This is a genomic window from Sphaerochaeta sp. UBA5849 (genome assembly GCA_002432715.1).
In the GTDB taxonomy this organism is placed as follows: Bacteria; Spirochaetota; Spirochaetia; order Sphaerochaetales; family Sphaerochaetaceae; genus Sphaerochaeta.
This window is the reverse complement of the sequence record DJGJ01000074.1, coordinates 1-57,671: the sequence shown is the minus strand read 5'-3', so window position 1 is coordinate 57,671 and position 57,671 is coordinate 1. Positions and strand designations below refer to the sequence as shown.

General features: G+C 53.1%; 51 protein-coding genes, 2 tRNA genes and 2 pseudogenes (1 of these 55 running past the window's edge). 34 read left to right on the top strand and 21 right to left on the bottom strand.

What is annotated here, in order from left to right:
* The 4 genes and pseudogenes from B3K89_RS13490 to oppB form a co-directional block, all read right to left on the bottom strand.
* Positions 1 to 382, bottom strand: partial view of an ABC transporter ATP-binding protein gene (locus B3K89_RS13490; RefSeq protein WP_293891855.1) — the 5' portion only. 668 nt of this gene lie to the left of the window's left edge; the window shows 382 of its 1,050 coding nt (coding positions 1–382); it begins with the start codon at positions 380 to 382; its stop codon lies off the left edge, out of view.
* Between the two features lie 10 nt (positions 383 to 392).
* Positions 393 to 1,079, bottom strand: a pseudogene (locus B3K89_RS13485) (ABC transporter permease); the annotation flags it as partial.
* Positions 1,080 to 1,784: 705 nt separating this feature from the next.
* A pseudogene (locus tag B3K89_RS13480) lies at positions 1,785 to 2,000 on the bottom strand (ABC transporter permease); the annotation flags it as partial.
* Between the two features lie 10 nt (positions 2,001 to 2,010).
* Positions 2,011 to 2,940, bottom strand: coding sequence for an oligopeptide ABC transporter permease OppB (gene oppB, locus B3K89_RS13475; protein WP_293891861.1), 930 nt, complete (start codon positions 2,938 to 2,940; stop codon positions 2,011 to 2,013).
* Between the two features lie 307 nt (positions 2,941 to 3,247).
* Here oppB and rimO point away from each other — a divergent pair, with 307 nt between their 5' ends.
* The 7 genes from rimO to B3K89_RS13440 all read left to right on the top strand — a co-directional run bounded on the left by rimO (position 3,248) and on the right by B3K89_RS13440 (position 9,902).
* Positions 3,248 to 4,597: a 30S ribosomal protein S12 methylthiotransferase RimO gene (rimO, locus tag B3K89_RS13470; RefSeq protein ID WP_293891864.1), complete on the top strand. Its 1,350-nt coding sequence runs from the start codon at positions 3,248 to 3,250 to the stop codon at positions 4,595 to 4,597.
* Positions 4,590 to 6,860: an ATP-dependent helicase gene (locus B3K89_RS13465; protein WP_293891867.1), complete on the top strand. Its 2,271-nt coding sequence runs from the start codon at positions 4,590 to 4,592 to the stop codon at positions 6,858 to 6,860. The genes rimO and B3K89_RS13465 overlap by 8 nt, the downstream gene beginning before the upstream one ends.
* A gap of 541 nt (positions 6,861 to 7,401) precedes the next feature.
* Positions 7,402 to 7,704 (top strand): hypothetical protein, encoded by a 303-nt coding sequence (locus B3K89_RS13460; RefSeq protein ID WP_293910928.1) that lies wholly within the window; start codon positions 7,402 to 7,404, stop codon positions 7,702 to 7,704.
* 84 nt (positions 7,705 to 7,788) lie between these two features.
* On the top strand, positions 7,789 to 8,217 hold the full coding sequence (rplM, locus tag B3K89_RS13455; RefSeq protein WP_293891875.1) for a 50S ribosomal protein L13: 429 nt from the start codon (positions 7,789 to 7,791) through the stop codon (positions 8,215 to 8,217).
* Positions 8,218 to 8,231: 14 nt separating this feature from the next.
* Positions 8,232 to 8,645 carry a 30S ribosomal protein S9 gene (rpsI, locus tag B3K89_RS13450; RefSeq protein WP_293891878.1) on the top strand — a complete coding sequence of 138 codons (414 nt, stop codon included), beginning with the start codon at positions 8,232 to 8,234 and terminating at the stop codon, positions 8,643 to 8,645.
* Between the two features lie 99 nt (positions 8,646 to 8,744).
* Complete coding sequence (locus B3K89_RS13445) at positions 8,745 to 9,251, top strand: regulatory protein RecX (protein WP_320349856.1); 507 nt, start codon at positions 8,745 to 8,747, stop codon at positions 9,249 to 9,251.
* 24 nt (positions 9,252 to 9,275) lie between these two features.
* Positions 9,276 to 9,902 (top strand): phosphatase PAP2 family protein, encoded by a 627-nt coding sequence (locus tag B3K89_RS13440; RefSeq protein ID WP_345907539.1) that lies wholly within the window; start codon positions 9,276 to 9,278, stop codon positions 9,900 to 9,902.
* A 101-nt stretch (positions 9,903 to 10,003) separates the two neighbouring features.
* Here the strand turns inward: B3K89_RS13440 and B3K89_RS13435 are convergent, their stop codons facing one another.
* The 3 genes from B3K89_RS13435 to trxA form a co-directional block, all read right to left on the bottom strand.
* Complete coding sequence (locus tag B3K89_RS13435) at positions 10,004 to 10,210, bottom strand: hypothetical protein (protein WP_293893395.1); 207 nt, start codon at positions 10,208 to 10,210, stop codon at positions 10,004 to 10,006.
* Between the two features lie 64 nt (positions 10,211 to 10,274).
* A complete protein-coding gene (trpB, locus tag B3K89_RS13430) occupies positions 10,275 to 11,558 on the bottom strand; it encodes a tryptophan synthase subunit beta (protein ID WP_293893392.1) in 1,284 nt (427 codons plus the stop codon).
* A 158-nt stretch (positions 11,559 to 11,716) separates the two neighbouring features.
* Complete coding sequence (trxA, locus tag B3K89_RS13425) at positions 11,717 to 12,031, bottom strand: thioredoxin (RefSeq protein WP_293893390.1); 315 nt, start codon at positions 12,029 to 12,031, stop codon at positions 11,717 to 11,719.
* A gap of 103 nt (positions 12,032 to 12,134) precedes the next feature.
* On the opposite strand from trxA, the gene B3K89_RS13420 reads away from it, so the two are divergent.
* Positions 12,135 to 13,052 carry a dipeptidase gene (locus B3K89_RS13420; RefSeq protein ID WP_345907538.1) on the top strand — a complete coding sequence of 306 codons (918 nt, stop codon included), beginning with the start codon at positions 12,135 to 12,137 and terminating at the stop codon, positions 13,050 to 13,052.
* On the opposite strand, the gene B3K89_RS13415 is transcribed toward B3K89_RS13420, so the two are convergent.
* From B3K89_RS13415 to trkA, 7 genes are all read right to left on the bottom strand, one after another.
* On the bottom strand, positions 13,036 to 13,731 hold the full coding sequence (locus B3K89_RS13415; protein ID WP_293893384.1) for a DNA alkylation repair protein: 696 nt from the start codon (positions 13,729 to 13,731) through the stop codon (positions 13,036 to 13,038). The genes B3K89_RS13420 and B3K89_RS13415 overlap by 17 nt on opposite strands.
* Positions 13,728 to 14,861, bottom strand: a complete 1,134-nt coding sequence (locus B3K89_RS13410) for a glycerate kinase (protein ID WP_293893381.1) — start codon at positions 14,859 to 14,861, stop codon at positions 13,728 to 13,730. Before B3K89_RS13410 ends, B3K89_RS13415 begins: the two co-directional genes overlap by 4 nt.
* Before the next feature lie 50 nt (positions 14,862 to 14,911).
* Positions 14,912 to 16,288 (bottom strand): GntP family permease, encoded by a 1,377-nt coding sequence (locus B3K89_RS13405; RefSeq protein ID WP_293893378.1) that lies wholly within the window; start codon positions 16,286 to 16,288, stop codon positions 14,912 to 14,914.
* 146 nt (positions 16,289 to 16,434) lie between these two features.
* On the bottom strand, positions 16,435 to 17,709 hold the full coding sequence (locus tag B3K89_RS13400) for a hypothetical protein (protein WP_345907537.1): 1,275 nt from the start codon (positions 17,707 to 17,709) through the stop codon (positions 16,435 to 16,437).
* 61 nt (positions 17,710 to 17,770) lie between these two features.
* Positions 17,771 to 18,331, bottom strand: coding sequence for a TetR/AcrR family transcriptional regulator (locus tag B3K89_RS13395; protein ID WP_293893372.1), 561 nt, complete (start codon positions 18,329 to 18,331; stop codon positions 17,771 to 17,773).
* A gap of 106 nt (positions 18,332 to 18,437) precedes the next feature.
* A complete protein-coding gene (locus B3K89_RS13390; protein WP_293893369.1) occupies positions 18,438 to 19,895 on the bottom strand; it encodes a TrkH family potassium uptake protein in 1,458 nt (485 codons plus the stop codon).
* Between the two features lie 6 nt (positions 19,896 to 19,901).
* On the bottom strand, positions 19,902 to 21,278 hold the full coding sequence (trkA, locus tag B3K89_RS13385) for a Trk system potassium transporter TrkA (protein WP_293893366.1): 1,377 nt from the start codon (positions 21,276 to 21,278) through the stop codon (positions 19,902 to 19,904).
* Positions 21,279 to 21,465: 187 nt separating this feature from the next.
* On the opposite strand from trkA, the gene B3K89_RS13380 reads away from it, so the two are divergent.
* The 22 genes from B3K89_RS13380 (at position 21,466) to B3K89_RS13275 (ending at position 47,432) form a co-directional block, all read left to right on the top strand.
* Positions 21,466 to 21,538: transfer RNA gene (locus B3K89_RS13380), tRNA-Met, on the top strand.
* Between the two features lie 184 nt (positions 21,539 to 21,722).
* Positions 21,723 to 22,076: a hypothetical protein gene (locus B3K89_RS13375; RefSeq protein ID WP_293893363.1), complete on the top strand. Its 354-nt coding sequence runs from the start codon at positions 21,723 to 21,725 to the stop codon at positions 22,074 to 22,076.
* Between the two features lie 50 nt (positions 22,077 to 22,126).
* On the top strand, positions 22,127 to 24,487 hold the full coding sequence (locus B3K89_RS13370) for a substrate-binding domain-containing protein (RefSeq protein ID WP_345907536.1): 2,361 nt from the start codon (positions 22,127 to 22,129) through the stop codon (positions 24,485 to 24,487).
* Positions 24,484 to 25,140 (top strand): response regulator transcription factor, encoded by a 657-nt coding sequence (locus tag B3K89_RS13365; RefSeq protein WP_293893357.1) that lies wholly within the window; start codon positions 24,484 to 24,486, stop codon positions 25,138 to 25,140. The genes B3K89_RS13370 and B3K89_RS13365 overlap by 4 nt, the downstream gene beginning before the upstream one ends.
* A gap of 184 nt (positions 25,141 to 25,324) precedes the next feature.
* Positions 25,325 to 26,677, top strand: a complete 1,353-nt coding sequence (locus B3K89_RS13360) for an ABC transporter substrate-binding protein (protein WP_293893354.1) — start codon at positions 25,325 to 25,327, stop codon at positions 26,675 to 26,677.
* A gap of 133 nt (positions 26,678 to 26,810) precedes the next feature.
* The gene (locus B3K89_RS13355; protein ID WP_293893351.1) at positions 26,811 to 27,773 is read left to right on the top strand and encodes a carbohydrate ABC transporter permease; all 963 of its coding nucleotides are present in this window, start codon (positions 26,811 to 26,813) and stop codon (positions 27,771 to 27,773) included.
* Positions 27,770 to 28,615 (top strand): carbohydrate ABC transporter permease, encoded by an 846-nt coding sequence (locus tag B3K89_RS13350; protein ID WP_293893348.1) that lies wholly within the window; start codon positions 27,770 to 27,772, stop codon positions 28,613 to 28,615. Before B3K89_RS13355 ends, B3K89_RS13350 begins: the two co-directional genes overlap by 4 nt.
* 33 nt (positions 28,616 to 28,648) lie before the next feature.
* Positions 28,649 to 31,006: a glycoside hydrolase family 3 N-terminal domain-containing protein gene (locus B3K89_RS13345; protein ID WP_293893345.1), complete on the top strand. Its 2,358-nt coding sequence runs from the start codon at positions 28,649 to 28,651 to the stop codon at positions 31,004 to 31,006.
* Positions 31,007 to 31,154: 148 nt separating this feature from the next.
* Positions 31,155 to 32,003: an AmmeMemoRadiSam system protein B gene (gene amrB, locus B3K89_RS13340; protein WP_293893342.1), complete on the top strand. Its 849-nt coding sequence runs from the start codon at positions 31,155 to 31,157 to the stop codon at positions 32,001 to 32,003.
* Position 32,004: 1 nt separating this feature from the next.
* Positions 32,005 to 32,565: an AmmeMemoRadiSam system protein A gene (gene amrA / locus B3K89_RS13335; protein ID WP_293893339.1), complete on the top strand. Its 561-nt coding sequence runs from the start codon at positions 32,005 to 32,007 to the stop codon at positions 32,563 to 32,565.
* Complete coding sequence (gene amrS / locus B3K89_RS13330) at positions 32,549 to 33,511, top strand: AmmeMemoRadiSam system radical SAM enzyme (RefSeq protein ID WP_345907535.1); 963 nt, start codon at positions 32,549 to 32,551, stop codon at positions 33,509 to 33,511. Before amrA ends, amrS begins: the two co-directional genes overlap by 17 nt.
* Positions 33,466 to 35,175 carry an ABC-F family ATP-binding cassette domain-containing protein gene (locus B3K89_RS13325; RefSeq protein ID WP_293893333.1) on the top strand — a complete coding sequence of 570 codons (1,710 nt, stop codon included), beginning with the start codon at positions 33,466 to 33,468 and terminating at the stop codon, positions 35,173 to 35,175. Before amrS ends, B3K89_RS13325 begins: the two co-directional genes overlap by 46 nt.
* A gap of 5 nt (positions 35,176 to 35,180) precedes the next feature.
* Positions 35,181 to 35,615 (top strand): C-GCAxxG-C-C family protein, encoded by a 435-nt coding sequence (locus B3K89_RS13320; protein WP_293893330.1) that lies wholly within the window; start codon positions 35,181 to 35,183, stop codon positions 35,613 to 35,615.
* Between the two features lie 89 nt (positions 35,616 to 35,704).
* Complete coding sequence (purE, locus tag B3K89_RS13315) at positions 35,705 to 36,205, top strand: 5-(carboxyamino)imidazole ribonucleotide mutase (protein ID WP_293893327.1); 501 nt, start codon at positions 35,705 to 35,707, stop codon at positions 36,203 to 36,205.
* A 34-nt stretch (positions 36,206 to 36,239) separates the two neighbouring features.
* Positions 36,240 to 36,953, top strand: coding sequence for a phosphoribosylaminoimidazolesuccinocarboxamide synthase (gene purC / locus B3K89_RS13310; RefSeq protein ID WP_293893324.1), 714 nt, complete (start codon positions 36,240 to 36,242; stop codon positions 36,951 to 36,953).
* A 2-nt stretch (positions 36,954 to 36,955) separates the two neighbouring features.
* Positions 36,956 to 38,359 (top strand): amidophosphoribosyltransferase, encoded by a 1,404-nt coding sequence (purF, locus tag B3K89_RS13305; RefSeq protein ID WP_293893321.1) that lies wholly within the window; start codon positions 36,956 to 36,958, stop codon positions 38,357 to 38,359.
* Entirely contained in the window at positions 38,349 to 39,383 is a 1,035-nt protein-coding gene (gene purM, locus B3K89_RS13300; protein WP_293893318.1) for a phosphoribosylformylglycinamidine cyclo-ligase, read from the top strand. The genes purF and purM overlap by 11 nt, the downstream gene beginning before the upstream one ends.
* Positions 39,380 to 40,675 carry a phosphoribosylglycinamide formyltransferase gene (gene purN, locus B3K89_RS13295; protein ID WP_293910894.1) on the top strand — a complete coding sequence of 432 codons (1,296 nt, stop codon included), beginning with the start codon at positions 39,380 to 39,382 and terminating at the stop codon, positions 40,673 to 40,675. Before purM ends, purN begins: the two co-directional genes overlap by 4 nt.
* Positions 40,662 to 41,819 carry a phosphoribosylaminoimidazolecarboxamide formyltransferase gene (locus B3K89_RS13290; RefSeq protein WP_293893312.1) on the top strand — a complete coding sequence of 386 codons (1,158 nt, stop codon included), beginning with the start codon at positions 40,662 to 40,664 and terminating at the stop codon, positions 41,817 to 41,819. Before purN ends, B3K89_RS13290 begins: the two co-directional genes overlap by 14 nt.
* A gap of 1 nt (position 41,820) precedes the next feature.
* Positions 41,821 to 43,137, top strand: a complete 1,317-nt coding sequence (gene purD / locus B3K89_RS13285; RefSeq protein ID WP_293893309.1) for a phosphoribosylamine--glycine ligase — start codon at positions 41,821 to 41,823, stop codon at positions 43,135 to 43,137.
* Positions 43,094 to 46,750 (top strand): phosphoribosylformylglycinamidine synthase, encoded by a 3,657-nt coding sequence (locus tag B3K89_RS13280; RefSeq protein WP_293893305.1) that lies wholly within the window; start codon positions 43,094 to 43,096, stop codon positions 46,748 to 46,750. Before purD ends, B3K89_RS13280 begins: the two co-directional genes overlap by 44 nt.
* 259 nt (positions 46,751 to 47,009) lie before the next feature.
* Positions 47,010 to 47,432 (top strand): Hsp20/alpha crystallin family protein, encoded by a 423-nt coding sequence (locus B3K89_RS13275; RefSeq protein WP_345907534.1) that lies wholly within the window; start codon positions 47,010 to 47,012, stop codon positions 47,430 to 47,432.
* 63 nt (positions 47,433 to 47,495) lie between these two features.
* Here B3K89_RS13275 and B3K89_RS13270 read toward each other — a convergent pair whose 3' ends face one another.
* The gene (locus B3K89_RS13270; RefSeq protein ID WP_293893299.1) at positions 47,496 to 47,840 is read right to left on the bottom strand and encodes a cupin domain-containing protein; all 345 of its coding nucleotides are present in this window, start codon (positions 47,838 to 47,840) and stop codon (positions 47,496 to 47,498) included.
* 184 nt (positions 47,841 to 48,024) lie between these two features.
* On the opposite strand from B3K89_RS13270, the gene B3K89_RS13265 reads away from it, so the two are divergent.
* From B3K89_RS13265 to B3K89_RS13255, 3 genes are all read left to right on the top strand, one after another.
* A complete protein-coding gene (locus tag B3K89_RS13265) occupies positions 48,025 to 48,873 on the top strand; it encodes a sulfide/dihydroorotate dehydrogenase-like FAD/NAD-binding protein (protein WP_293893296.1) in 849 nt (282 codons plus the stop codon).
* Between the two features lie 5 nt (positions 48,874 to 48,878).
* Positions 48,879 to 50,366, top strand: a complete 1,488-nt coding sequence (gene gltA / locus B3K89_RS13260; RefSeq protein WP_293893398.1) for an NADPH-dependent glutamate synthase — start codon at positions 48,879 to 48,881, stop codon at positions 50,364 to 50,366.
* Between the two features lie 76 nt (positions 50,367 to 50,442).
* Positions 50,443 to 50,934 carry a PTS sugar transporter subunit IIA gene (locus B3K89_RS13255; RefSeq protein WP_293893293.1) on the top strand — a complete coding sequence of 164 codons (492 nt, stop codon included), beginning with the start codon at positions 50,443 to 50,445 and terminating at the stop codon, positions 50,932 to 50,934.
* On the opposite strand, the gene B3K89_RS13250 is transcribed toward B3K89_RS13255, so the two are convergent.
* From B3K89_RS13250 to B3K89_RS13235, 4 genes are read right to left on the bottom strand one after another with little or no spacing between them, the layout of a single operon-like run.
* The gene (locus B3K89_RS13250; RefSeq protein WP_345907533.1) at positions 50,928 to 51,476 is read right to left on the bottom strand and encodes a 5-formyltetrahydrofolate cyclo-ligase; all 549 of its coding nucleotides are present in this window, start codon (positions 51,474 to 51,476) and stop codon (positions 50,928 to 50,930) included. The two genes, B3K89_RS13255 and B3K89_RS13250, sit on opposite strands and share 7 nt — an antisense overlap.
* Positions 51,477 to 51,483: 7 nt before the next feature.
* On the bottom strand, positions 51,484 to 52,191 hold the full coding sequence (locus B3K89_RS13245; protein ID WP_320350054.1) for an energy-coupling factor transporter transmembrane component T: 708 nt from the start codon (positions 52,189 to 52,191) through the stop codon (positions 51,484 to 51,486).
* Positions 52,176 to 52,937, bottom strand: a complete 762-nt coding sequence (locus B3K89_RS13240) for an energy-coupling factor ABC transporter ATP-binding protein (RefSeq protein ID WP_293893284.1) — start codon at positions 52,935 to 52,937, stop codon at positions 52,176 to 52,178. Before B3K89_RS13240 ends, B3K89_RS13245 begins: the two co-directional genes overlap by 16 nt.
* Positions 52,930 to 53,595: an HAD-IA family hydrolase gene (locus tag B3K89_RS13235; protein ID WP_345907532.1), complete on the bottom strand. Its 666-nt coding sequence runs from the start codon at positions 53,593 to 53,595 to the stop codon at positions 52,930 to 52,932. The genes B3K89_RS13240 and B3K89_RS13235 overlap by 8 nt, the downstream gene beginning before the upstream one ends.
* Before the next feature lie 122 nt (positions 53,596 to 53,717).
* On the opposite strand from B3K89_RS13235, the gene B3K89_RS13230 reads away from it, so the two are divergent.
* Positions 53,718 to 53,790 (top strand) — tRNA-Phe (locus B3K89_RS13230).
* Positions 53,791 to 54,416: 626 nt separating this feature from the next.
* Here the strand turns inward: B3K89_RS13230 and B3K89_RS13225 are convergent.
* Entirely contained in the window at positions 54,417 to 55,523 is a 1,107-nt protein-coding gene (locus tag B3K89_RS13225) for a hypothetical protein (RefSeq protein ID WP_345907531.1), read from the bottom strand.
* A gap of 220 nt (positions 55,524 to 55,743) precedes the next feature.
* The gene (locus B3K89_RS13220; RefSeq protein WP_345907530.1) at positions 55,744 to 57,609 is read right to left on the bottom strand and encodes an IS1634 family transposase; all 1,866 of its coding nucleotides are present in this window, start codon (positions 57,607 to 57,609) and stop codon (positions 55,744 to 55,746) included.
* Positions 57,610 to 57,671: the final 62 nt, after the last annotated feature.

Sequence of the window (57,671 nt, the reverse complement as noted above, 5' to 3'; positions counted from 1 at the left end):
CATGCAGGCGGATGGTCTCAACCATCTGCGTGGAAATCCTGAGGAAGGGGTTGAGGCTGGTCATGGGGTCTTGGAAAATCATGGAAATCTTGTTGCCCCGAATCTCGCGCATCTCTTTCTCGGAAAGCTTGAGGATGTCGACACCTTCGAAGAGGGCTTCTCCTCCCACGACCTTGCCCGGAGGGGAGGGAATGAGGCGCATGATGGAGAGATTCGTGACGCTCTTGCCGCTGCCGCTCTCCCCGACGATGCCCAAGGTTTCTCCTTCATGGAGCGTAAATGACACCCCGTCTACGGCTTTGACGATGCCGGCGTCGGTTTTGAAATATGTTCTGAGGTCCTTTACTTCGAGGACCACTTTTGCTTCGGTATTCAGACTCATGTGGGTCCTCCTAAAGTTGGTTCTTGCTCTGTGGATCGAATGCATCCCTCAAGCCATCACCGAAAAAGTTCATGGCAAAAAGGAAGATGGTCATGGCAATAGCAGGGAAGATCAACTTCCATGGATACAGCGTCATGCCGTTGACAGCGTCTCCTACGAGGGAACCCCACGATGCATACGGAGCCTGAACCCCGAGACCGAGGAAGGAGAGGAAGGACTCCTGCATGATGAATGCGGGAACCCTGAGCGTTGAATAGACAATGATGACGGAAAGTGAGTTGGGGACCATATGGCGGAAAATGATGCGTCCGGTGGAAGCTCCCATGCTGCGGGCTGCCTCAACGTACTCGCTGTTCTTCAGGCTCATGACCTGGCCGCGCACCATGCGGGCGACGGTCAGCCAGCTGACCATTGCCAGGGCAACGAAGAGGTTCATGATATTGCGTCCGAAGATTGCCATGAAAATGATGACCAGCAGCATGTAGGGCAGGCCGTACATGATGTCGACAAAGCGCATGAGGAAGAAATCGATCTTACCGCCTGCGTACCCGGCGATGGCGCCGAGGACAATGCCGATGATGACGCTGGTGATGGTTCCGATCAAGCCGATGGCGATGGATACCTGCCCGCCGTAGATGATGCGTGAGAGCATGTCGCGGCCGCTGTAATCGGTTCCGAGGAAGTACCTGCGCTCGTGCTTCTTGGTTGCATTGATTTCGGCGGTGAGCTGCTCGTTTACCTTGATCTCCCGGTCGATGGGGAACTGTGCATTGCCTTCGCTGATTTCCTTGCGGAGCTCACGCTCTGCATTTCGGGTGATGGTGGTTTTGATTTTCCCCAAGAGATTGGTCTTGCCCATGGAGGCAATCCCCTTCTCCCCGAGAGTGTCCATCTCGATCTCAAGGTTGGCTGCATACTCTTCTTCACTCAAGTCGGGAGTTGAAGCCTTGAGATTGTTGAGCACCTGGCTGCGGATTTCGTCCCTGGTCTGCTTCTCGATGACGGCGATATCGATCTTCAGTAAATCGGCGTAGATGGCTTCAATCTCGCTGAAATCCATACGGGCGAGATTGTGCACCTTTTGGGTGGCGGGATCGGTCCACAAGACCTTGTCGACGCTTATTAAAAATTCAGTGTCGATCTTCTCCTGCAGGCGCTCGATGGTTCTCTGGTCGGCGCTGCTGAACGTGAACGTTCCTGCTTCCTTCTGACGTTCTCCCTCTGCATAGCAGAAGTCCCACACCTTGTTGGTTTCATTTGCTGCAATCCACTCCCTGATCTGGGCGGATTGTTCTTCGGTAACCTTGAGCGTCCCCGCTCTCCATGCCTTGAAATAGAGGTCTTCAAGCTTGGTCTCCATCATCAGGTCGCCGGCATTCTTGGTAAACGAGGGGCGAAGGTGCTGGTGGTCAAGGATGATCTGATCATAGGGATGGATGGGCAGGAACATGGCGCTGGCTGCGAGAATTGAGTACACGACGACAACGATCATGCCGATGACCGCCATTTTGTTTTTCTTCAGTCTTCTGAAGGCATCCTTGCCGAGGCTGTTGCCTTCAACGACCTGGTCAAACTCGTTGAGGGCCGTCAGTTTTGCTTTGTTTCTTGTAAAGAACATGGTCCTCTCCTTATTTGTAGGTAATTCGCGGGTCGAGTTGGGCGTAGACGATGTCTACGATGAAGTTCATGATAATCAGAATGACCGAGTATACAATGACAACACCCACGATCAGGGTATAGTCACGGTTGAAGGAGCTCTGGACAAAGAACTTGCCCAAGCCTGGCACACGGAAAATCTGCTCAACAACAATCGAGCCGGTGATGATACCTGCAAATGCGGGACCGAGATAGCTGACGATCGGGAGCATTGCCCCTTTCATGGCATGCTTGAAAATAATGGCGGTACTCTTCATGCCCTTGGCTTTGGCCGTGCGGATATAGTCGCTTCTGAGCGTCTCCAGCATGGATGAGCGGGTAAGTCGTGCGATGTTTGCAAAGTAGGCAAACGAGAGGGAGAGGGCCGGAAGAATGACAGTCTTCCATCCCTCGCCGGTGGTGTACCAACCGCTGGTGGGCAGCCATTTGAGTTTCATCGCAAAGATCAGCTGCAAAACCGGTGCAATGACAAAGAGCGGAACCGAGATGCCGATGACGGCTATCCCCATGCTCAGGTAATCGATCCATGAGTTTTGTTTTACCGCAGCGATGATCCCCGCCGAGATTCCGAAGACCAGGGCTATCAGCATTGCCCAACTGCCGAGTACGATGGACTTGGGAAGACTGTTTGCAATGTAGTAATTGACATCATAGTCCTTGTACTTGTAGGACGGTCCGAGATCACCGCGCAGGATGTCAAACATGTAGCGGCCATACTGTTGGATCATGGGTTCATCCAGATGATATTTGGCCTCAATGTTTCGCTTTACCACCTCGGGCAGGTTGCGTTCAGTAGCAAACGGACCACCGGGTGCGATGCGGACAATGAAGAAACTCAGCGTGATGATGATGAGAAGCGTTGGAATCATTCCTAATAGGCGGTTCACGATATATTTCGTCATTCGTTTCCTCTTGTGAGATTTTCGTTGCATGGATAGGTAGGCACGGGAAGCCTCAAATCATACAGCATTTCAGATACTATACCAAGACAGTCATTTATGCAAGAATTACCATAATTATGCAAATCCAATACTTTTTGCAAAGCTGTAAGAGTTTTGGGCATAAATAGATACCCTAAGAATGGCTGACAGCTGTTCTTAACACATTTTCATTAACCGTCAGAGTATTTATAGCCCTTGGGAGGTAGGAAAACCCTAGGCTTTTATGCTATTCTGCCATTCTGTACATGAAGCTACCCAGGAGAACTGAATGAAAAAAGTATATATGGAAAATCTTGGTTGTTCAAAAAACCAAGTCGATGCTGAAACGTTGATCAAACTGCTCGAGGACGACCGGTTCATCCACACCGGTGAGGTGGGGGAAGCCGACTTGATCGTGGTCAATACCTGCGGTTTTATTGAATCGGCCCGGCAGCAGTCCCTTGAATCCTTCTTCTCCCTCCATGAGGCGAATCCCGAAGCAAAAATCATTCTCAGCGGCTGTATGGCCCAGCGGTATGGAAAGGAGTTGGAACAGGAGCTGGGGGAGGCCTCAGCAATTTTCGGCAACCGCGACCTCTCCAGGATTCATGAGGTGGTCGAACAGATTTTCGCCGGTGACCGGGTTGTCTCCCTGCCTTCCTATCCACCCATCGAGAATGAGGTGTATGAACGCAATGAGTTGCTCTCGTTCCCCGGCAGCGCCTACCTGAAAATCAGCGAGGGGTGCAACCATTGGTGCTCCTACTGCGCCATTCCCCTGATCAGGGGGGCTCTAAGGAGCAAGCCCATGCAGGTCATTCTTGCCGAGGCGAAGGATTTGATCGGGCGGGGGATCAAGGAGATCAACCTTATCGCACAGGATTTGGCAGCCTATGGCACCGATGGCCCCGACAAGCAGAGCAAGTTCATGCAGTTGCTTGAAGCTTTGGTTGCTTTGGAAGGTGATTTTTCCATTCGCCTGCTGTATATCCATCCCGATGCGTTTCCAAGAGAGCTGATTCCTTTCATTGCGGAGCACAAGAAGGTGCTTCCCTATTTCGATATTCCCTTCCAGCACGCCGATGAGCAAGTGCTGCGAAGCATGGGCAGAACCGGTACGAAGGAGAGCTATCTTGCGCTCATCGATGCAATCCGAAGCACTGTTGCTGAAGCAGTCATTCGTTCGACGATACTGCTTGGGTATCCTGGGGAGGATGAGAAGGCATTTGCCGAGGTGATGGATTTTCTTTCCAAGGCAAAACTCGATTGGGTGGGCTCTTTCATTTACAGCAGGGAGGAAGGGACCAAGGCCTACAAGCTCAGAGGCGAACGGGAGCACAAGAAGGCGAACAAGGTCGCTCAAACCTACCAACAGCAGCTGCAGGCCCTGCAGGCTCCGATTACCAGTGCAAACCTCAAGCGCTTTGTGGGAAAGGAGTATGAGGTCCTCATCGAGGAGCTGGTTGAAGGAGAGGACCTTGCCATCGGACGCATGTACGCCCAGGCTCCCGAAGTCGACGGACTGACGGTTGTTGTAGGCAGGTCGTTGAAGCCGGGGCGGAAGGTGCTTTGCGGCATCCGTTCGGTCAATGGCCTCGATTTGGAGGCTATCCCGGTGCAAGGAGTTCTTCATGGCTGATATCGATGCGATGCTGGATGCGCTGAACGAACAACAGAGGGAGGCGGTGCTTGAAAACAACCGTCCCCTGTTGGTGTTGGCTGGGGCCGGCAGTGGAAAAACGAGGGTCATCACCACCAAAATCGCGTATGCAGTTGAAAAGCTTGGTATTCCCGCCTCTAAGATTCTTGCCGTTACATTCACCAACAAGGCGGCCAGTGAGATGCAGCAGCGGGTGAAGGAAATGCTCGATGGCAATGCCCAGGCCGATGAATGCACCATCCGCACCTTCCACTCCTTTGGAGCCTGGCTGCTCAGACGGTTCGGCTCTGAAATCGGTCTTGCCTCCAATTTCACCATCTATGATGACGACGACTCTCTTTCGCTGCTTGCTTCCTGTTTTCCGAATTACAAGAAACGGGATCTCGATCCTGTCATGCGCAAGATCTCCTATGCCAAGGATCAGGGGCGCAGGCCCACCGACAATCCTGACGGCCTGAAGGTGGGTGGAACCTTCAAGGAGATGTATGATGCGTATGAGAGAAAACTGAGAAGCATAGGAAATGTAGATTTTGCCGATTTGATCGGCCGAAGTATTGAGTTGCTCCAGGAGAAACCGGCTGTTTTGGATTGGGTCCACAACAGGTTTTCCATGATTCTGGTCGATGAGTATCAGGACTCCAATGCTGCGCAGTTCAACCTGCTCAAGCTTCTGGTGGGCCCGGCATGCTTCATTTGTGTTGTCGGCGATGACGACCAGTCCATTTATCGCTTCCGCGGCGCCGAGGTTCGGAATATTCTCAGCTTCCCCGAACTCTATAGCGGTACGAGGACAATCAAGCTGGAACAAAACTACCGCTCCACCAAGCATATTCTCGATGTTGCCAATTCCGTTATCAAGAACAACAAGGGCCGGCATGCAAAAAAGTTGTGGACGGCAAACACCAAGGGAGCGAAGCCCAACCTCTTCTATGTACAGGATGAGCAGGACGAGGCGATGCGGGTGAGCAACATTCTCCTGGCTGACAAGAAGTTCAATGAGAGTGCAATTCTCTACCGGACCAATGCCCAGTCTGTTGCGTTTGAAACCATGTTCAAGCGGCTCTCCATCCCGTACAAGGTTGTTGGAGCCTTGCAGTTCTATGATCGCGAAGAGGTCAAGGATGCCCTTGCCTTGCTGTTCCTCCTCACCAATGAGAAAGACGAGGTGAATTTCAAGCGCATGATCAACAAGCCTGCAAGAGGTATCGGTCCGGGTGCCTTGGACAGCATTCTCTCCTTCGCCCCCCAGACCGACGGCAGCTTGTTTGCCATGCTGCGGCTTGCAATCGAAGGCAATGTGCTCTCTGCAAAGGCGAAAGCCGGAGCATCGCAGTTTCTGAAGATGTTCGAGCATGCAAAGACCCTGCTCGGTGAAGGGGAGCTGGTCGATTGTGCCAACTTTTTGATCAGGGAGGCTGGCTTGGTGGGCTATTATGAGGAGTTGGACAGCCAGAACAGCACCGGAAAAGTCGGCAACCTTGAGGCGCTGGTCAATGCCCTCTCTTCCTATGAATCCTCCCTGGATGGGTTGCTGCAGTTTCTGGAACAGTTGTCGCTCGATCCCACCACCTTGGGCAGGGAAGATCCCCGGGACAAGGAGGGTGTCACCCTCATCACCATGCACAACACCAAGGGCTTGGAGTTCGACCGGGTGTTTGTTGCTGGTTTGGAAGAGGAATTGTTCCCTGGAAGGGCGGGCGAGAGCGACGATGATATCGAGGAAGAACGACGCATCTTTTATGTTGCCGTAACCCGGGCGCGAAAAGAGTTGTATCTTCTGTGCGCAAGGGCGAGGAAAATTTGGGGCAAGAGCAGCTTCCATCACCCCAGCCGCTTCCTTAAGGAGATCGATTCGTCGTTGGTGCATGTGCAGGGCTTCAATCCCGGTATTCAGCATGCCGGCGGTTACCAGGGGCTCTCAAGCCTGGGCGAGAAGCGAAGAGAGCATCAGAGAGGCGGTGCAACTCCCTCTGGCTGGGGCAGCGATGGCAAAGTCCTCATCCGGAAAGGGTTTGGCGACAACGCCAAAACCTTCACGATGAAGACCGTCCACACAGAAGCTGATGGCGGTCCTCTGTTTCCGGTCGGCCAGCGGGTGTATAGTGACAGTTACGGAGAAGGGGAGGTGGTGACTGTGCGGATGAACGGTGACCGGGAGGTCATCGAAGTCCGGTTCAGCGGAGGGCGGAAAGCCACCTTCATCAGCAAATTTGCCCAGCTAGAGAAAATCGGGAGCGAGTGATATGAGTGATGGGGGGAAAGAGACTAGACAAGAAAGGCCGGAAGGTTATACAATGCCTACCGTTGTCCGCGCGCGTTCGTTCTATCTCTATGATAGGCGGGGTGTGCGTTATACCGATTTTTTTCAGAATTATGGCAGAGCCATTCTGGGGCATCGACCCGAACAAGTCCAACGGTCCATCAAGGCCACGGTCAGTCGCGGGTTGATAAGCGAATACCCTTCGCTTTTTTCAGGAAGGCTCGAAAAGCTGCTGGCAATGCTGTTTCCAGACTTTGTGGTGTTCAGGGTATACTCTGACCAGCAGAAGGTCCTTCAGGTGGTACGACAGGTTTCGGATGATGCACTATTCGACCCGGCTGTATCTCCTGAGCATGCGAGCCGTACAGTGTCCTATTGGCGACCGTTCCTAGGTTTTGGCGGGGCAGATTCCGTGATGCTCCTCCCTATCCTACCTTTCCCAGGGAGTTTCGTACCTCAGGTCGTTTGTCTCAAGGAAGAAGCCTGTACAGCTTGTCTACCGCCCTCAGATTGCGTTTCACCGTTGTTGCTTGATTTGCTCGTCAAGGCCACAGCGTCCCTGATACGCACCCTCAAGGTGGAGGATGCAGTTGCAAAGCGAATGGACAATCCCTTGCAGGGAGTGTTCGAGACCAGAGGACCGTACGGATTAACCGGCCTTTGTGCTCAGCGCTATGAGGAGTTTGCTTTGGAGGCCCTGGCCCTCAAGGTGGTGCTTCCTCCTTCTGCCGATGTGCCGTTCATTGTTCCTGGAGAGTATTCGTCAGGCGATGTACAGGCTTTTTTGCAGTTGTCGCGTCAGTATGCTGGTGCTGTAACATACTAAATATGGCAGGTCGGGATGCAAGGCATCCTTCTGTCCATGCAAAAAACACACGCAAGGCTGGTCCTTGCAGAACAGGATGAATAGATGAAGACTATTTTTGTGAAACCGCTGACAGTTCAGAAGAAATGGTATCTGATTGATGCAGAGGGAAAGGAGCTTGGCAAGGTAGCAGTTGCCGCTGCACGCATCCTTCGCGGGAAGAACAAGCCCATTTATGTGCCTCACCAGGACATGGGTGACTATGTGATTATCATCAATGCTGAGAAAGCAGCTCTTTCGGGCAACAAGTACCAGGATAAAATGTATTATCGCCACTCGAACTACCCCGGTGGACTTCGCTCATACAGCTATGCTGATATGATCAAGCGCAACCCGGTCTATCCGATGGAACGTGCCGTCAGGGGCATGCTCCCCCGTGGTCCGCTCGGTCGCAAGTTGTACACCAACATGAAAGTCTATGCAGGTGCGAATCACCAGCAGCAGGCTCAGCAGCCCATCAAGGTTGAAATCTAAGGTAGGAGCGAAAAATGGCAAAGAAAGAAGTGAAGAAAGTTGTTGATCTTGGTCATGGTGTCGGTCGCCGCAAGACCGCTGTCGCTCGTGTCTACCTGCGTGAAGGCGAGGGCAAGATTGTAGTGAACGGCAGGGATGTTGATTCCTATTTTGGAAACCCGATGTTGGTGTACATCGTCAAGCAGCCGCTTGAGACCACCGAAACCACCGGCAAGTACGATATCCTCATCAACGTCGTCGGCGGTGGTCCCTCCGGCCAGGCCGGTGCATGCCGCCATGGTATCGCACGCGCTCTCTGTGCACACGACGAGGCTTACAGGCCCGCTCTGCACACCGCTGGTTTCATGACTCGTGACTCCCGCATGGTCGAACGCAAGAAGTACGGTCAGCCGGGTGCTCGCCGCAAGTTCCAGTTCTCCAAGCGCTAAGTGGCATTTGCACGCATCGAAGGGGAAATCCCTGGCCAGGGCTATCAAGTTCTTGTCCACGAAGGTTTCCCTTTTTTTATTACAGCTGATGTCTTTCGCTTGCGGCACCTCTCTGTCGGCCAAGAGCTCACTGAAGCAGAGTGCAATGAGCTCAAAGACGCTCAGGCGAGGCGCAACTGCCGCTCTCAGGCAATGGCTTACCTTGCCAGGCGCGAGCATACCGCCTTGGAGTTGACCCGGAAGCTGACGCAGAAAGGGTATGAGTTGCACATCATCAAGCCCACCCTTGAGCAGCTCGCGTCTGACAACCTGCTCAGCGAGTATCGGTATGCACTGCTGGCAATTGAACACAGGCAGAAGAAGAGTCCTGAAGGAAGAGTATTGATGGCCCAGCGTCTTGGCGAAAAAGGGGTCAATCGCGAAGATGCCCAGCGTGCCTTGGACGAGCTCTACGGTGAAGAGGCGATTGTCGAGTATGTGCAGAAAGCATACAGTCTGGCGATCAGGAAGGTGGGTGAGGACAAGGCAAGGTATCTACTGCAAAAGAAGGGCTTTTCCTCCTACGAGATTCGTCTCGGGCTTGAGGGCTTTGAGAAGTCCGAGTAAACTAAAATCCTAATGGAGGCAGGTATGAGCAGAAAGAAGACATTCATCGCAGCATTGCTGATACTATGCTTCTCGGTATCATCTCTTTCAGCCTTGGATTTCACCTACGATGCAAATCTCTCCAAAGCCAGTGATATCACCTTGGCTTTGACGCTTGCCACCCCCGGAGTCCTTGGCCTGATAGCACCCCCGTCCGATTATGTCGCCATCGGTTCCAGCTATGCTGCAACCATGACCGGGGCATATGGCATGCGTACCATCCTCAAGCAGGTAATCCATAAACCAAGACCGTATGTCGGACAACTTGACAGGCCCATCGATACAAGTGAGGACTATGAGTCCTTCCCTTCAGGTCATAGCATCATGGCTTTCAGCGCTGCTGCGTATGCCCAGGCCATGCAGCTTCTTTTTTATCCTGATTCGACTACCATGAAGGTTGTCAGCGCCACAACATGGGTTTTGGCTGCCACTACTGCTACGCTTCGGGTGGTCAGCGGCAATCACTATCTGAAAGATGTGCTTGCCGGCGCTGCCATGGGGTCTGCAATTGGTTTTCTTGGTCCCTATATAACCCAACAGTTGCTCAAGAAGGATGCAGATGCTCCTACCGTGTTGGCAGGACCTGTGGTGGGGATGCAGGTGTCGTTCTAAAACGAGCTTTTCTACCAGATATTCTTCAATAGAGCGATGACAACCATCACCGCCTCTACCATGAAGTTCCTCTTGTTCATGCCCCAGGCAATCGCAGAAGTTCAAACAGCTTTGAGTCCTTCCTTGCTGGTGTATTTCCCAGTGCCATCGCCAAGCAGATCGGGGATGCGACCAACTTCATGTTCGTCACCCCGTTGCTGGAAATAGTATCGACCGGCGGCTTTTTGATCCTGCGGGGCGTAGGGCTGTTCAACCCCGGGGGAAGATTGGTGCCAGGTTGCAGCCTTCTCTTGGAAGAGGAAGCGCATGGAAAAGAACAACCACGCCTGTCAAATGCGTGGTTGGTTCTCAGTATGACGTTGTTCTTTCCTGTTACTTCTGCTTGATATGAGCCAGGAACTCCTTGAATCCATCACCGTTATCCTGCGGTTCGTACTCAACAAGCGGGTAGTGTTCCATCACAAAGTCTATGTCCTTGTCTCCTCTGCCGGAAAGATTGACCAAAATCACCTTGTCCTTGGGCAATGTCTGAGCCAGCTTGATCGCATGGGCAACTGCATGGCTGGATTCAAGGGCGGGGATGATACCCTCCATTCTGCTCAGCCCGTAGAAAGCTTCCACTGCCTCGCGGTCGGTTGCACTTTCGTAGATGACCCGCCCGATGGTATGCAGGTAACTGTGTTGGGGGCCGACACCCGGATAATCCAAACCACTTGCTATTGAGTACACCGGAAGGGCTTCTCCCTTGTCATCCTGGAGCAACAGGCTCTTGAATCCATGCAGGATGCCTACACTTCCCTTGGTAATGGTTGCAGCGTGATCGGGGGTGTCAAGACCCTTACCTGCAGGCTCCACACCATAGAGTTTTACGTCCTTGTCGTCAAGGAAGGCACTGAAAATTCCCATGGCATTCGAACCACCGCCGACACAAGCGACAACCGCATCAGGGAGTGAATTGGTCATCTCCTGAATCTGCTTTCGGGCTTCAATGCCGACGACACTCTGGAAGTCACGAACCATCATTGGGAAGGGGTGGGGACCGACAACCGAACCAATGCAATAAATCTGGGTTACGGGATCCTGAAGATACGCCTCGAACGCTGCATCGACTGCATCCTTGAGCGTCTTGGTTCCCCTGGTCACCTCCACGACGGTCGCACCCAGAATCTTCATTCGGCTTACGTTCGGAGCTTCTTTCTTGATATCAATCGCACCCATGTAAATATCACACTCAAGACCGAGCAGGGCGGCTGCAGTGGCAAGGGCAACCCCATGCTGACCGGCACCGGTCTCTGCGATCACCTTCTTCTTTCCCAGCTTCTTGGCCAGCAGCGCTTCTCCGATACAGTGATTGATCTTATGTGCTCCGGTATGGTTCAGGTCCTCACGCTTGAGATAAATCTGAGCTCCTCCGACTGCTTCTGACAGCCGTCTGGCATGGTAGACCGGAGATGGACGTCCAACGTAATGTTTCTGGAGACTTGCCAGTTCGCTTAAAAATTCAGGGTCCTGTACGATCTGCTCATAGGCTTGGGTAATCTCGTCCATGACGGTCTGCAACTGGGGAGGAAGATAGGCGCCTCCAAATTCTCCGAAGCGTCCAGCTTGGTCGGGAAGATTGGTTGTATTGATTTCTTTGGTTATCGGGTTCTGCATGGGAATCTCCTTGTTGGATTCTGATGTTACTGTAGATAGAAACAGTCTGTCAACAGGGAATGCAAAAGTTTCTATAAAAAGAAACAATTCCCAGTGCAAAGAAAAACCCACAGGACTCATATGGCCTGTGGGCTTGCTCTTTGCTGCAGAAATGATATCTAGATTCCCAAAGCTTTCTTCACGGCTGCAGCGTCGCGTACACCGACAGCCTTGTTTACTACCTTGCCGTCCTTGTAAAACAGAAGAGTAGGAATGGACTGCACGCCAAAGGTACCGGCGAGTTCGCCTTCCTCGTCTACGTTGACCTTGACAATCTTGGCCTGGTCGGGGGTGAGTTCCTTGTCCAGCTGCTCCAGGATGGTTCCCTGCATGCGGCACGGGCCGCACCAAGCCGCCCAGAAATCGACGACTACGGGGACAGTGCTCTTCAGGACTTCAGCTTCATATGTGCTCTTGGTTACATGTTTGATCATTCTATGCTCCTTGTTACTGTATACTATACAGGTGAATTCTTGTATCGTATAGATACATTACTACTTTTATTTGCTAACGGCAACTACTTGGGAGCGTTTTTTGATGCATCCGATCGTTGATTTGCATTGCGACACCATCTACGAACTCGCTCAAAACCAAAGTGGATGTCTCTGGGAAAACGAGGGACATGTCTCCCTCGCCTGGATGGACAAGGCTGGCAAAGTGACGACCTGCTTCGCCCTGTTCGTCGACAGCAAGCTTGGTGACTGCTGGCAGGCAGCCCAATACCTGCACCAGCGGTTCCTGCTGGAAATGCTGCGTAATCACGAACGGATCGTACAGGTCAGAACTGCAGATGAGGTGCGCACCTCTGCCCGCCATGGAGCAATCCTCAGCTGTGAGGAGCTGCAAATCCTGGAAGGGAAGCTTGAACGGATTGGGACGCTCGCCTCCTGGGGGGTTCGGCTTGCCACCCTGNNCCCCCTGACATGGAACCATGAGAATGACTTCGGTTTTCCCCATCATCAAGTTGGCGGATTGAAAAGCCTTGGATTTGCAGCAATCGAGGAGATGGAGCGAAACAACATCCTGGTGGATGTCTCCCACCTCAACGACGAGGGCTTCTTTGACGCTGCCTCCATCGCCCGCAAGCCGCTCATTGCCAGCCACTCAAACTGCCGGACTGTGACCAATCACAGCAGAAACCTCAGTGACCGCATGATCCGTGTCATCGCTGACAAGGGCGGGGTGGTGGGGTTGAATTTCTGCCCGTCGTTTCTCAGCGAGAATTGGAATACAAGCACCGTTGAAGCAATGGTACGCCATGCCGCTCATCTCAAACAGGTCGGCGGGAGCGCAGTGTTGGCATTGGGTACTGATTACGACGGCATTACAGGCGACATTGAGATCCCCCACTATGATGGATTGATCTTGTTGTGGCAGGCGTTGGAAAAGTCCGGGTTTACGGATTCCGATCTAGAGGGTATGTGGTATTCCAACGCTCTCAGGGTGCTTTCCTGAGGCTCTTGAGCAAGGTTTTATCCTCTTCTCCGACCAAGCGTGACTCTATGCACTTTTGGATGGCTTTGCGCCGAACCTGCTCGCCCAGGATGCCCGGATACAGATACGGCAGCGTCTTGCTTCGGCTGCTGCAGAATGCTGTGGCATAGGCCCATCCGAGGGCCATTACAACATAGTAGTGGGGATTGGAAACCGTGGTGAGTTCTTCCAGTGTTTGGTCGATCGAGGCAGCGCCAAGGTAGTAGTTCATCAAGCCTACAATGCCCAGCCTCTGGTCATAGGAATCTTGTTCACGAAGAAGTGAACACAAATACCGGTAAAAGTCCGGTTCCTCTGTGAGATGGGAGAAGCATCCAGCAAGGTTGTCATTGGTCGCCCAACTCTCATTGAACGGCCTGAGCCTGTCCAAATACGAAAGGGCGGTTCGATACTCGAGCTTCAGCAAACCGAAAATCGAGAAACTGACTTGAATCTCTTCATACGACGGGTCTCGGTAGGAGAGAAAATCATCGAGAGCTTTGCTTTTTTCGCTCTTGGCCAACTCTTTTGCAAGGCTAGCAAGCTTGGGGGCACGTACACCGAGCACAGCACGGTCGCTTACCTTAAGTTTCTCGCTGAAAGCACGATACGAAGGCTCAGCAATCTCGCCGAGCCTTCGTTTGAGTTCCTGTTGATTCACAGACCCATGCGCTTGAGAAAGCGCATCAGATTGTCCATGGTCTTGGCCATATCCTGCTGAGCGCGGGGCTTGGCAGCCTTGAAGTCGATGGCCAGGCGGTTGATCGAGAAGATTCCGCTCACCCCCTCTTCATAGGCTCCTTCAACATCGTCTCCGATATCCCCGACGATTGCAACCACAGGCACGTTGGCTTTCTTTGCACGTCTTGCGACTCCAATCACCACCTTGCCCCTGAGACTCTGGCCGTCAATCTTTCCCTCTCCGGTGAACACCAGGTCGGCCTTGGTCAAAAGCTTGTCGAAGTTGACCGTTTCAAGTACCGTCTCGATGCCCATTTGCAGTTGGCTGGAGAAGAAGGCAGCCATGCCGCCGCCCATGCCGCCCGCAGCACCGCTGCCGGGGATGGCTTGCACGTCGATGTTGCAATCACGCTCGATGACCTTGGCAAGACTCTGCATGTTTGCATCAAGAATCTTGACCATCTCGGGCGTGGCTCCTTTTTGGGGCCCGAAGATATGGGCTGCACCGGTGGGCCCGTAGAACGGGTTGTCGATATCGCACATGGTGGTGATGGTGACGCCCTTGAGTGCAGGATCCAAGCCCGAGGTGTCGATGCTGTCAACCTTGCCAAGCGTGCCTCCGGTGGGAACGAAGGCTTTGCCGGCCTTGTCACGGAATACAACACCGCATGCAGCTGCAGCACCACAACCACCATCGTTGGTTGCACTGCCGCCGAGTCCGACAATAATGGTCTTGCAGCCGCTCTTGGCGGCATCGAGGATCAACTCGCCGACACCGTAGGTGGTAGTCAGGTCGGGGTGAAGCTCATCACCGACAAGCGGAAGTCCTGCACAGGCCGCCATCTCAATGACCGCTGTGTTTTTCTTGATCACCCCATAGAAACTTTCCATGGGGAAGGCGTAAGGGCCTTGGACGGTAAGAGATCTCTTTTCGCCTCCGAGAGCTTGCAGAAATGCGTCTACACTACCTTCTCCACCATCGGCCACCGGAATGCTGGTAACCTGGGCATCTGGATAGTGCTGCTTGATTGCTCTGTCCATGATGGAACAAATCTGTTCGGAACTCATGGTTCCTTTGAAGGAATCGGGGATTAATAGGATATTCTTCATCGCGGGCTCCTCACTGGTGTGGGGGCCGAAGCCCCCATGGTATCAGTATGTTACAACAAAATGAGGGATAAAAGCCAGATGAAAATGATGCTCGCCAAACCTTGCAGCAACGTGACCATCGTTTGGGTCTTATACCCATCCTCCGGCTTGAGCTTTCCAAAGTTGGTTACCACCCAGAAATAACTGTCATTGGCATGGGAGACCGTCATCGAGCCTGCCCCGATTGCCATGACTGTCAAGACAGCGGCCATCGGGCTTGCAAGCCCAAGGGCTGTCATCATGGAAGAGCTTTCGGCGATACTGCCCATAATGCCGGCAGTGGTGGTGATGGCTACTGTGGAGGAGCCTTGTGCTGTCTTGAGAATGGCCGAAATGAGGAACGGGAAGAAGATTCCGACAGTCGCCAAACCGGCTGCATGTTCCTGCATGTAGACGACAAAACCAGCGCTGGCAATGACTTTTCCCAATACTCCACCGGCAGCGGTGATGAACAGGATCGGGCCGACAACCTTCAATGTTTCGGTGGTCATGTTGTTGAAGTGTTTCATTTCGCTGCGTTGGACAAGCAGTAAAATGCCGAACAACAAGCCGATGGTCAAGGCGATGATCGGTGTGCCGATGAAGGCCAGGAAGCTGGCAGCGGCACCTTTCCACTTCAGAGCGGCGGAGAGCGAACCAAGGGCCATTGCAAGAATCGGCATGAGAATCGGGGCAAGGGCGAGGAATCCGTTGGGTAGGTCTCCAAAACTCTTGAGCAGGGTGTCGTAATCGACACCTTCATCATCTTCGCTCAAATCCTCTGCGCTCTTCACTCTCTTGCCGATGTAGTTGGCATAAAAGTAGGCAATGGCAAGCGAGGGAATGGAAACAAGAGTCCCAATGACTATTACCATGAACAGGTTGTCCCCGATTCCCAAAGTTCCTGCAGCAGCTATCGGGCCCGGAGTAGGGGGAATGAGAACATGGCTGGTGTACAAACCGGCCGAAAGGGCTACGGTCATGGCAACCGACGAGAACTGGGTCTTTTTGCGAAGTGCCTTTCTGATGGGGTCGAGAATGACAAAGCCGCTGTCACAGAACACGGGGATGGAAACCACCCAGCCCATGATTTCCATGGCAAGCTGCGGATGCTTGCGCCCTACGAGCCGAACGACCATTTCGGCAAGTTTCAGTGCTGCACCGGTCTTCTCCAAGATAGTGCCGATGAGGGCTCCAAGGATGATGACGATACCGATGCTGCTGAAAATTCCACTGAAACCGGAACCTATGACACCAGGAATGTCTTTCAGGGGCAGGCCGATGACAATGGCAAGGAGCAGGGAGACTCCCATCAGTGCGAGGAACGGATGGACGTTCCATTTCGAGATGGCCAGGATCATGATCGCGATGGCGATCACAAACGTGATGATCAATGCAATTCCAGACATGAACAACCTCCTCATGGTTTTCATCCAGTATACCACCGGTATGGACAAAAGAAAGAACTATGTCGTATATCCAGTACCTAAAAAAAAGGATGAATTGAATCAGTTGCTTTACCATTTGTCATATGCCCAAGTACGATAAGATGATGCTAGACCCTTCTGAAAGGCAGGCTTTCAGTACCCTCTCCCTTGAGATGGTAGTCGAGAAATTCCCGTACCGCGGCATTGGTGATTTCCATGCAATAGCGAGGATCAACGCTGCCGGTACCCAGCAAGGAAGCAAGCAAGGGCGAAACGAGGGGGAGGTCAGTGAAATTCAGGTGCCCTGAACCGTTGACGACCAGCTGGAATGCCTTGGAAGCATGTTCCTGCATTCTCATATTTGCGTAGTCCAAGCCTATTGATTTTGCATCTTCGTAATGGCTTTCGTTGAATACATCCAATATCGGTTTGGGGTAGGGAACATCGGTCACTACCTCCTTTCCCTGCTCGAAACCCACGATTTCGCCCATCAGCGTACCGTCAAGTACAATTACTGCATCGATAGCGTCGTCCTCGCGTCCAATCCACGCTGCGGTTGCACCACCCATCGAATGTCCGAGTACCCCGATTCGCTCGATATCCAACTGGTGAAAGACTTCGTTGGAGGTTGGAAGGGCAACCTGTTTCCTTATCTGATCCAGTACGAATGCCATATCGGAGGAGCGCAAGGCCATCCAATCTTTTTGTAGATGATAGAGTTCTTCACCTGTGATTTTTCCATTCTCCACATCCATGGCTGTTCGGATGAATCCGCTGTCGCCAAGGATTACCGTTCCATCCGCTTCTTTGGTCATGAATGCCTGATGCGTATGGTCGATGCTTGCAACGATATACCCGTTGCCAGCCAATTCCATGAAGGTGGAATGATTGCTCATTCTATAGCCGAAGGCACCGTGGGAAAATACGACCAAGGGGAAAGGTCCTTCCAATACGGGTGCATTCTCTTCTGCGGTGAGGGCAGGATACCAAAACTGTACAGTTACCTTGCGATAATCCGACTCAGCTGTGAACGAGTCCTCACGGCTTTCATCAATCCAGGTATAAACCATTGTACCAACCGCATTGCTTGCGGTTCGTTGCAAAGGGGTGGAACGGGGAAAAAGAAGCAGCGGAATTACAGCCAACCCAAAAAGCATGGTGCCGCCCACCAGATTGCGAACAGCATTTCCTTTTTTCTGGGCTTTCGGTGATGTTCTCCGGAATAAGACAAGCAGTGAAATCAATGCCCTGATGGCAAGCAGAGCACCCAAGCCATACCACGCAAATCCCCATGGAATGATTCGAACAGTGACAAGCAGAACAAAGAGTAAGAAAAGAGTAATGCGTATGCGTGGAGTGTTTTGTCCCCAGCGTTCTCGATTTCTTGTTTCTGTGGCATACATCACCACTTCCAAGCCACATAGTCCAAAAAAAATACCGATAGCTAGCATTCAATTTCCTACCTTATTTCGTGTGCTGTGCAGTAAAAGCAATATGGGCCTCAGCGAGGATGCTCTCGGCCTCGCCAGGTTCCAATCGGACGAACCCGGTTGCGGCCATCGAGGCGATGCCATGGGTGAAAATGAACATTTTCATGTAGAAACGTTTTGCCGACTCCAAGCTGATATGCATCGCAGTCGATAGGTTTTGTGCGACCTCCAGATTTTCCGGATCATCATACATATGCGAAAATCCATGGAGGTCCATCACCTCGCTCATAAACAAGAGCCTGAACAGGTTGCTCTCATTGCGGGCGAAATTAATGTAGCATTCACCAAGTTTTCTAAATGAATCGCCGCCCTGCATTGCCTGTGCGGCATAGTGATCGAAATACTTGGCTGCATAAGCATGGAAAGCTTTCTTCAACTCATCCATGGTTTCGAAGCGGCTGAAAATTGGTTGCGTCGAACACCCAAGTTCTGCGGCCAGGCTGCGGGCGTTGACATGTTCGAAACCATGCTCCCGGGTAAGGCGGAACGTGGCTTCGAGAATCATTTCTTTGGTGATTTTCTGTCTTGGTGCCATTCTGTATCCCTCCTCAGTAAGTAATAACAAAAGATATATAACATATGTAATATATATAGACGATACAGTCAATACCCCGAGGGGCAAGTGGTATGAATTGGATAGGTCAATGCTTCCAGAAGTGTTTTGAGAACAGGACGTAGACAGTGAAGAGCTCCAATCGGCCGACGAGCATGAGAAATGAGCAGAACCACTTGATCCAAGCGGGGAGGAAGGCAAAATTACCGGTTGGCCCGACGTCTCCAAATCCGATGCCGATGTTGCCCAAGCAGAGGAAAGAGGCCGCAAAGCTGGTAAGTGGATCGGCTCCACTGAGCGAAATCACCACAGTTCCCACCACGCCGGTGAGGATGTACACACCGAAGAAGGTTGCGATGGATACCAACAGGTCTTCACGGAAGGTGGTCTGTCCCACCCTGACCTGGAAGACCCCCCTTGGGTGAATCCTGTGCTTTATCTGCGCCCTTCCCATCTTGAAAAGGGCTACAATGCGAATCACTTTTACACCACCGCCTGCTGATCCAGCCGATCCTCCTACGAAGAACAGCAAAAAGAGCAGAACTTGGGAGAAAGCGGGCCAATTGATGTAATTGGCGGTTGCAAAGCCTGTGGTGGTAAGAATGGATGCAGTCTGAAATGTGCTGTACCGCAGCGATTGGGCGAATGAAGCATAGGTGTTGGTGGAAAAAAGCTTCATCGCGGCCAGAAGCGATACCACCGCCCAAATGCCCAGGTACACCCTCAGCTCCCCATCCTTCAACACCGAAGAGATTTTTCCACTGAGTGCCTTATAGTACAGAGCGAAGTTGGCTCCGCTAATCAGCATGAACAAGGTGACTACAATGTCGACGTAGGCGCTTCCGAACGTTCCGATCGAGGAGTTTTTTACACAAAATCCTGCTGCAGCCATGGTGGAGAAGGTGACCGTTACGGCATCGTAGAGGGAAAGTCCTCCGAGCAAAAGCAGGATCGTTTCCATGCAGGAGAAGCCAATGTAAATGGACCAAAGAATCAGGGCGGTGTTTTTGATTTTCGGTGTCAGCTTGTCTTTGGTGGGACCAACCGATTCTGCTCCGACAAGCAGTGTCCCACTGACGCCCAGAGCCGGAAGCAGGGCCACGAAGAGCACGACGATTCCCATACCTCCAAGCCAGTTGGTCTGAGACCTCCAGAAGAGTATCGCCTTGGGCAGGCTTTCGATTTCGGGCAAAACAGTTGCCCCGGTGGTGGTGAAGCCGCTCATGATTTCAAAATATGCACTGCTGTAGTCGACATAGGCTCCGCTTGCCGCCAAGGGGATTGCAGAAAAAGCTGTTGAGATTATCCAGGTAAGGGTGACTACCAGATAACCATCCCTGGCATACATAGCCTTGCTTTTGGGTTGCCTGATCACCAGCAATATGGCGGAACAGAACATCGCAATGGCAAGGTATGCTATAAGAAAGCCTTGCAGAGCGTCTGCTTCCTGATAGTGATAGGCAAGACCGGTGGGAATGAGCATTAAGATACCGATGAAGAGCTCTATGTAGGCAAGCAGGCGAAGGTCAAGTCTCCAATTGATCATATACTGTTACCCGAAAAGCTTTTGAATGAATTCAGACGAATCGCGCATGACGGCCACCAATACGGTATCCCCTTCCTTCAGGGTGGTAAGGCCGGTGGGAATAGAGCTGTTGCCCTCTTTGTCGGTCACACCTGCCACAATGGCTTTCTTTCTCATATTGATATCCTTCAGTTGCTTGTTGCACACCAAGCTATCCTTACTGACGATGAATTCGTAGATTTCCAATTGGTCGTTGAACAACGAATGAACACTCGTTACACTCTTTCCTCTCAAATATCGGAGTAGAGATTCGACGGTGGTATCGGTGGTGGAGATGACAACATCGATGTCGAGATAGCTGGCCATACGGGTATAGTTGTTGTTCTGCTTGATCAAGGCGATCGATCGATCCACCCCGATGCGTTTGGCATAGCTTGCAGTAATGATGTTCAACTCATCGTTGTCGGTGAGGGCAACGAGCAGGTCATACGAGCCGAGCTGCTCCTCGGCCATAATATCCTCATCGGTGATGTCGGCCTTGATGACCAGGATTTCACGGAAGCGTTCGCTGAAAGAACGGCAGACCTCCTCATCCTGGTCTACGACAGCCACCTTGGACCGCATGGCCGGGCTCATTCGGTTCAGCAACGCTCTTGTTATCCTGCTGGCACCTACGAGCACCATGTTGTTCGGCCGTTTTTGCAGTTGTCCAACAGTCTTGAGAATGTCGGTGACTTCCTCTGATTCTGCTACAATGGATAGGGTGTCGCGTGCCTGGATGGTCGTATTGCCCGATGGGACGATGACCAAGCCTCTGCGGTTGATGGAGGCGATGACAAATTCAGCTTGAAGCTTGTTTCTCATCTCCGTGATGGTTGAGCCGACATACGAGCTGAATGGTTCAATGTAAAAATTATAGAGGAGCAACTTGGAATTGGAAAAGCCTAGAACGTTGCCATTGACCCCTTGTTCTATGATTTTGTAAATGGATTTAGCGGTTTCTGCATTGGGATTGACGATATAGTCGATACCCAGAAGGCCTTCCTTCAGTCCGTCGGCACCAGTGTATATGAGAGAACGGATTGCTGCTACTGTTTTTACCTGTGGATATGAGGAGGACACCAAACCGCAGGAGACGAGGTTTATCTCATCACTGTTGGTTACGGCGATGAACGCCTGTGCGTGCTCGATATCGGCTTCCATGAGCTTTGCAATATCGGTGCCGTTGCCCAGAATTCCCAAACAGTCAAGCTTGGTGACGGCACTTTCGATGCGTTCATGGGAGTTGTCGATCATCACCACATCCTTGCCATCGACGATCAACTGTTTCGCCAATCCCAACCCGCGTCTTCCTGCTCCCAGGATGATTACCTTCTTGCTCGTATCAAGCTCCTTCCTTTCCATTTTCAGGAAATTGCGATGCTACCCCATGATGATAGCAGAACCTTCCTAAAAGCTAAAGGCCTTGGGTTTGTTACGAATATAGGATACTAACTTGATATATAGTTAGGAAATAATGGAAATCAAATGCTTTTTCATATTTCTAGTTGACAAGATTTTCCATTTCCCCTATAGTTGGTAGGAAATTCGACGCAGGGTGGAGCAGTTGGCAGCTCGTCGGGCTCATAACCCGAAGGTCGTAGGTCCGAGTCCTACCCCTGCTAAATAGTTGGCTGATGAATGGACTGTTGAATGTACAAAGGTACACAGCAGGACGGTGATTCCTGATTCTACCAAGCTTTTGGGCAACTTGTTGAGGTGACATTGGTCACACGGCGGGTTGCCTTCCTTTTTTATTTGCCCTCATACTTTTGACAAGATTTGTATATGTTGATACAATACCAGAATATGGACGAAAACACGCCTGCACTTGCACTCGCGGTGGATGCCAAGCATTCACTTGCCGTATATGCCTATTCCTATCATATGGACATGCGCCTCACCATATCGCTGGAGAATGATGATTCGGTTTTTTCATCGGTTCATATCCAACCCATGTATTGTCCTTTTACCGGCAGGCGGGTTGGCAAAAGCAGCCAGGATGTCCAATCCTTGATCCAGGGACTCTCCCTCAAGGGTTCCAATGGGAAGCTGCTTTATCACTGCTGCAGACTGGACGGCTCTCAGCTGATTCTGCAAGTAGGCGAACAGAAGGCTTCTCTTGCTCTTCACTACGATATGCTTACCGGTAAGAAATACTGATAAAATACGCTTTGTTCCAGCAACAACCCTAACATTGCAATCTCTGTCCCATGCGGTATGATGAAAGAAAAGCCACAGCCAAGGAGCGTATTTTGCAGTCCAAGCAACGTTGCATCGGAATATTTACCGCCAATCTGGACGATGAGTACCAATCGGCGCTCTGGCATGCCATGGAGCAGGAAGCAAAGAAACGCAATATCGGTACGATTTCCTTTATTGGTTCCCGCCTTGGCTCGCCGATTGCAAGTGAAGCATCGTCAAACCTTGCCTACCATATCGCCAGCGAGAAGAATATCGATGGACTGATCATCATAGCTTCCTCGTTGGCCACCTTTTTCACAACAGTCGACTTGAACAAGTTCTTCTCCCCTTGGTCGGCATTGCCCCGGGTCTCCATCGGCATGAGGATGCAGGGAATGAGTGATATCACCGTGGAGGGCGAGGAGGGCATTGCCACACTGGTGCAACACCTGATCGAGGTTCACCACCGCCGCCGGTTCGCCATCCTTAAAGGGCCCGAAACCCATGAGGAATCGATACGAAGGCTGCATGCCTGCATCGAGGAGCTAAAGGCGCATGATATTGCAATTGAACCTGATATGATTATGCCCGGAACCTTTACCGATGTAGCCGGGCATGATGCAGTTCGGTATTTGTTGGACAATCATCGAACGTTCGACTGTCTTATCTGCCTTAATGACTGGATGGCCCAGGGGGCCTTGGAAGAGCTGGCTTCATTGGGGATCAAGGTGCCTGACGACGTGTCGGTCATCGGCTTCGATGGATTGGACCCGTCCCGCTATACGCTTCCCCCACTGACAACCGTCGTCCAGCCGCTCTATGAGATGGGCGTGCTTGCCATTGATGTACTGGACAGGATCATGGCGGGAGGGGAAGAGGAGCACATCACCCTTGCCTGTGAAGCAGTGATCAGGGAGTCATGTGGATGCAATCCCCATGTCAGCTATACCCCGGGTTTGCATGAACTGCCCAGCTATGCAACGGTATCGGAGCGACTGGCGGTGCAGGACCTGCTGCGCCTGATGCGCCTCGGCGATTATCATCAGATGATATTCCGTCTCAATCGGGCACTCGATGCAACCGCAAGCGAAAGCGGCTCGATGCACCGCTGGAATGAGTATCTTTCTGTAATAGAATACAAAACGAGTGTGGAAAGCGATTTGAGCCCAAAGACCCAGGCGATGCTCATCGGAGCCGCCCGGGCGTTGATCGGTGACAAGATCGGACGCTTTCAGGCAGCAAAGCGGGTGGCTGTCGAGAGCTCGTTTGACTCACTGCGTAAGGTGAGCGCCATGCTCAGCGGCACCTTCGAACTTGAGCAATTGATAATCAATCTCAAGCAAAGCCTCCATTTGTTCGGCATACACGAAGGGTATCTGGTCCAGTTCCTCAATCACTCCGATCAAGTGCAATTGTTGATGACCGTCCAGGACCTGGACAACGAACAGGCGTTTGCCGAGCCGTATCCGGCAGAGGAAATTCTTCCCCCGGTCTTGGGAAAGCAGTGGAAGCAACGACGCTGGGTCCTGCTCCCGCTTGTGTATACCGATGAGCCGCTGGGCTATTTGCTGGTTCCCTTCGGCATGGTGATGCCCGCTCTGTATGATGTATTGCAGGAGCAGGTTGGCAGTACCTTCAAAGGCTCGTTGCTGCTCGAGCAAATACGCAAGCATGAGAGAAATCTGGAGGAGCAGGTGAGGGTGAGAACCCAGGACCTGCTTTCAGAGATTCGGCGAAGAACCGAGCTTGAGCAGGAGGTCATGGAAATCTCAAATAAGACCATGGAACGAATCGGCCAGGACCTGCATGACGACCTGTGCCAATACCTGCTGGGCATCTCCTTGTTGGCGTCGTCCGCCAAGCAGCGGCTTTCGAACAAGGAAGGTGATCCCAAGGAAGATTTTGAGATGATCAGCAAACACCTGAGTGAGGCAATAAGCAAAATCAAGACCATCAGTCGCGGCTTGATGCCGCTCGACTTGGAGCCTTCGAGTTTCCAGAAGCGTCTGGAGGTCTTGGTAGCCGACAGCCTTCGATATGCCGAGGTGGAGATTGATGTGAATGTAGATCCTGCTTTCCATATCGAGGGTGCCGATCGGGAGCTCAACCTCTTTCGCATCGTGCAGGAAGCTCTCACGAATGTAATCAAGCATTCTCATGCACGCCATATAGAGATTTCATCCGGTAAAACCGTCAGCGAAACCGGAGAAACCTTGCTTTGCCTTACTGTAAGCGATGACGGGACCGGACTGCCCAAGAAACTGCAAAAGCGCGGACTCGGGCTGAGAATCATGCGCAACCGTGCAGCCATGGCTGATGCCCGGCTGTCCATCGAGAGCAGCGAAGAGGGTACGACAGTAAGCGTACTACTGAAGGAGAACCATGCATGAACCATCCTGTACGATTCCTCTTGGTCGACGACCACCCCTTGTTCAGGCAGGGTCTTGCCAGTGTCATAGAAAATGTACGCCGCTATACCGTGACCGCCGAGGCCACCACAATCTCTCAGGCTCTTTCGTTGCTTGAGTCCATCGAGGTGGATGTGGCATTGGTGGATATCTCCCTGCAGCAGGAGAACGGCCTTGAGTTGGTCAAGACCTTGAAAGCGACCCGCCCTGAGATTTCCTGCATCGTCGTATCGATGTATGACGAGATCATCTATGCCTCCAGCGCCCTGAAGGCGGGGGCGAAGGGGTATGTGATGAAGCAGGAGGCAGCGTCCTCGCTGCTCGATGCCATCGAGATGGTGCTCAAAGGAAAAATCTACCTGTCCAAGGACATGCGGGAACGCATGCTCGATACCATGCTTCTTCAGGACTCAAAGAAAGAAATCGATCTGGTAAAGTTGTTGAGCATCCGGGAGATGGAGGTGCTGCAGCTGCTTGGGCAGGGCTTCGGGGTATCGGAGATTGCACACAACCTAAACCTCTCGGTCAAGACGATCAATGTCTACCGGGACAACATCCGCCGAAAGTTGTCGATCGACGATGCAGGCTCGCTGCGCAGGTTTGCAATTCAGTGGGTCACAAGCAATGAACGGTGAAGAAACATAGGACAAATGTCCTAGTCAAAGTCAAGACAAACACCCAGTGTCATTCTCGCACCGCCTCTTTTAGCATGATGGTTGTAGGAGCCTCTGTTCAGTACAAGCGTTGTACGAAAGCAGGGCGGCCTGCATGGAAATCGTCCATATGTCTTGGACATATGCAATGTAAGGAGGAATCTGTATGAAACGGAACATGCGCATTATCGTCAGTATGCTGCTGATCGTCTGCATGAGTCTCTCGCTGTTCGCAGCCGGCCAGTCTGAAGCCGCCAAGGCTCCTGAGAGAAAGGTCATCAATCTTTGGAGCTTCACCGATGAAGTGCCCAAGATGCTCGAAAAGTACAAAGAGCTCAATCCTGATTTCGATTATGAAATCAACACCACCATCATCGCCACCACCGACGGTGCCTACCAGCCGGCACTCGACCAGGCATTGGCATCCGGTGGGAAAGACGCTCCCGACATCTACTGTGCAGAGTCGGCATTCGTCTTGAAGTACACCCAGGGTGATGCAGCTCATTTTGCAGCTCCCTACAAGTCTTTGGGCATCGATGTAGACAAGAAGCTCAAGGAAGCCGATATCGCTCCCTATACCGTAGAAATCGGAAGCAACAGCAAGGGCGAGCTCGTTGGTCTGGGCTATCAGGCTACCGGTGGTGCATTCATTTATCGCCGCTCCATTGCAAAAGACGTATGGGGAACCGACGATCCAGCAGTAATCAAGACCAAGGTCGGTCCGGGTTGGGAGAAGTTCTTCCAAGCTGCTGAAGACCTGAGAAAGAAAAATTACGCCATCATCAGCGGTGATGGAGACATCTGGCACGCCATCGAAGGCTCCTCCCCGAAGGGATGGATTGTCGACGGCAAGCTCTATGTCGACAAGACACGCGAGGATTTCCTTGACATTGCAAAGACCATGGTCGACAAGGGCTATCACAACGATACCCGTGACTGGACCGATGCTTGGTTTGCCGACATGAAAGACGCCGGTGCCAAGAAGGTGTTCGGTTTCTTCGGTCCTGCATGGCTCATCAACTACGTCATGGCCGGCAACAGCGGCGGAACCAAGCCCGGTGAAGGCACCTATGGCGACTGGGCCGTGTGCGAACCTCCGGTAGGCTTCTTCTGGGGCGGCACATGGGTTATTGCAAACAACAACAGCCCCGTCAAGGATGCAGTGGGCAAAATCATCGAGTGGATCACGCTCGACAGCTCCGACACCGGTCTGCAGTATTACTGGGCCAACGGAACCCTCAATGGTCCCGGCGGAACCAAGGACACTGTCGCCTCCGGCACGGTCATGAAGAAGAGCGACGGCACCTTGGCATTCCTGGGTGGACAGAATATGTTTGACGTATTCGTACCCGCAGGCGCTTTTGCTACCGGAAAGAACAAGACTCAGTATGATGAGACCATCAACATGTACTGGCGTGACCAGGTTCGTTCCTACAGCGCAGGCAACAAGAGTCGTGCAGCTGCCCTGGCCGATTTCAAGAAGCAGGTTGCTGACAACCTCGCGATCAGCGCCTATTAAGGGAGTGTTGACTTCCAGGTGCGGGCTGTCCGGCCTGCACCTGGATTCTTCTGCAAAACAGCATCGCTAGGATGGAAATTCTCTTTTCCTGCAGGCTTCGATGCACCCTGACACTTACTGGAGGAACAACGCCATGCGCAAGAAAGGCATCAACTATGCAAAGTACGGGTACTACTTTTCCATCCCATTTGTGCTTGCCTATCTCATTTTCTCGCTTTACCCGACCATTTACACCGTAATCATCGGATTCACCGACCTCAGGGGCCTGGGACGCACTACATTCACCTTTCTTGACGATCCCTTTGAGAACTTCAAATTGATCCTTGCCAATGATACGTTCAAGAAATCCGTGGTGAATACTGCGGTGATTTGGATCATGAACTTCATTCCCCAAATCCTGCTGGCTCTGCTGCTCACTGCCTGGTTCACCAACCGCCGCTTCAAGGTCAAGGGCCAAGGCATCTTCAAAGTGTTGATTTACATGCCCAACATCATTACTGCGGCTACCATAGCCATCTTGTTCAACTCCCTCTTCGGCTATCCCAAAGGACCGGTGAACGACTTGCTCATGACCTTGGGAATCCTCGATGCTCCTGCCAATTTCCATATGCAGGAATGGACTTCAAAAGGCGTTGTCGCCTTCATCCAGTTCTGGATGTGGTATGGCAACTCCATGATCGTGCTCATTGCAGGCGTGCTGGGCATCAGTCCAACCCTGTTTGAGGCTGCCGAGGTGGATGGCGCCACCCCGACCCAGATTTTCTTCAAAATCACTCTTCCGCGATTGAAAACCATTCTGCTCTATGTCCTGATCACCAGTATGGTCGGCGGTCTTCAGATGTACGATATCCCCAAGCTCTATCTATGGGGAGGACCGGATAATGCCACCCTTACTGCAAGCGTCTTCATCCACAATCAGGCCTTCAGCGGCAGCTATCTCTACAATCGTGCTGCTGCGGCAAGCATGCTGATGTTCTTGATCATCGTCGTCCTCTCCATTGCGATGTTCTATCTCATGCGCGACAGGGGCGAACAGAAACTCAGAAAACAGGAACGGGCACGCGTGCGTGTATTGAAGCGGGAGGCATCGGTATGAAAAGCTTGAAAACCTCAACCAACATAACCAAGACAATCATTTATGTCGTGTGTATTTTTCTCTCGATTTTAAGCATCTTCCCGTTCTGGCTCATGTTTGTGAATGCAACCAGGAGTACGTACCAAATCCAACAGAACTCTGTTGCTTTGTTTCCTTCCACTTTCCTGTTCAGCAACTGGAAAATTCTCAATGGCAAGAGCTTCAATGCGGCAGTCGGCTTCATGAACTCGATGCTGGTAAGCAGCGGAGCAACGCTTTGTGCAGTCTACTTCTCCTCGCTTACCGCCTACGCATTGGTGGCGTATACCTGGAAACTTCGCCAGCCGTTCTTCTCCTTCATCCTGGCGATCATGATGATCCCGGCCCAGGTTACCGGCATTGGTTTCTACCAGATGATGTATAAAATCGGGTGGGTCAACAGCCTTTGGCCCCTGATTCTTCCCTCCATTGCTGCCCCTGCGATGGTCTTTTTCATGCGTCAGTATCTCATGGCAACGCTGTCGTTGGATATCGTGAATTCAGCCAGAATAGACGGGGCGGGCGAGTTTTATACCTTCAACCGCATAATTTTGCCGATCATGAAGCCTGCAATGGCCACACAAGCAATCTTTACGTTTGTGACAAACTGGAATAACCTGTTCATTCCGATGATCATTTTGACCAGAAGGGAAAAGTATACCATGCCGATCATGGTAAGCCTGCTGCGTGGTGATATCTACAAAACTGAATACGGTTCGGTCTACTTGGGCTTGGCTCTTACGGTATTGCCGCTGTTTGTCGTCTACTTCCTGCTCAGCAAGTACATTATTGCCGGCGTTGCACTCGGGGCGCTGAAGGAGTAGGAACCTCTATATTGTTACAAGGAGTTCGGATGTATGCAGCAGAATAGGGAACGGGCGCAGCAGCTCTTGCACAGCATGACCATCGAAGAGAAGGTGGCCCAACTTGTATCCGCCTGGCTGGAAATACGCGAGGACGGAAGTTTCTCCGTTCGAGAGTATGGACAGAAGGATCAACGGGCCGGTGATGTATGTCAAGAGGTGTTGGGCAAGGGCGTCGGCCAGCTCACCAGACCGTTCGGTACCATGGCCAACGATCCGCGCAAACAGGCAAAAGCCATCAATACACTCCAACACTACTTGGTGACGCAGACCCGCTTGAAAATTCCAGCCATGCTGCATGAGGAGTGTCTGACCGGGGCGATGGTCAAGGGGGCCACCGTCTTCCCCTCGGCACTGAACTATGGTGCAACCTGGGACCCTGATTTGATCGGGCGTGCCGCCTCTACCATCGGCGATGAGCTGAGGAGCCTGGGAATCCATCAAGGGCTTGCTCCTGTACTGGATGTCGCCCGCGATGCACGCTGGGGACGCCTGGAGGAGACGTTCGGCGAGGATCCCTATCTATGCGGCGTCATGGGCATCAAGTACGTGAACGGCCTGCAGGGACCGAATCGCACGCCTTTGGCAACACTGAAGCACTTCGTCGGCCACTCGTTCAGCGAGGGGGCGCGCAACCATGCTCCGGTGCATTGCGGGATGCGGGAACTTTGCAACACCTTCGCCCTTCCGTTCGAAATGGTTGTCCGCAACGCCCGGCCGGGGTCTGTAATGCCTGCCTATCATGATATCGACGGCATTCCCTGTACCAGCAATCACAGCCTGATAACGGACCTGCTCATAAAGCAGTGGGGTTTCGACGGCCTGATAGTCGCCGACTATGAGGCAATTGTACAGTTGGTCAACGACCACCATGTCGCCAATGACATGGCCGAGGCCGCTGCCTTGGCTTTTAATGCCGGCATGGATATCGAACTGCCGGGCTTCACCGTTTTCAAGGAAGGACTCATTGAAGCCCTCTATCGCGGGTTGGTGACCGATGCGGCTCTAAACCGGTCGGTGCTCAAGGTCCTGGAAGAGAAATTTCGTCAAGGCCTGTTCGAAAAACCCTACATCCAGGAGGACTCAATCGAAATTGGTTCTGAAAAGAATCATATACTTGCCAGGGAGGTGGCGGAAAAATCGCTGGTGCTGCTGAAAAACGATGGCACCCTGCCGTTGAAGAGGGGGATGAAAATCGCCCTCATCGGCGCTCTGGCCGACCACCCCTATGCGATGTTCGGAGGGTATGCCGCGCCGGTGCACTTGCAAGGCTCCCATGGTCCGAAGGAGACCGTTCCGGTGTTGGCAAAGACCATACGCTCAGCCTTGGAAGAGGTGATGGGACCGGACAACGTGTTGTTTGAGCCCGGCTGCATGCTCTATGAAAGCAATGTCGAACGCGCAATCTTCTTCCCCGGGGACGTGCAAAAAGAGGAAGGTGGGAATGCTCATGAGCTGAGCAGCGATCTGAGCAGGATCAAGCTGGCTTGCGAGGCCAGCAGCAAGGCCGATGCAACCGTCCTGGTTGTCGGTGACCTGGCGGGCCTGTTCGGGCAGGGGACCGTTGGTGAAGGCTCCGATGCATCAAGCTTCACTTTGCCCGGGGTGCAGGAGCAGTTGATGAACCAAGTTCTGGAAACCGGCAAGCCGGTTGTCGTTGTTCTTGTCAGCGGCCGACCCTACACCATGCATAAGGCGGTACGTGATGCCAGTGCGATTCTAGCCGCCTGGCTTCCTGGAGAAGGCGGGGGTGAGGCGATCGCCCGGACCCTTGCCGGATTGAACAACCCCGGCGGCCGTACTCCACTTTCCTTCCCCAAATCGGTAGGGGCCATGCCGTATGCTTACAACCATCACAAGAAAGCAGGCGGACTGCCGACCCAGAAGCAGTTCGGCTGCCTGTTCCCCTTCGGTCATGGGCTCTCCTACAGCCGCTTTGCATGGTCTGACTTCCAGGTTGAGCAAAGCCAGATTTCCACGAGCGGTGAATTCAAGGTAAGCCTGCACGTGGAGAACACCGGCCCTGTCGGCGGTGATGAGGTAATTGAGCTCTACATGCACGACAAGGTAGCCTCGATAGTCCGGCCGGTGAAGGAACTGAAGGCGTTCGCCCGTGTGAGCCTGCAGCCGGGAGAGAAGAAAAAGGTGCTGTTCACCCTTCCTGCAGACCTCTTCTCGTTCATCGGGGAACGCATGGAGCGGGTGCTTGAGACCGGAAGCTTCGACCTGCTTGTCGGAAAAAGCAGCGATGATATCGTCTTTGCCAGTGAACTATCAATCCTTGGTGAGAATAAAATACTTCCCAAATCGTGGCGCTGTCTCTCCTCTGTTTCCATCGTTTCGGTGTCTTGATTCTCCTTTTTGTTGTTTTTACCTCCACGTTTGGCAACTTGTCTGATAGGTCACGCAATCAGGCAAGTTGCCTCTTTTCTTGCTTGCGGCCTTGCATTCTCCCATGGGTGGACTATGATGGAAGCAGGTACCAAAGGAGTTGGACACGATGATACGGAAAGCACTCTTTGCAGGATCTTGGTATCCTGCCGATCAGCAGACACTCAAGCTTCTCATCAGCGAATCGATTGAGACGGTGCTCAAGAATACTACGTACCAGCACTGTCCATGCCGGTTTGCCGTGCTTCCCCATGCAGGGCTGTTTTATTCGAAGACAGGCATCGCCCCCTTCTTCGCTGCAGACCTCTCAAAAATCCAGAGGCTGGTCGTCCTCGCCCCAAGCCATTATGCGAACCTCAGTCCTGACTGTCTGGTCAGTGCACCTTTGGATGGTTTGGAGACACCGCTCGGCATGTTGGAAAGTCAAAACCTGGACAACGCCCAAGATAAGTACTTCTCAGCAATCCAGAGCGAGCATGCCTTGGAGATGGTGCTTCCCTATATTGCGAGCCTTTCCCCTCGGCCAAAGGTGACCCTTGCCCTGATCAGTCACTTCTCCCAACCTCAGGCGGTGAAGTCCATCGGTGATGCTCTGGTTGCACAAGTAGGGGAAGAGGAGATCAAGGCAGGAAGGACCGCCTTCATCGCCAGCAGCGATTTCACCCATTACGGCCCGCGTTTCGGGTATACCCCGTACCAGAGCGGTGCTCCGATGCGAGTCAGGGAAGATGATCTGGCACTTTCCCACCTGCTGTGCGAAGGGCGCATCGAAGAGGCTTTTGCCTTCTGCTCCTCAAAACGAAGCACGGTATGCGGCTATGCTCCCGCCATGGTGGTCAGCTACATTGCCAGTCGCATGCAAAGCAGGGGGTGGGTAGCCGATTACTACACCTCCTTGGATATCAGCTCATCGCCTGATGCAAATTTTGTCGCCTATTCAACCATCCTGTGGAGGTAATATGCAGCACGTGGTGCAAAAGGAATTGTTGGCGCTCGCCCGAGAAGCCATTACAAGCACACTCCTACATGGTCAGATGCCGTTGTACGAGAAACTGAAGGCCGCCAACGAGAGGCCGTACAATCTGGAAATGGGTTGCTTCGTCACCCTGAAAACCAAGGAGGGGAATTTACGGGGCTGCATCGGAAACCTGTGGGGCAAAGGCCCCCTTTTTCAGGAGATTCCCTCGCTTGCCCGTCAAGCGGCCTTCAGCGACCCCCGGTTTCATCCGGTGAATAAGGATGAATTGGACCATCTGGTCATTGAGATATCCCTCTTGAGCAGCATGCAGAGCATCGATGACTGGACAGCCATACGGGTGGGAATCGACGGGGTGCTGCTCACCCACGGCTATCATCGTGCAGTCTTTTTACCCCAGGTAGCAAGCGAACAAGGATGGGATCTGCCGACCATGTTGTCAAACCTCTCCCTCAAGGCGGGCTTGTATCCTCAAGCGTACCTCGATAGAGCCTGCCGTTTTGAAGTCTTCCAAGCGGAGGTGTTCGGTGAAGAGCCGTTGTGATTTTTGTTACCGCCACTGCACTCTGGACGAAGGTCAAAGCGGCATCTGTTCGGTAAGAACACTTGAGCAGGGCCGGATCGTGACCAAAGCGTACGGGCACCTTGCAGCCTTGGCCGTCGATCCGGTGGAGAAGAAACCGCTCTACCATTTTCTTCCGGGAAGCAAGACGCTGTCGCTGGCGATGCCCGGTTGCAATCTAGCCTGCGACTTTTGTCAGAATTACACCATCAGCCAGAGCTCTTATCATCAACATCAGGCCGGCGAGGCAATCGACACAGCTGCGCTTGTGTCGCTGGCTGTAGAGCGCAACTGCCCCTCGATCAGCTTTACCTACAGCGAACCGCTTGTCTGGCAGGATTATATGCTTGAGGTTGCCTCTTTGGCCAAGAGCAAGGGTCTTTCGACCATCATGGTGACCAACGGCACCTTCAGCGAAGAAGCCCTCGAGCGGATTTTCCCCCTGATCGATGCCTGCAACATAGACCTCAAGGGTGATGAGAGCTTCTATCGACGGCGATGCAACGGCAGTGCAAAGCCGGTTTTGGATGCCATCGAATACCTTGTCGGCAAGAAAGCGCATGTCGAGGTCACAACCATGGTCATGGAAAGCGAGCATGATGAGGCCCACATCCGCGCACTGGCAGGCCAACTGGCCGGGAGGGGGGTGCAGGTGTGGCATCTCAGCCGCTACTTCCCCCGCTACCTTGCAACCGATCCTGCAACTTCTGAATCCTATCTGCAGCAGATGATCAACACAGTCTCGTCCTTCGGCATCGACTATGTGTATGCCGGCAACTCCGAGCAAAAGCAGGCCACCTTCTGTCCCCGGTGCCACGCCCAGGTGGTGTCCGACAGACGACATGCTCCCATCCGGTATGACAAGACACTGAAAGAAGGCAGATGCAGCGCCTGCAATCAAGAAATCTACGGCCGTTGGCCATCCTGACATACACAACCATTTTCTGCTACACTCAGCTTTTCGAGGAGTATCTGGTGGTAAAACTGAGTGGTGTGACTGTGGCTTATGGGGATCGTTTCATTCTCAAGGACGCAGATTTTCTTATAAAAAATGGTGACAGGATCGGATTGGTGGGCCCAAACGGCGCCGGAAAGACAACCCTGCTGCGGGTGCTCGCCGGTGAGGAGCAGCCCGACAGCGGTCAGGTACTTGTCGACAACAATACCGTCATAGGGTATTTCAGCCAGAATGTCGGGGAGATGCAAGGCCGAAGTGCATTGATGGAAGTCATTGCGGGCTCGGGCTCGGTCTATGAGATCGGTTTGGAGCTCGAGCGGCTCGAACACCGGATGGCTGATGCCGACCAAGCGTTCAGCGATGCGGATATGGAGCGTTACGGGCAGCTTCAAACTGAGTTTCTTGCACGTGACGGGTATGACTTGACCCAGCGCAGCGAGGAAATTCTCACCGGCCTGGGTATCGGCCCCGACCGGTTCCATGAACCGGTTGAACACTTCAGCGGCGGCTGGAAAATGCGTATTGCCCTGGCCAAGATCCTCGCCCTGAATCCCGATGTGCTGCTGATGGACGAGCCGACCAACCATTTGGACCTTGAGTCGATCATCTATCTGGAATCGTGGCTCGCATCCTTTATGGGTGATGTGGTGATGACCAGCCACGACCGCCAGTTCATGACCCGCATCTGCAAGCGCACCGTCGAAGTGGCGAACGCTCAGGTGACCAGCTACAGCGGCGACTACGATTTCTACATCCGCGAGCGGGAGATCAGGCGCGAGCAACTGATCGCAACCTACAACCGCCAGCAGGCAAGGTTTGCCAAGGACGAGGAGTTCATCGCCAAGTTTGCAGCCCGGGCAAGCCATGCATCCTTGGTGCAGTCCCGGATAAAGGCATTGGAAAAGATCGAGCGGATCACCCTTCCTCCCGAATCGAAGATCATGCACGTGCAGTTTGCACCCTGTCCGCGCAGCGGAGACCAGGTGGTGGTCCTCAAGGATTTGACCAAGCGTTGGCCGAAAGCGCAGGGTGGGGAGCATACGGTTTTCGAGCATATCAGCGGGGTGGTCATGCGGGGCAACAAGATTGCCTTGACCGGCATCAACGGAGCGGGCAAATCAACCCTTCTGAAGGTTATTGTCGGGCTTGCAGAGGCTTCGGGCGGGGAAGCCACCCTCGGAGCCAGTGTGAATATGGGCTACTTCAGCCAGTACTCCAGCGATGTGCTCGACCCGAACAAGACCATTTTTGAAGAGGTGTTCGATCGGGTTCCCCTGTCCACCATCCCCGCCATCCGCTCGATGCTTGGTTCCTTTCTCTTCAGTGGCGATGACGTAGACAAGAAAATCGGGACGCTGAGCGGGGGTGAGAAGAGCAGGGTGATGCTGGCCTGCATGCTGGCGGTTCCCGTGAATTTCTTGGTATTGGACGAACCGACCAACCACTTGGATATCCAAAGTCGTGAAGTGCTGCTTGACGCCCTTTCACGCTTTGAAGGTACGCTGATGATCGTCAGCCACGACCGGTACTTTCTCAAGCACCTGGCCAACCGAGTGTTCGAGTTGGATAAAGGGATGCTCAACATCTATGAAGGTGACTATGCCTATTACCTGCACAAGTCAGGTAGGGAGTGACAAGAATGAAAGCCATGCAAGAAGAGTATGTGAAACGAGCGATGCAGTTGCGTAAAGAAGGCTGCAACTGCGCCCAGGCTGTGGCCTGCACCTTCTGCGACGAGGTGGGATTGAGTGAACAAACCCTTTTCTCGGTGATGGAAGGCTTCGGCGGGGGGATGGGTGCCCATCAGGCTACCTGCGGCGCTGTAAGCGGGGCGGTGGCCGTCGTAGGGCTGCTGACCAGCAAAGGCAGCGTCGAGGCGGGGACGAAAAGTCTTTCCTACAGCCGGTCGGCGGCAATCCTGACAGAGTTCTTGGACAAGAACGGAAGTCTGGTATGCAAGGATCTGCTTGGCGATGAAACCGGCCATGTGTTGCAAACATGTGACGGATGTGTTGAGGATGCTGTACGCATGGTGCATAATTTGTTGCAAAAAGCGATAAAAGAAAACAACTAAGTGCATAACCACAACATACATGGTTGTTATGTGCAGGTTTTGTTGCATAACCACTTGTATAACTATGCAATTTTGGCTATCGTACGCCTATGCAGACAGAGCGAAAACAAGTTGCCCTCCTCCTGGGAAGCGAGAACGACCTGAGCTTGGTACAGCCGGCCATCAAGGTACTTGCAGAACTGGAAATCCCCTATGCTGTACGGATCCTTTCAGCGCACCGACTCGGTGAAGAGGCTTGCCGATTCGCTTCTGAGGCACGAAGCGAGGGTTTCGGGGTTCTGATAGCCGCTGCAGGGAAAGCCGCCCATCTTGCGGGCACGCTTGCAAGCAGAACCCTGCTGCCGGTCATCGGGCTCCCGCTTTCCGCCTCTCTAGGCGGATTGGATGCCTTGCTTTCGACTGTTCAAATGCCAAGCGGGTATCCGGTGGCCACGGTTGCCATCGACGGGGCGGCCAATGCAGCCTTGCTTGCCGCCCAAATCCTGGCCTTGTCCGACCCAAAGCTGCTTTTGCGGCTCGAGGCGGCAAGACAGGCAGGCCAGGAAGCAGTGCGCGAAGCCGATAGGAGAATTGCGAAGAGCTTTATGTAGATAAGGCTCTTTTTTATTGCAACAGGGGGAAGCGATGCAAAAGCTGTCCATGCTCTATGAAGGAAAGGCGAAACGGGTGTATGAAACCGACCAGAAGGGTATCTATATTGTTTCATACAAGGATGATGCAACTGCGTTCAACGGCAAGAAGAAAGGCTCGATTCTCGGAAAGGGAGCGATCAACAACCAGATTACCAATCACCTGATGCAGCTGCTTGCAAAGCAAGGCATTCCCACCCACTTCGTCGCCCAGCTCTCGGAAACAGAAACCGCAGTCAAAGCTGTACGAATCATTCCTTTGGAAGTAATCGTGCGCTCGATTGCTGCAGGGTCGCTGTCACAGCGGTTGGGTCTTGCTGAAGGTACCAAACTGGCAAGCACCGTCTTGGAATTCTGCTACAAGCGTGACGACCTTGGGGACCCCTTGGTCAACTCGAGCCACATCAAGGCGCTCGGTCTTGCCACCGAAGAAGAGCTTGCGCTCATCAAGCGCTACAGCCTTGCGATCAACGACATCCTCAGCGCCTACCTTGCGAAGGTCGGCATCGCATTGATCGACTTCAAGCTGGAGTTTGGCATAACTGACGATGGACAGCTGGTGCTTGCCGATGAGATCAGCCCCGATACCTGCCGGTTCTGGGATATCAAGACCGGCAAAAAGCTGGACAAGGACCGGTTCCGCAGGGATTTGGGGGATGTGGAAGAGGCATATCATGAAGTGATGCAACGCCTTTTGGGGAGACAGTGATCGTGGGTGCCCTGAAGGAAGCCTGCGGCCTGTTCGGCATCAGCTCGGCGCACAAGGAACCTATCGGCCTTGCCTGTCACTACGGCCTGTATGCCTTGCAGCATCGAGGCCAGGAGGGGTGCGGCATTGCGCTGAACACCAACGGGCAGCTGTCGGTGTACAAGGACATGGGCTTGGTGCATGAAGTGTTTCCCAGTGCCCTGGCCTTTGACGAGGAGCATACCCGGATGGCCATCGTGCATACCCGATACGGTACAAGCGGGGAGCGGTCTCGTGAGAATGTGCAGCCGCTTTTGGTTCGGCACCATATCGGCAGCATGGCGATCGCCCACAACGGGAACCTGACCAACGACGAGTCGCTGCGTTCGCAATTCGAAGGGGAAGGCTGCTTGTTTCACACCACCAGCGATACCGAAGTCATTGCCTACCTGATTTACAAGCATCGCCTGACGACTGCCACCATCGGTGAGGCGATCGAGAAAGCGATGGCGGAATTGGAAGGGGCCTATTCCTTGTTGATCATGACATCCTCCCAACTCATCGCCGTGCGCGACCCTCACGGTTTTCGACCGCTGTGTCTGGGAAAGTTGGATGACGGGTATGTGTTTGCCAGTGAGAGCTGTGCACTCGATGCGGTGGGGGCGGTCTTTGTACGAGACCTGAAGCCCGGCGAAATTTGCATCGTTGATGCCAAGGACCAGAACATGACCAGCTCGCTTGTGCATGCAAACAAGGTTGCAAGCAGCCTGTGTGTTTTTGAGTTGATCTACTTCGCCCGCCCCGACAGTGTAATCGATACCATCAGCGTCCATCAGGCGCGCATCAGAAGCGGTTGTTTCCTGGCTTTGGAACACCCCTGCCAGGCGGACGTGGTCATCGGTGTACCCGACAGCGGCATCGATGCGGCCATCGGCTATTCGCGTCAGTCGGGCATTCCCTACGGCATCGGCTTCATCAAGAACAAGTACATCGGGCGCACGTTCATCCAACCGAAGGCCGGCGATCGTGAGAGCGGGGTCCGCATCAAGCTCAATCCCGTTGCTTCCACGGTCAGGGGCAAGCGGGTGGTGCTCATCGATGACTCCATCGTTAGGGGAACCACCAGCAAGCGCATCGTCCGGCTGCTTCGGGAGGCGGGAGCGGTGGAGGTTCACCTCCGCTCCTCGGCTCCCCCGTTTCTGCATCCCTGCTATTACGGAACGGATATTGATTCGCGCAAGGACCTACTTGCCTGCAAGTATGATTTGCAGCAGATGAAGTCGATCCTCGATGTCGATTCCTTGGGCTTCCTGCTTCCCGAGCAGGTCGTCAAACTCAGCGACCATCCCGGCATCGGGTTTTGCAGTGCATGCTTCACCGGCGTGTATCCAAGTGCGGTGCCCAAAGGAGCAACGTATGCACAGTGACAGTTACAGCACCCGGTATGAAGAAGCCGGAGTGGATATCAGGCGGGGCTATCAGGCGGTCGAGTTGATGAAAAAGCATGTCGCTTCCACGTATACGAGCGGGGTGGTTTCGGATTTGGGAGGGTTTGGAGGTCTGTTTGAGCTGGATGTGAAGGATACTCCCAATCCGGTGTTGGTCTGTGGTACCGACGGGGTGGGGACCAAGCTCAAGATTGCTTTCGCCCTCGACCGCCACGATACCATCGGCATCGACTGCGTGGCGATGTGCGTCAACGATGTCATCTGCTGCGGGGCCAAACCGCAGGTTTTCCTGGATTATATCGCCTTGGGGCATCTGGATCCTGCAAAGGTTGAGCAGATCGTCAAGGGAGTGGCTGAAGGCTGCAGGCAGGCAGGCTGCGCCCTCATCGGGGGGGAGACCGCCGAGATGCCGGGCATGTACCAGGGTGGGGAGTACGACCTGGCGGGTTTTTGCACCGCATTGGTGGACAAGAGCAAAATCTTCGACAATGCAAGCATTACAGAGGGCGATGTCCTCATCGCCCTTCCCTCAAGCGGGGTGCATTCCAACGGATTTTCCTTGGTCCGTCATATCTTCGGTTTGGACGGCAATTCTGAAATTCTCCAGGAGGTCTACCCTGAGTTGGGAACCACCCTGGGCGAGGCATTGCTCAAGAGCACGCGCATCTATGTCGATGAGGTGCTTGGTCTTGCACGACAGATCCGCATCAAGGGGGCCTCGCACATCACCGGAGGCGGCTTTTATGAGAACATCCCCCGCTCGCTTCCTTCCGGCCTGGGCGCCAGGATACGAAGAAGCGACGTGCGGGTGCTTCCGATATTCACCCTTTTGCAACGTGCGGGTTCGGTCAGCGAGCACGATATGTTCAATACCTTCAACATGGGTGTGGGGATGGTTCTCTTTGTCGGCAAGGAGGATGTTCGGACGGCTTTGGATCTGCTTGCAGGCTCCTATGTGCTGGGTGAGGTGGTTGCAAGCGACAAGGCATGTGTTCTGGTATGATACGTATAGCGGTTCTGGTCAGCGGCGAAGGCAGCAATCTGGAGGCTCTCCTGGATTTCGAGAAGCGGGGTGGAAACCCTGATGGGCGTATTGTCCTGGTGATCGCCGATCGAAGCTGCAGTGCCCTCGATCGTGCAGCGGGGCATCGGGTGACGGCCTTGATGTTGGACAGGCAGGCGTTGGGAAAAAAGGAGTTCGAAAGATCGTTGCTTGCCGGCTTGGAGCAGCACCGCATCGACCTGGTGGTTCTTGCAGGCTTCCTCACGATTCTCTCGGAGAAGGTGACCGAGCGGTATCGGCGGCGGATCATCAATATCCATCCCTCCCTGATACCCAGCTTCTGTGGAAAAGGGTATTATGGGGAGCGTGTTCATCAGGCAGCCCTCCAGCGCGGGGTGAAAGTCAGCGGGGCCACCGTGCACCTGGTCGATGAGGTTGCCGACGGCGGACCGATTTTGAGCCAACAGGCAATAGAAGTGCTCGATGATGACACTCCTTCTTCCTTGGGCCGACGAATTTTAGAGCAGGTGGAGTGGAAACTGCTTCCGAAAACGGTTGCCTCCTACTGTCTGTACATGGAGAGAAACATGAGTTTATCGCAGAAACTGGCAGAGTGCAGGTACCCCGGCAGGGGAATCGTGTGCGGCATGAACGAGAGGGGGAAGGCAATCATCGCCTACTTCATCACAGCCCGCAGCATTCACAGCAAGAACCGTGCCCTGGTGGCCGAAGGCGATACGGTGCGGACCAAGGCCGTTGACGAGAGCCTGCTTGTCGATCCCTCCTTGATCATCTACCGTGTCATGGACAGGTTGGGCAACGATATGGTGGTTGCCAACGGGGACCAAAGCGATACCATTCTCGATGGCTTGCGACGAGGCCTGGATATGCAGCAATCATTGCAGAGCCGTACGTTTGAGCCGGATGAGCCCAACTATACCCCGCGCATCAGCGCTCTCTTCCATCTGGGGACGGACCCGTTCTACGAGCTGTCCATCCTCAGGCGGTCGGCGGATGGAAGCATCGACCGTTCCTTCTATACCTATTCGGACGTACGGTTGGGTGAAGCCCATCTGATACATACCTATGAAAGGGACGGGAATCCCCTTGTGAGTTTCACAGGAGAGCCCAGGATGGTGCACCTGCAAGGGGATGGGCAGTCGATAGCCGACCAAATATGGGATGCGCTGGACAAGGAATACCGTGTTGCTGTGTTCGTCAAGGAAGTGGATTTGACCGGCAATGATGCAAAGCTGGTCATCAGGCAAGGAGCGGACAATGGATCGTATTGAGTTGAAGTATGGCTGCAACCCCAATCAAAAAATGGCGAGCATCAGCATCGAAGAAGGTCGGCTGCCGGTGACCGTCCTCAGCGGCAAGGCGGGGTATATCAACTTGCTGGATGCACTCAACGGCTGGCAATTGGTCAGTTCCCTTGCAAACGCCACCGGTCTTGCCAGCGCCGCCTCTTTCAAGCATGTCAGCCCTGCTGGTGCTGCAGTGGGTCTTGCCCTCAACGAGACCGAACGGCGGATGTACTTCATCAACGAAAAGACCGACCTCAGCGACCTGGCTTGTGCATATGTGCGTGCACGCGGGGCCGACCGCATGTCCAGCTTCGGGGATTTCATCAGCCTCAGCAGCGAGTGCGACCTCTCAACCGCCCTGATCATCAAGAGCGAGGTTTCCGATGGAGTGATAGCCCCTTCGTACAGCAAGGAAGCCTTGGAAGTCTTGAAAAAGAAGAAGGGCGGCTGTTATACCATTCTGCAGATCGACGCAGATTTTGAACCACCGCTGCTCGAACAACGGTCGGTATTCGGCATCACCTTCACCCAGATGCGAAATACGCAAATTCTGGACAGCTCGGTCCTCAAGCCCATTGTGACAACCAATACTGCACTTCCTGCTGAAGCCGAATTGGATCTGCTGGTGGCTCTCAATACCCTGAAATACACCCAGTCGAACTCGGTTTGCTACGCCATGCGCGGTCAGACCATCGGGGTGGGAGCAGGCCAGCAGTCCAGGATTCACTGCACCCGTCTTGCCGGAACCAAGGCTGATATGTGGCAGCTCAGGCAGAGTGAGAGGGTTCTCTCGCTTCCTTTCCTGCCGAATCTGAGCCGCAATGACAAGGATAATGCCGTTGAACTCTACCTGCGCTCCGAAATAGAGCAATGCCGGCCTTTCCTCTCCGAGGATGTCTTGCCGATGACCGAAGATGAGAAGCGTTCCTGCCTTGAGAAGGTGGGGGGCGTAAGCCTTGCCAGCGATGCGTTCTTTCCCTTCCGCGACAATATCGACCGGGCATCCCGAAGCGGTGTTTCCTATATCGTACAGAGCGGTGGCTCGCTGAGGGATGATCAAGTGATCCAGGCGTGCAACGAGTATGGCATGGTCATGATCACCAACGGCATCCGCCTGTTCCACCATTAGCATGCGCATCCTCATCATCGGCAGCGGCGGCCGTGAACACGCCCTGGCAAAGGCACTGCTCAAATCCTCCCAACCTGTTGTGCTGTTTGCAATCGGAAGGAATGCTGGAATGCAAGAGCTTTGCACCATGGTCGACCTTTCGCTGTCCGACCATGCATCCATCGTCGGCTACGCCCTGAGCCAGCATATAGAGCTTGCAATCGTCGGCCCCGATGAACCCTTGGTCAAGGGATTGGCGGATGCATTCAGATCTCAGCACATCCCCTGTTTCGGGCCTTCCAAGGAAGCTGCCGTCATTGAGGGCAGCAAGGCGTTTTCCAAAGCATTCATGCAGCGCCATCGGATTCCGACTCCTGCATACCGGGTGTTCACTGAGTATGACCGGATCCTGTCCTACCTTGCCGATTGTCCTCTTCCGGTCGTGATAAAGGCTGACGGCCTTGCTTTGGGCAAGGGCGTGGTCATCGCCTTCGACCGAAAGACGGCCTGTGAAACTGCGAAGGGGATGATGGTCGACAACCAATTCGGCTCAAGCGGTAAAACGGTGGTCGTCGAGGAGTATGCAAGCGGCCCTGAAGTCTCCCTTCTGGTGTTCAGCGACGGAGTGACCGCCAAGGCGATGGTCAGTGCAATGGACCACAAATGCGCCTTCGACGGTGACAACGGACCGAATACCGGCGGCATGGGGGTGATCGCCCCGAACCCTTGGTACACCGAAGAGATTGCAGCAGTGTGCGAAAGAACCATCATCGAACCAACCTTGCGGGGCCTTCGCCGGGAAGGAAGACCGTTCACCGGCTGTCTCTTCTTCGGCTTGATGCTCACCCGGACAGGGCCGGTGGTCATAGAGTACAACTGCCGTTTCGGCGACCCTGAAGCCGAGGCCGTGCTCAGCCTGCTTGACAGCGACCTTTTGGATATCCTGCAAAGCTGCACCAACCAGACGCTTGATAGGGTTCCTGTCCGCTTTACAGGAGGGTATGCCTGCAGCGTTGCCCTGGCAAGCGGGGGGTATCCTCTCTCCTACGAGGTGGGAAAGAGGATTTCCATCGGCAAGCTGCCTTCCGGGGTCGAGGTTCTGCATGCAGGTACTGCTCTTGATGAGAACGGCAACCTGGTCACCTCCGGAGGCAGGGTTCTCCATGTGGTTGCCCGCTCAAACACGCTGCGATCAGCCATCGAGCAGGCCTATCGCGCCGTAGGCTCGATTTCATTTGCAAACATGCACTATCGCAAGGATATCGGAAAGAAAGCCTTGCTCAAGGAGATTTGTGATGGTTCATCGCTTCTGGGTACGACGCAAACAAGGATTTCGTAATGCCGAGGAGGCATTGTCTGCTTCCCTTACCTCTGTCCTGTCACTTACCAATGCCGCCCGAACAGCAATCTATCACCGGTATGACATCGAGGGGATGAACGATGAGGAGGCTGCGTATGTGTCTCGCTCAATCTTGAGCATGGTCCAGCGCGATGAGCTGTTTTCCGAGATGCCTCCCTGCTCATGGGCATTGGGGGTGGAAATGCTCGGCGGCCAGTTCGACCAGCGCTCCGATTCGACGGCCATGTGCATCCAGCTTGTCTATCCACACCTGAATTGCAGCGTTCGTTGTGCAACCTTCTACTGTTTCGACTCAGAGCTGACGGACGAGGAGAAACTGCGCATCAAGGCGTATCTCATCAATCCCGTGGAGGCTTGTGAGGCTTCCATGCACATGCCCGAGCATATAGGGCAGAGCTGCAGCGCTCCCTCGTTTCCCGCCTGCCTGGATGGGTTCTGCTCCCGCAGCGACCGTTCGAACGTGTTGGAAGAGTACTCCCTGGCCATGGACAGCGATGACCTTGCTTTGGTGCAGCAATATTTTGCAGACAAGGGCAGAGATCCCTTTCTGACCGAGTTGAAGGTGATAGACACCTACTGGTCCGATCACTGCCGTCATACCACGTTCTTGACCGAACTTGACAAGGTCGTTATAGACGATCCCCAGGTTCTCTGTGTGTTCGCATCATACCTTGAGGCACGCAGGTCGCTTGCCTGCAACAAACCCATCTGCCTGATGGATCTTGCCACCATCGCAGCCAAGCAGCTGAAAAAACAGGGAAAGCTTGATCATTTGGAGGTTTCGGAGGAGATAAATGCCTGCTCGGTCAAAGTCGATGTCCAAACCGATGCAGGCCTGCTTCCCTGCCTTCTGCTTTTCAAGAACGAAACACACAATCATCCAACCGAGATTGAACCGTTCGGAGGGGCCGCCACCTGCATCGGAGGTGCGATTCGCGACCCGCTATCCTCACGCGCCTACGTCTATCAGGCCATGCGCATCAGTGGAACCGCCGACCCCCGTACCCCTTTGTGTGAGACATTGGAGGGAAAACTTCCGCAGCGGGTTATCGCCCAGCGCTCGGCCTTGGGATACAGCTCCTATGGGAACCAAATAGGACTTGCCACGGGCATGGTGGAGGAAATCCATCACCCGAACTTTGTTGCCAAGCACCTTGAACTGGGATTCGTCATCGGTGCCGCCAGACAACAGTATGTGAGAAGAGAGAGGCCCGAGGAAGGGGACCTGGTGATCCTGGTAGGGGGGAGAACCGGCCGGGATGGCTGCGGGGGAGCCACCGGATCCTCCAAAAGTCACGATGGCACATCCCTTGGCGCTTGTGCCGCGGAGGTGCAGAAAGGCAATGCCCCCGAACAGCGCAAGATACAGCGATTGTTGCGCAGGGCGGAAGTCTCATCGCTGATCAAGCGATGCAATGACTTTGGAGCCGGCGGGGTCAGTGTAGCCATCGGCGAGCTTGCCCCCGGTCTTGTGGTCGACCTCGATGCCATACCCACCAAGTACGAAGGTCTCGATGGTACCGAGCGGGCGATCAGCGAGAGCCAGGAGCGAATGGCCATGGTTGTCGGTCCTGCCGATGTTCCCGCTTTTCTGCAGTATGCACATGAAGAGAATCTGGAGGCTACCGTTGTCGCCCGGGTAACCAGCCTTCCGATGCTGAGGATGACCTATCAGGGGCGGACGCTTGTAGAAATCGACCGTTCCCTGCTGGACAGCAACGGAGCGAAAAAGCATGCAACGGTGCATATCCCGCACCTTGGCATACCAAAAGCGGGCACATCTGTACAAAACGCACAGGCGTTTGAGGCCCTGCTCTCAGATCTGAATGTTGCCGGCAAGCAGGCCCTGTCTCAGATGTTCGACAGTACCATAGGTGCAGGTACGCTGCTCCTTCCCTTCGGGGGGAAAAGGATGCGCACCCCAATTCAGGCAATGGCGGCCCTGATCGCCCTGCCTGATGTCGAGAGCGCGACCGCCAGCCTTGCATCCTGGGGATACGATCCCTACCTGATGCAGGCCAATCCGTTCGAAGGAGCCTTTTCGGCCGTGGTGCACTCGCTTGCAAAAGTGGTGGCAGCCGGGGGAGATTGGGACCAGACGTATCTCACCTTCCAAGAGTATTTCGGTCGGCCGGGCGACGATCCACAGCGATGGGGGGTGGTTGCCTCGGCGCTTCTGGGTGCTTACAAAGCGCAGACACTCTTCGGCAAGGCTGCCATCGGAGGCAAGGACTCAATGAGTGGTTCCTTCATGCATCTGGATGTTCCTCCTACCTTGGTGAGTTTTGCGGTCTCAGTCGCCTTTCAGGATGATGTGCTCAGCCCTGAATGGAAGAAGGCCGGTTCCAAGCTCTATCTGCTGCAGGCAGAGCGGCAAAGGGAGCTTCCCGCCCTGTTCGAGCAGGTCAGCAGGTTGGTAAAGAGCAAACAGGTTCTCTCCTGCTGGGCGTTGGGATACGGAGGTATTGCCGAGGCGCTTGCCAAGATGGCCTTGGGAAACAACATCGGCTGCACCGTTACTGCCGAGCTGGACCTCTTGTGCAAGCGTTACGGAGCGTTTCTGGTGGAGTGCGACCAGGAACTCCCCCTGGAGGGAACCTTTATCGGATATACGACCCAAAAAGATGAGCTCTGCCTTCCTTTTGTGAGGATGGAACTTGAACAGGTTCATCGCCTGCTTTCAGCCCCTCTCGCATCCGTGTATGGCGATCTTGAGCAGCGTGATGCAGCGCAGACGTTTCCCACCTTGTCGTATACCAAGCGTGCACGAACTCGATCGCGCTATCCTGTCAAGAAACCTACCGTGCTGCTGCCGGTTTTCTTCGGTACCAACTGCGAGTATGATGTCGAGCGTACCTGGAAGGCCTGCAATATCGATTGCAATACGGTAGTGATCAACACGCAAAGCGAGCAGGATGTGAGACGGAGCATCATACGTCTGCGGGATGCCCTTCGACAGTCCCAGATTTTGTTCCTCAGCGGAGGCTTTTCTGCTGCTGATGAACCCGATGGGTCCGGCAAGTTCATTGCAGCGTTCCTGCGCAATCCACTCATCCAGGAAGAGATTGCCAACCTGCTTGAACAGCGTGATGGCTTGGTGGGAGGTATTTGCAATGGGTTCCAGGCTCTTGTGCAGCTGGGGCTTCTGCCCCATGGCCGTATCACCACAATCAACGAGCACGATCCTTTGCTCGACTACAACCGCAAGGGCAGGCATATCTCGACGGTTGTCAGGACCCGGGTCAGCTCGACGCTCTCCCCATGGTTCAGCGAATATGAGGTAGGGCAGATTCATTTGCTGCCGATCAGTCACGGTGAAGGCCGTTTCACCGCCGATGCCGACACCTTGAAGGCGTTGGCGGATGGGGGGCTGATAGCAAGCCAGTATGTCGATGAACAGGGGCATGCAGCTCCGTTCTCAATCGACAATCCCAACGGATCGCTGTATGCGGTGGAAGCGCTGAGTTCCGCCGACGGTAAGGTTTTCGGCCGCATGGCTCACAGCGAACGTGCTATCAAAAAGCTTTACCGCAATGTACCGGTAGAGGCCGATTGCGGCCTCTTCATGGGGGCTGCCAACTACGTTCGTTGAGTCATATGGGAGCAGAATATGGACCTTTTGGGTATGGCTGTATCATTATGATACAGTTTATTCGGATTGGTTGCTTCCGTGGGGCAAAAAGAAAGGGTGTTGGAGTAAACAGGTTTGGAAGAATTTGTGGAAGGGACATGTAAATATATATAATGGAATAAGACAGAATATAAAAATCGATGGTGGTAAAAGTTGGCACGCCAATTGCAATATGCTTAGTGAATGAAAAACACAGCAAAGTTCACATGGAGGTATCAACATGAAATATTACGTAACCTACAATCAGGATAACGGTCTTTCGGATTTCGATTCCCTGTTCGGCGATCTCTTTGCAGACTGGGGTGTGAGTCGCTCCAAGATTCCCCCGGTGGATATCTATGAGACTGAGAAGTCGTATGTGATCGAGGCGGAGCTTGCAGGCTACAAGCAGGACGAGGTCCAGGTCAATGTCGACAAACATATTTTGAAGATTTCCAGCAATAAGGAAACGCTCAAGGATGCCGATGGCAGAAAGAGCATGGTACGCGAACGATACTTCAAGAAGTTCGAGCGTTCCTTCAGCCTCCCCGAGGGGATTGATGAGGATAAGATTGAAGGCGAGTTCTCCGATGGAGTTTTGACCCTCACCCTTCCCAAGAAGAAGGAAATCCTTCCGAAGACCATTGAAGTGAAGATCAAATAAGTTCTATTGCCGATATACTTGCACACAACAGCCTGCAGAATCCTGCAGGCTGTTTTCAATTCTCTACTCCAGTATGATGAGAGCCATCAATTTCAAGGTTTCATCCTCGTCGTTGCGGATGGCATGGCTGGCGCCGCCCCCGGTGATGACCAGGTCGCCTTTTTGTACAACCTTCTCGCCATCGGCTTCCGTGACGATGCCTTTGCCTTCGGTGATCCAATAATATTCGGTTTCATTGACATGGTTGTGCACTCCGATGGAGCAGCCCTTCTCGATGGTCAACTCGGCAAACAGCCGGCTGTGCGATACCGTCCCCTCATCCATCAGTGACTTCACCACCACCTGTCCGGTGCCTTCCCGCATCCTCTGCTTGACGACGCTCTTCATCTCCTGTTCTCTTTTGATCATGATTGACCCTCCTTCTGCCAGTTTGCCAGCATGAGCCTTCTTGGGCAAGATGCACTTGACACTCCTGTCTGAGAAAACAATACTGACAATATCATGCACACCTGTCATTACTCGCATGGGTGACCCTTTTGTTGGTCGGCCCGGTGGAATGTGCATACCCCAAGACTAGTGTTGAGGAGAGGACATGAATACGATTCTTTCAAAGCAGCGGCTCTCTGCCGAGGTTTTCAGGATGGAGATTGAGGCAAGGGAGATAGCCGAGGCGAGAAAGCCGGGACAGTTCATCATCCTGCAGATGGGTGGAGATTTTGGTGAACGCATTCCCTTGACAATAGCCGATGCCGACCCGGTCAAAGGTTCCATCACCTTGATCTTCCAGGCAGTCGGAGAAACAACCCATCGCCTGGCTCTGCTGGAAGTCGGGGACAGCATAGAAAACCTGCTCGGGCCTTTGGGCAAGCCAACCGACATCAAAAACTATGGCAAGGTCGTCTGTGTCGGTGGAGGAATCGGGGTGGCCCCCCTGTTTCCCATCGTACAGGGCATGAAGCGTGCCGGCAACGAGGTCAAGGTGATCATGGGAGCCCGGAACAAGGACCTGTTGATCATGGAAGAGGATATGAAGGCCACCGCCGATGAGGTCATTGTGGTAACCGATGATGGATCGTATGGGCGCAAGGCGTTGGTGACCGAGCCGCTCAAGGAGTTGTGCGAGACGTATAAGCCCGACTGCGTCGTCATCATCGGTCCTCCGATTATGATGAAGTTTGCCGCCCTTACCACCAAACCCTATGGCATCCACACCATTGTCAGCTTGAACACCATCATGATCGACGGAACGGGCATGTGTGGCGGCTGCAGGGTGACCATCGGGGGCAAGACCAAGTTTGTCTGTGTCGACGGCCCCGAATTTGATGGACATCAGGTCGATTGGGACAATATGCTGCTTCGCCTGGGTACCTACAAGAGCAAGGAACAGGAAGCTCATCACCGCTGCCATATCGGCTTGCACATCAAGGAAGGGGAGGCATGAGCAGTATGCACGCTACAAGAGAAGAGTTGGATACACAGGCAGAAGCATTGCTGGCCCAGTATGCAGACAAGATATTGACACCGAAAGAACGCGCCCGGATTCCTTTGCAGGAAATGCCCACCCAAAATCCTGAGATTCGGGTGACCAACATGCAGGAAGTAGCTCTTGGGTATACGGAAAATCAGGTGAGAATCGAGGCGATGCGCTGTTTGCAGTGCAAGAACAAGCCCTGCATCGCCGGTTGTCCCGTTGCAATCGACATCCCTGCCTTCATCGCCAAGGCAGCCGAAGGCAAGTTCGCCGAGTCGGCCGAAGTGATCAAGCAGAGCAGTCTGCTTCCTGCCATTTGCGGACGTGTATGTCCGCAGGAGAGCCAGTGCCAGCTCTATTGCACCGTCGGGAAAATGTACAAGGATGTTGACCAGTCGGTTTCCATCGGCCGCATCGAGCGGTTTGTCGCAGACTATGCACGGGAGCATGGTTTGGAGAAGGTTCCCCAGGTGGGAGAGCCTTCCGGCAAGCGTGTAGCAGTGGTGGGAACAGGTCCTGCCAGCATCTCGGCTGCTGCCGACCTCAGAAGGAACGGCCATGAAGTGGTGATGTTCGAGGCGCTGCACAAGGCTGGTGGTGTGCTTGTGTATGGCATTCCGGAGTTCCGTCTTCCCAAGAAGATTGTCGAGCATGAATTGAACAACCTGGTTTCCATGGGGGTGGAGATCCGCAGAAACTACTTGGTCGGTAAAACCCGTACCATTTCCGATCTGATGGGAAAGGACGGCTTTCATGCCGTGTTTGTCGGCTCCGGTGCCGGTCTTCCAAAGTTTATGAACATCGAAGGAGAGAACTACATCGGAGTCTTCTCCGCCAATGAGTATCTGACACGCAGCAATCTCATGAAGGCATATGCCGTCGGAGAGGCATTGACTCCTCTCTTTGACTCCCACAAGGTTGCTGTTTTCGGCGGCGGCAACGTCGCCATGGATGCCGCTCGTACCGCAAAACGCTTGGGAGCCGAGGAAGTGACGATCGTCTATCGCCGCACCGAGGTTGAGATGCCCGCCCGTAAGGAAGAGGTCGCCCATGCCAAGGAAGAGGGTGTACAGTTTTTGTACCTCCATGCCCCGCTCAAGATTACTGCCAATGAGAAGGGCCGGGTCAATGGGGTTGAGTTGATCGCATGCGAACTGGGTGAACCCGATGCCTCGGGCAGACGCAGCCCGATTGAGATTCCCGGCAGCCAGAAGATGTACGAGTATGACACGGTCATCGTCGCCATCGGGAATGACAGCAATCCGTTGATCAAGGCAACCACCGAAGGAATAGAGGTCAACAAGAGAGGCAACTTCATCGTCAATGAGGAGACCTGTGAGACCACGCTCAAAGGTGTTTATGCCGGAGGCGATATTGTCCTTGGTGCCGCGACGGTCATCCTGGCAATGGGCCAGGGACGCAAGGCGGCGAAGGCAATGAATACCTACCTGGCTTCGCTTTGATGCATCAAAAGGTGGGCCTGAACCTGTTCGGGTCCACCGCCTTGAAGCTCATTTCGTGTTTGTGTATAGTGACATAGTGGATATTCGAAACGATTGCCGATCGGTGATCTGTCAGCTTCAGGCTACTGATAAAACCCAGGCCATCCTGGAAGTGATAGACTCCTGCACCATATTTGCTTCTCTTCCCGACATCGAACGCTTCAAACGCGGGGTGCTTCGTCGTGAGCGGGCCCAGACAACCGGCATCGGGCACGGGGTGGCTATAGCCCATGGCAAGATCCTGGGGTTGAACGAGGTGCGTATCGCCTTGGGCATCAGCAGGGATGGCCTTGAGTACGAAAGTGCCGATGGAATGCCGGTGCACCTGTTGTTTGTCATTGCATCCTCTCCTTCCATCCAGATGGAGTACCTGGGTGCCTTGAGTTCAATCCTGCGCAGCGTGCGTACCGAAGAGATGAGATCCCACCTCATGGACATTCGCCTGAGCAAGTCCGATGAAGCCTGCCAGCGTTTCTTCTCCATGATGGTTCAGCAGCGATTCGTCTGGTTCTGCAAGGATGTTCAGTAGAAATTTCCTGCACATACCACCGCATCGACGCTCCGATCCCACGGCTCGGTGGGAATACTTTCCAGCAATTGACAGCTGCGACATACGCCGATGCTGAAAACCTCCGGGTGGGATGCGAGATAGCGGTCGTAGTAACCTTTTCCGCGGCCAAGGCGCTCTCCGATCCGACTGTAGGCAAGGGCTGGTACCAGAAGGATGTCCTTCCCTGATGGTTCAACCATGCGATTTTTCAAGGGTTCAAGGATACCGTACCGCCCTGCAGTCAACTCATCAAGACTCTCAACGGCATAGAAGACCAAGTCCCCGTTCTCGGTGCTTACCGGCAGGGCAAGGTGCTTGTGTGCAATGGCATGCTGCAACAGCTCGGTGATGTTCACTTCCGAAGCCATGGGAGCATAGGCAAACAGCCAGGCTGCCTGCCGGTATCTTCTGCAGTGCAGCAATGCAGTACAACTGAGGGCGTCTTCTAGTGAGAAATCTTCTGCTAAGAGAAGTTTTGCCTGACGGCGCAGCTGTGAACGCAAGGTGTGTTTGGCATCCATGGATGAACTATAGCACACGCGCGAACAAAAGGAGTACAAGAACCAGGACGGAAAGCAGTATATCGACGGTTGTGTAAGGAAGTCTCGGCCTTGTTCGGCACGGGTCGAAGAGCCTTGCTTCCAAGGCCAGGGAGAGGTCTTCGGCCTTGTCCAGCAACAGGCTGAAAATGGCAGAGACCAGGGAGGTGAGTGAGTGTAGGGGATTGCGCCGTCTCTCCAGGCGAGCCTTCCTGGCGGTAACCACTTCCAGCGATGCATCGAAGATCATGGGAAGGATGGAGAGGGTCAGTTCGATGGCGCTGGCTACCTCCCATCCCCGAACAAACGGGATTCGGTCGAGAATGCCTCCCAGCGACCTGGCCAAGTCGTCGGGGGATGTGCTGTCGGCAATAAGCAGGCCGCATAGGATTATGCAGACAAAGCGCAGGAAGGCTGAAAAGGCTGCCTGATGGCTCTGTGTTGCCAAGTACTCCGTGATGAGGATGAGCAGCAGAAGAAAGGCGAAGTACCTGAGCTCGCGCTTGTAGCTGCGTAGGGGAATCCTTTGAGCGAGGGTTGCAACAAGCAAGGCGGTACTAGTCAGCAGCAAGCCCGGCAAGGAGAGAGAGAGGATGACCACGCAGATTGCAATGATGGCTGCAATCTTGGTGACAGGGTTCGCCTTGCACAGGAAGGTGTTCTGCTTGCGGTAGTGGAAGATCAGGGCTTCAGCCATGAGAGGTCCTTGATGGCAAGCGAGGAAGGCAGGTAGATGCCGTGCCCCTTCAGATGTGGATAGACATCGGCGGCAGTGCCGCTTTGTACCAAGAGCCCGTCATCGAGCAGCAGTACGTGGTCGGCATGGGCAAGGGTTTTCTCCACCTCGTGGCTTACCAGGATGATGGTGTGTCCCTCCTGCTGAAGGCGAAGCAGCGTGGAGAGCACGCTGACAACCGAGCGGTAGTCGAGGTTTGCAAAGGGCTCGTCCAGTACCAGGAGCTTGGGATTCATAACCAGCACGCCTGCGATGGCGAGCCGTCGCTTTTCACCCCCGCTGAGGGTGCGTGGTCGTTGGTCCCTCATCTTATGCAGGTCGAGCAGCGTAAGTACCTCTTGAAGCCTGACTTCCTGCTCCTGATCGGACAAACTGATGTTTTCCATACCAAAGCGGATGTCCTTCTCAACCGTCTGGCCTACTATCTGCGTCTCTGCATCCTGAAAGACCAATCCGATGGCCTGCATGCGTTGCTTGGCCTTGTGGGTCAGGTCTTCATCAAAGAGGCGTATCGTACCGGTAGTCGGCTGTAGAAGTCCTTTCAGGCAACGAAGCAAGAGACTCTTGCCTGACCCGTTGGGACCTGTGATCAGGGTGAAAGATCCTTTCTCTATGGTAAAACTCAGGTTCTTGAGAATACTCTTGTCCTTCTCAAAGGAAAAGCTGAGATTCTGAACCGAAAGAATGGGCTGATTTGCTTCAATCATGTGCTCCGACTGTAGCAGATGACCCTGCATTGGGCAAGATTTGCTTGGAATTGTCAACCTGCAAGAGTCCCAGCTCCATGAGTTGGAGGCGAAGCGTGGATGCATCACTATATGGATAGGAGATGAGGCCCTGCTCTTGTGCGCTTGCAACATTGGAAGGCATGTCATCGGTAAAGAACAGCTGGTCGGGTTTGAGTTGCTCCTTTTGAAGGATGAATTGAAAGAATGAGCTGTCCGGTTTTGCCCTATGCATCAGGTGGGAGGCATAGACGTGATCGAAGATGTCATACTGATGCAATTGATGATGGATGGTGTAGTGGGAATCGTTGACATTGGTGCCACAGATTACCCGATGGCCTTGCTGCTTGAGCTCGGAGAGAATTTTCAAGGTAGGGATGTCGAGCGTTGGTTCAAAGAATTTTCCAAGCAGGCTCCCTTCATGCTTTACAACCGAAGAACCTGTTGCCTTCTCATAGATCTCCCAGAGTTCCTTCTCTGCTATGTCTCCTTTGCTATGAGACCGCAGTGCCTGTCTGAAAAGGTCGGGCAGTTCGGAGAATGAAGTCTCGCTGCATCCCAGGAAAGCAAGAAGCTTTGGCGCCACCATGAAATTGCGTACCAGCACCCCTCCCATATCGAACATGCAGACCTTGATCATTGTACCCCTCCATCGTTGGGACTATACCACAAAACCGCTTGGTACATGTTGCAAGATCGTGCGTTTTATCAGAAAGGTGTTGACAAGAAATCACCAATTAGGGTATACAAGAGAACGTTGAAGCCGCTTTAGCTCAGTTGGTAGAGCAAAGGACTGAAAATCCTTGTGTCCTCAGTTCAATTCTGAGAGGCGGCATGGACAGAAAGACTCCTCCTCCTGTACAGGAAGGGGAGTTTTGCTTTATAGGGGTGGAAAGGTGTACGACTGCCGAGCAACCAAAAGCTGATCATGTGGTAGTTTTCCCTAACTTGATCTTCCCTTGAATGAACGGCCTGGGAGAATAGCAGCATCTTAACCCCTACTTGGATTCCCTGTATGTTTCGAAGGAATTGTAATCAGTGATATAGCTCCCTTCAGTCCATTGCACTTGCAAAAATCTGTTTTAAAGTCCTTGTCTGCTTTGCTGGATAGTAATTCTTTGATTCTATGGATGTCTCAGCTTCTGATCATTCTTGTTCCAAGTTTTGTACCTGCGGGATGCATACTACTCGGTTAATCATTGGCTGAGAGTTCAGCATTGTAATGTTTTCATTCAAGAGGGTGGCATCAGTGGTGTCAGTATCGAAAATCAGGATTGCAGCAGTGTTGAATCGCAACGATGCAAGAGAACCTCTTGAAAGTGGTTTCTCAACAACATTATGAATCCTTACTTTTCCTGCACAGATGCATCTAAAGTCAGTCTTCAATACTTGCACCTTCTTTGCTTCTGTTTCCCCCCTCAACAAAATACTGATAATAGTGTTGCATTAGATACCCTCACTTCATAAAGCAGCGATGCGACTCACATCAGGGGCTGTTGAGAAAAGATCGTTCTCAACCGCACACTTGAGTGAATCGGTATTTCGCTTGAGAAAGTCATCGGCATTGATGCAACGGATTGTACAAGTATCGCCTATCTGCTCCTTTTTAAGGAAGCAATATGAGTGTTTGGGAAACGACATATCCAAAATGTCTGTATTGTGAGTAGTAAAGAAGAGCTGTCCATCTTCTCCCAATTTTTCTACCATTTTGGCCAGCGCCTCTCGTTCCATATCACTGTGAATATAAGAAAATTTCTCATCGCAGTAGTAGAAGCCATTCTGCTTTGCCATAATTGCAGCCAACATGGAGGCTATTCCAATCCCCGATCTCGTTCCACTAGAGAGGATTTCTCCATTCAGTACGTTTCCATCCTGGATGATTACCTCATGATTTCCCAATTTGATGACATAGGAGTTCTTAATGTCCCTTGCTTTGATAATTCCCTGAATGGAAGGGTCCAAGGCAGAAAGAACGATATCAAGAATTTTTAGCAAGTCGTGCTTATCCAATTCTTGAAAAGTAGGGATTTTTTCCTCGATGCTCGGATAGGTAAAGAGCCATCCGAAGTTTTCTATGGATTCCAATGCCTTATGGTATGGCACATTGTCAGCTCCCAATTTGTCCAACTTAGTAGCACACATCTCATAACTGTCTGCAAGAGAGATAGGTACCGACTTTACCGAGACCCTCATGTCTTTTTCTTCATATGACTCGGGAGTGCCAGGAGGACTAATAACTGCTTCCACCCGATAGAGTCTTTTTGTTTTTGCTACAAATTCAATGGTAAATGATGCTTTTTTTGTTGGGTCATTGATATTTTTAATAACAGGAAGCAGGTTCTTATTGTTGATGCTGTTGAAAATTGCCATGAAAGCTTTTCCCAGGGTTGTTTTTCCTGAAGCATTGGCTCCCATAAGGATAATAAGCTTCTTGTAGCGGAAATTGGTTCTCCCAGAGAGAAATTCGGCCTCAATTGTAGACCCGACAATCTTTTTCGGGTAAGAAAGCATAATTTCAAAATCATTGAAAGCAAACACATTGTCCAGCTTCAAGCGCATGACAATCATAGTTGACTCCTTGTTTAGTTCGTAAATTACGAACTAATATAACCATACTATAGCAGTCCACAGACAAGAAGGCAACTACAATACATTCGCCCTGTACTGAAGAACTTTGTATAAGCGTGAATTTCCAGCAAACCGGTAAACACCTCGATACTATTACGGCTATTTGAGGGTTGCCGGCTTACTGCTTTTGCTTTTTCCCTTCCTTGTTTTTGGAGCTGGCCTAAGCATCTGCCTTGGGTTTGTTTTTGCTCCCTTTGGGTCTTCCAGGTTTTCTTTTTGCCACCCCTTCCTGTTGTGCAGGCGTAGCCTTCTTCACGCTTCCCTTTGGCCTTCCCGGCTTTTGTTTCGGCTTTGTCGGTGCAGCGGCCTTTGCCTTGGCTGGCCGGCCCCTCTGCCTGGATCCCTGTTTTTCGTGACTTGGCTTCACCCTGACCTGGCTGGTCATGCTGCTTGAGAGGCGGTTGTTCACCTCTGTAGCTATTGAGTCAAAGTCGGATGGGATGATGTCAAATAGGGAAAGGAGCTCCTTTGCCCTTGCACTTTCATCATGGATTGCAGCATAGGTACCGTTGGGAAGCAGCAGGAGTTCAATCCTGTCCACTTCACGAATCATCTGGTTGGTGGCATACCCCAGGGCCTTGCAGGCGTTCATGATTTCACTTCTGATGATTGCCGCCATGAAACAGGCGCAGAACTTGTTTTGGATGCTTGGAGTGGAATGGACCCTGGTCACATCATACCCAAGCTGGCTCTTGAGTATCGCATACTGGGTTTCCGACGAATCCCTGAGATGATAGATCCTGTCCACCTCCTCCGGCCCGAAATCCTCCGAGGATGCGATGCTGCAGAAACCCTTCAGGTCCATATCCTTCTGCCATCTGGCATAGTCGTGCTCGACACAAAGGGTGTCCCCTTCCTGTCTGAGCGAGATGTACTTGGCCAGGGCCTGGGGAACAACCGGCTTCTTTCCCTTTTGTATCTCCGCCTTCAGGCCCTTGGTGGCCTTCACTATCTTTGAGATGAGGGAAAGGGCGCGCTGGGAACCATTGGAAGCGTCGAAGAAGAGATTGACGAAGGCTTCTTCCGTATGACCGTGGAATAGCCTCTTCTTCTCCGATATGCCGAACAGGCCCTTTTCACCGACTGCATAGGGTACGCGCCATCGTATTGTCTCGCTGTGCTGTGCCACCATCTGCGAATGGCCGAAGGTGTCGGAGGGCAGCATGACCACATAGGGGTATCCCAGCCGGTCAAGCAGCTCGAACACATCATGGGTGCAGAATGCCCTGTCAAGAATGACGCCTTCGGCCTCAATCCCATGGGAGGAGAGTATGGCCGCCATCTTCTGGATGGCCTTGGAGTCGACCTTGCCCCCATTGGATACCGTGTAGGTGATGGGCCTGCCGTCCTCTGCATTGACTGCATACATGTAGCTTACGATATTGGTGTTCTTCCTGGATTTTGCGTGTCCCTTCTCAGCCAGGCCGCACGCTGCAGCATCGCAGTTGTTGTTGCCCCCGTCAATGCTAATCCAGGCTTTCGTCACGCCTCTCCTCTTGCATTCGTCAAGCCACTGCGACCTGAAGGCCGCATTGTCGTCCTCGCTGATCTTGTTCTGGAAGAAGTCGGAAAGCCGGGAGTCGCTCACACAATCCTTGGAGAAGAGCACCCGCTGCGCCATCCTGTCAGGAAAGAGCAGGGAGACATCCGATCTCTCGAGGATGGAATACATCGCATAATCCATGAGGATGTTGCCGTACAAGGGTCCGTAGACATTCTGGAGAATCTGGTAGAGGCCGGTCTCATGGCCGATGCCGAGGGTTAGGGCATAGAGGCCGGAATGGAGGATGTGCTCGGGAAGTTTGCCGCTGCCATAATGCTCATTCCACAGGTTGGGAAAGAGATACCTGAAGGTGTCGTTGGGATGCATCATGGTCTCGCTTGTCGCATGGCCGATGACTTTCCGCCTGCTCTTCCTTACCGGGGCATCCCCCGAGCTGAAAACGAAGACCCTCCCGTCACTCTTGTTGATGTATGATCCTGCAGGCCGTGGAATCTCTTTCAGTTCCCAATAAATGTGTGCCATAAAACACTCCAATTAACGATTACCAATGGTAATCATTATTATAAAGAGCCAATTTCAAAATG

Coding starts and splice junctions, on each gene's coding strand:
- B3K89_RS13365 (WP_293893357.1), top strand. CDS start 24,484: ATGAACCATCCTGTACGATTCCTCTTGGTCGACGACCACCCCTTGTTC.
- gltA (WP_293893398.1), top strand. CDS start 48,879: ATGCACGCTACAAGAGAAGAGTTGGATACACAGGCAGAAGCATTGCTG.
- amrB (WP_293893342.1), top strand. CDS start 31,155: ATGATACGGAAAGCACTCTTTGCAGGATCTTGGTATCCTGCCGATCAG.
- B3K89_RS13320 (WP_293893330.1), top strand. CDS start 35,181: ATGAAAGCCATGCAAGAAGAGTATGTGAAACGAGCGATGCAGTTGCGT.
- B3K89_RS13245 (WP_320350054.1), bottom strand. CDS start 52,191: ATGGCTGAAGCCCTGATCTTCCACTACCGCAAGCAGAACACCTTCCTG.
- B3K89_RS13345 (WP_293893345.1), top strand. CDS start 28,649: ATGCAGCAGAATAGGGAACGGGCGCAGCAGCTCTTGCACAGCATGACC.
- B3K89_RS13220 (WP_345907530.1), bottom strand. CDS start 57,609: ATGGCACACATTTATTGGGAACTGAAAGAGATTCCACGGCCTGCAGGA.
- B3K89_RS13290 (WP_293893312.1), top strand. CDS start 40,662: ATGGATCGTATTGAGTTGAAGTATGGCTGCAACCCCAATCAAAAAATG.
- B3K89_RS13270 (WP_293893299.1), bottom strand. CDS start 47,840: ATGATCAAAAGAGAACAGGAGATGAAGAGCGTCGTCAAGCAGAGGATG.
- oppB (WP_293891861.1), bottom strand. CDS start 2,940: ATGACGAAATATATCGTGAACCGCCTATTAGGAATGATTCCAACGCTT.
- trxA (WP_293893390.1), bottom strand. CDS start 12,031: ATGATCAAACATGTAACCAAGAGCACATATGAAGCTGAAGTCCTGAAG.
- trpB (WP_293893392.1), bottom strand. CDS start 11,558: ATGCAGAACCCGATAACCAAAGAAATCAATACAACCAATCTTCCCGAC.
- B3K89_RS13275 (WP_345907534.1), top strand. CDS start 47,010: ATGAAATATTACGTAACCTACAATCAGGATAACGGTCTTTCGGATTTC.
- B3K89_RS13400 (WP_345907537.1), bottom strand. CDS start 17,709: ATGTATGCCACAGAAACAAGAAATCGAGAACGCTGGGGACAAAACACT.
- purN (WP_293910894.1), top strand. CDS start 39,380: ATGATACGTATAGCGGTTCTGGTCAGCGGCGAAGGCAGCAATCTGGAG.
- B3K89_RS13265 (WP_293893296.1), top strand. CDS start 48,025: ATGAATACGATTCTTTCAAAGCAGCGGCTCTCTGCCGAGGTTTTCAGG.
- trkA (WP_293893366.1), bottom strand. CDS start 21,278: ATGGAAAGGAAGGAGCTTGATACGAGCAAGAAGGTAATCATCCTGGGA.
- B3K89_RS13410 (WP_293893381.1), bottom strand. CDS start 14,861: ATGAAGAATATCCTATTAATCCCCGATTCCTTCAAAGGAACCATGAGT.
- B3K89_RS13405 (WP_293893378.1), bottom strand. CDS start 16,288: ATGTCTGGAATTGCATTGATCATCACGTTTGTGATCGCCATCGCGATC.
- B3K89_RS13250 (WP_345907533.1), bottom strand. CDS start 51,476: ATGGATGCCAAACACACCTTGCGTTCACAGCTGCGCCGTCAGGCAAAA.
- B3K89_RS13440 (WP_345907539.1), top strand. CDS start 9,276: ATGAGCAGAAAGAAGACATTCATCGCAGCATTGCTGATACTATGCTTC.
- amrA (WP_293893339.1), top strand. CDS start 32,005: ATGCAGCACGTGGTGCAAAAGGAATTGTTGGCGCTCGCCCGAGAAGCC.
- B3K89_RS13465 (WP_293891867.1), top strand. CDS start 4,590: ATGGCTGATATCGATGCGATGCTGGATGCGCTGAACGAACAACAGAGG.
- B3K89_RS13390 (WP_293893369.1), bottom strand. CDS start 19,895: ATGATCAATTGGAGACTTGACCTTCGCCTGCTTGCCTACATAGAGCTC.
- purM (WP_293893318.1), top strand. CDS start 38,349: ATGCACAGTGACAGTTACAGCACCCGGTATGAAGAAGCCGGAGTGGAT.
- B3K89_RS13370 (WP_345907536.1), top strand. CDS start 22,127: ATGCGGTATGATGAAAGAAAAGCCACAGCCAAGGAGCGTATTTTGCAG.
- rplM (WP_293891875.1), top strand. CDS start 7,789: ATGAAGACTATTTTTGTGAAACCGCTGACAGTTCAGAAGAAATGGTAT.
- B3K89_RS13235 (WP_345907532.1), bottom strand. CDS start 53,595: ATGATCAAGGTCTGCATGTTCGATATGGGAGGGGTGCTGGTACGCAAT.
- B3K89_RS13355 (WP_293893351.1), top strand. CDS start 26,811: ATGCGCAAGAAAGGCATCAACTATGCAAAGTACGGGTACTACTTTTCC.
- B3K89_RS13225 (WP_345907531.1), bottom strand. CDS start 55,523: ATGATTGTCATGCGCTTGAAGCTGGACAATGTGTTTGCTTTCAATGAT.
- B3K89_RS13395 (WP_293893372.1), bottom strand. CDS start 18,331: ATGGCACCAAGACAGAAAATCACCAAAGAAATGATTCTCGAAGCCACG.
- rimO (WP_293891864.1), top strand. CDS start 3,248: ATGAAAAAAGTATATATGGAAAATCTTGGTTGTTCAAAAAACCAAGTC.
- B3K89_RS13435 (WP_293893395.1), bottom strand. CDS start 10,210: ATGCGCTTCCTCTTCCAAGAGAAGGCTGCAACCTGGCACCAATCTTCC.
- B3K89_RS13325 (WP_293893333.1), top strand. CDS start 33,466: ATGCAGCGCCTGCAATCAAGAAATCTACGGCCGTTGGCCATCCTGACA.
- B3K89_RS13360 (WP_293893354.1), top strand. CDS start 25,325: ATGAAACGGAACATGCGCATTATCGTCAGTATGCTGCTGATCGTCTGC.
- rpsI (WP_293891878.1), top strand. CDS start 8,232: ATGGCAAAGAAAGAAGTGAAGAAAGTTGTTGATCTTGGTCATGGTGTC.
- purD (WP_293893309.1), top strand. CDS start 41,821: ATGCGCATCCTCATCATCGGCAGCGGCGGCCGTGAACACGCCCTGGCA.
- B3K89_RS13280 (WP_293893305.1), top strand. CDS start 43,094: ATGGTTCATCGCTTCTGGGTACGACGCAAACAAGGATTTCGTAATGCC.
- B3K89_RS13375 (WP_293893363.1), top strand. CDS start 21,723: ATGGACGAAAACACGCCTGCACTTGCACTCGCGGTGGATGCCAAGCAT.
- purE (WP_293893327.1), top strand. CDS start 35,705: ATGCAGACAGAGCGAAAACAAGTTGCCCTCCTCCTGGGAAGCGAGAAC.
- purC (WP_293893324.1), top strand. CDS start 36,240: ATGCAAAAGCTGTCCATGCTCTATGAAGGAAAGGCGAAACGGGTGTAT.
- B3K89_RS13240 (WP_293893284.1), bottom strand. CDS start 52,937: ATGATTGAAGCAAATCAGCCCATTCTTTCGGTTCAGAATCTCAGCTTT.
- B3K89_RS13350 (WP_293893348.1), top strand. CDS start 27,770: ATGAAAAGCTTGAAAACCTCAACCAACATAACCAAGACAATCATTTAT.